Annotated in this window: 56 protein-coding genes, 2 tRNA genes and 1 pseudogene; 28 read left to right on the forward strand and 31 right to left on the reverse strand. The window is 67.0% G+C overall.

Annotation, left to right across the window (positions count from 1 at the left end; translation table 11 throughout):
- Positions 1-182 precede the first annotated feature (182 nt).
- On the reverse strand, positions 183-1,526 hold the full coding sequence (gene mltB, locus G3N98_RS09130) for a lytic murein transglycosylase B (RefSeq protein ID WP_089472379.1): 1,344 nt from the start codon (positions 1,524-1,526) through the stop codon (positions 183-185).
- Positions 1,527-1,569: 43 nt separating this feature from the next.
- Between mltB and G3N98_RS09135 the strand changes: the two genes are divergently transcribed.
- Positions 1,570-2,493 (forward strand): histone deacetylase family protein, encoded by a 924-nt coding sequence (locus tag G3N98_RS09135; protein ID WP_089472380.1) that lies wholly within the window; start codon positions 1,570-1,572, stop codon positions 2,491-2,493.
- A gap of 30 nt (positions 2,494-2,523) precedes the next feature.
- Here the strand turns inward: G3N98_RS09135 and G3N98_RS09140 are convergent, their stop codons facing one another.
- Positions 2,524-3,444, reverse strand: coding sequence for an alpha/beta hydrolase (locus tag G3N98_RS09140; RefSeq protein WP_089472381.1), 921 nt, complete (start codon positions 3,442-3,444; stop codon positions 2,524-2,526).
- Positions 3,445-3,663: 219 nt separating this feature from the next.
- Between G3N98_RS09140 and G3N98_RS09145 the strand changes: the two genes are divergently transcribed.
- The 6 genes and pseudogenes from G3N98_RS09145 to G3N98_RS09170 form a co-directional block, all read left to right on the forward strand.
- Entirely contained in the window at positions 3,664-4,698 is a 1,035-nt protein-coding gene (locus G3N98_RS09145) for a methionine ABC transporter ATP-binding protein (protein ID WP_089430771.1), read from the forward strand.
- Positions 4,688-5,341: a methionine ABC transporter permease gene (locus G3N98_RS09150; protein ID WP_011351347.1), complete on the forward strand. Its 654-nt coding sequence runs from the start codon at positions 4,688-4,690 to the stop codon at positions 5,339-5,341. The genes G3N98_RS09145 and G3N98_RS09150 overlap by 11 nt, the downstream gene beginning before the upstream one ends.
- A gap of 29 nt (positions 5,342-5,370) precedes the next feature.
- Entirely contained in the window at positions 5,371-6,165 is a 795-nt protein-coding gene (locus G3N98_RS09155; RefSeq protein ID WP_089472382.1) for a MetQ/NlpA family ABC transporter substrate-binding protein, read from the forward strand.
- A gap of 228 nt (positions 6,166-6,393) precedes the next feature.
- On the forward strand, positions 6,394-7,143 hold the full coding sequence (locus tag G3N98_RS09160) for an electron transfer flavoprotein subunit beta/FixA family protein (protein ID WP_089472383.1): 750 nt from the start codon (positions 6,394-6,396) through the stop codon (positions 7,141-7,143).
- Positions 7,144-7,159: 16 nt separating this feature from the next.
- The gene (locus G3N98_RS09165) at positions 7,160-8,095 is read left to right on the forward strand and encodes an electron transfer flavoprotein subunit alpha/FixB family protein (RefSeq protein WP_206147996.1); all 936 of its coding nucleotides are present in this window, start codon (positions 7,160-7,162) and stop codon (positions 8,093-8,095) included.
- Positions 8,096-8,192: 97 nt separating this feature from the next.
- Positions 8,193-8,384, forward strand: a pseudogene (locus G3N98_RS09170) (acyl-CoA dehydrogenase family protein); the annotation flags it as partial.
- Positions 8,385-8,493: 109 nt separating this feature from the next.
- Here the strand turns inward: G3N98_RS09170 and G3N98_RS09175 are convergent.
- Positions 8,494-9,780: a D-amino acid dehydrogenase gene (locus G3N98_RS09175; RefSeq protein WP_011351352.1), complete on the reverse strand. Its 1,287-nt coding sequence runs from the start codon at positions 9,778-9,780 to the stop codon at positions 8,494-8,496.
- A 145-nt stretch (positions 9,781-9,925) separates the two neighbouring features.
- Here G3N98_RS09175 and G3N98_RS09180 point away from each other — a divergent pair, with 145 nt between their 5' ends.
- Together G3N98_RS09180 and G3N98_RS09185 are read left to right on the forward strand one after the other, a co-directional pair.
- A complete protein-coding gene (locus G3N98_RS09180) occupies positions 9,926-10,414 on the forward strand; it encodes an Lrp/AsnC ligand binding domain-containing protein (protein WP_011351353.1) in 489 nt (162 codons plus the stop codon).
- A 90-nt stretch (positions 10,415-10,504) separates the two neighbouring features.
- Positions 10,505-11,686, forward strand: coding sequence for a PA0069 family radical SAM protein (locus G3N98_RS09185; RefSeq protein ID WP_089472385.1), 1,182 nt, complete (start codon positions 10,505-10,507; stop codon positions 11,684-11,686).
- Between the two features lie 49 nt (positions 11,687-11,735).
- Here the strand turns inward: G3N98_RS09185 and G3N98_RS09190 are convergent, their stop codons facing one another.
- Together G3N98_RS09190 and G3N98_RS09195 are read right to left on the reverse strand one after the other, a co-directional pair.
- Positions 11,736-12,203, reverse strand: coding sequence for a TM2 domain-containing protein (locus tag G3N98_RS09190; RefSeq protein ID WP_089473226.1), 468 nt, complete (start codon positions 12,201-12,203; stop codon positions 11,736-11,738).
- 109 nt (positions 12,204-12,312) lie between these two features.
- Entirely contained in the window at positions 12,313-13,452 is a 1,140-nt protein-coding gene (locus G3N98_RS09195) for a sorbosone dehydrogenase family protein (protein WP_206147997.1), read from the reverse strand.
- Between the two features lie 153 nt (positions 13,453-13,605).
- Here G3N98_RS09195 and rpsP point away from each other — a divergent pair, with 153 nt between their 5' ends.
- The 6 genes from rpsP to G3N98_RS09225 all read left to right on the forward strand — a co-directional run bounded on the left by rpsP (position 13,606) and on the right by G3N98_RS09225 (position 17,738).
- Positions 13,606-13,860, forward strand: a complete 255-nt coding sequence (gene rpsP, locus G3N98_RS09200) for a 30S ribosomal protein S16 (protein WP_006476550.1) — start codon at positions 13,606-13,608, stop codon at positions 13,858-13,860.
- Positions 13,861-13,902: 42 nt separating this feature from the next.
- A complete protein-coding gene (gene rimM, locus G3N98_RS09205) occupies positions 13,903-14,583 on the forward strand; it encodes a ribosome maturation factor RimM (protein WP_089472386.1) in 681 nt (226 codons plus the stop codon).
- Between the two features lies 1 nt (position 14,584).
- Positions 14,585-15,379, forward strand: coding sequence for a tRNA (guanosine(37)-N1)-methyltransferase TrmD (gene trmD / locus G3N98_RS09210; RefSeq protein WP_089472387.1), 795 nt, complete (start codon positions 14,585-14,587; stop codon positions 15,377-15,379).
- A gap of 133 nt (positions 15,380-15,512) precedes the next feature.
- On the forward strand, positions 15,513-15,905 hold the full coding sequence (rplS, locus tag G3N98_RS09215; RefSeq protein WP_006753174.1) for a 50S ribosomal protein L19: 393 nt from the start codon (positions 15,513-15,515) through the stop codon (positions 15,903-15,905).
- A gap of 87 nt (positions 15,906-15,992) precedes the next feature.
- Positions 15,993-16,679: a CoA pyrophosphatase gene (locus G3N98_RS09220; RefSeq protein ID WP_069247448.1), complete on the forward strand. Its 687-nt coding sequence runs from the start codon at positions 15,993-15,995 to the stop codon at positions 16,677-16,679.
- A gap of 120 nt (positions 16,680-16,799) precedes the next feature.
- Positions 16,800-17,738 (forward strand): CobD/CbiB family protein, encoded by a 939-nt coding sequence (locus G3N98_RS09225; protein WP_011351361.1) that lies wholly within the window; start codon positions 16,800-16,802, stop codon positions 17,736-17,738.
- Between the two features lie 64 nt (positions 17,739-17,802).
- On the opposite strand, the gene G3N98_RS09230 is transcribed toward G3N98_RS09225, so the two are convergent.
- From G3N98_RS09230 to G3N98_RS09240, 3 genes are all read right to left on the reverse strand, one after another.
- Entirely contained in the window at positions 17,803-18,123 is a 321-nt protein-coding gene (locus G3N98_RS09230; RefSeq protein WP_089424817.1) for a hypothetical protein, read from the reverse strand.
- Between the two features lie 66 nt (positions 18,124-18,189).
- Entirely contained in the window at positions 18,190-19,131 is a 942-nt protein-coding gene (gene rsgA, locus G3N98_RS09235; protein ID WP_206147998.1) for a ribosome small subunit-dependent GTPase A, read from the reverse strand.
- Entirely contained in the window at positions 19,128-20,387 is a 1,260-nt protein-coding gene (locus G3N98_RS09240) for a M48 family metallopeptidase (protein ID WP_206147999.1), read from the reverse strand. Before G3N98_RS09240 ends, rsgA begins: the two co-directional genes overlap by 4 nt.
- A gap of 117 nt (positions 20,388-20,504) precedes the next feature.
- Between G3N98_RS09240 and orn the strand changes: the two genes are divergently transcribed.
- Positions 20,505-21,125, forward strand: a complete 621-nt coding sequence (gene orn / locus G3N98_RS09245) for an oligoribonuclease (protein WP_046545212.1) — start codon at positions 20,505-20,507, stop codon at positions 21,123-21,125.
- Positions 21,126-21,141: 16 nt separating this feature from the next.
- On the opposite strand, the gene mog is transcribed toward orn, so the two are convergent.
- A complete protein-coding gene (gene mog / locus G3N98_RS09250; protein WP_011351366.1) occupies positions 21,142-21,762 on the reverse strand; it encodes a molybdopterin adenylyltransferase in 621 nt (206 codons plus the stop codon).
- Positions 21,743-22,348 (reverse strand): ribosome biogenesis factor YjgA, encoded by a 606-nt coding sequence (yjgA, locus tag G3N98_RS09255; protein ID WP_277396892.1) that lies wholly within the window; start codon positions 22,346-22,348, stop codon positions 21,743-21,745. Before yjgA ends, mog begins: the two co-directional genes overlap by 20 nt.
- A 127-nt stretch (positions 22,349-22,475) precedes the next feature.
- Between yjgA and pmbA the strand changes: the two genes are divergently transcribed.
- Positions 22,476-23,846, forward strand: a complete 1,371-nt coding sequence (gene pmbA / locus G3N98_RS09260) for a metalloprotease PmbA (RefSeq protein ID WP_039370934.1) — start codon at positions 22,476-22,478, stop codon at positions 23,844-23,846.
- Between the two features lie 81 nt (positions 23,847-23,927).
- Here the strand turns inward: pmbA and G3N98_RS09265 are convergent, their stop codons facing one another.
- Positions 23,928-24,428 (reverse strand): dihydrofolate reductase, encoded by a 501-nt coding sequence (locus tag G3N98_RS09265; RefSeq protein WP_206148001.1) that lies wholly within the window; start codon positions 24,426-24,428, stop codon positions 23,928-23,930.
- Between the two features lie 25 nt (positions 24,429-24,453).
- Between G3N98_RS09265 and G3N98_RS09270 the strand changes: the two genes are divergently transcribed.
- Positions 24,454-24,681: a hypothetical protein gene (locus G3N98_RS09270; RefSeq protein WP_206148002.1), complete on the forward strand. Its 228-nt coding sequence runs from the start codon at positions 24,454-24,456 to the stop codon at positions 24,679-24,681.
- Positions 24,682-24,702: 21 nt separating this feature from the next.
- Here G3N98_RS09270 and G3N98_RS09275 read toward each other — a convergent pair whose 3' ends face one another.
- Positions 24,703-25,029: a hypothetical protein gene (locus tag G3N98_RS09275; protein WP_206148003.1), complete on the reverse strand. Its 327-nt coding sequence runs from the start codon at positions 25,027-25,029 to the stop codon at positions 24,703-24,705.
- Positions 25,030-25,530: 501 nt separating this feature from the next.
- On the opposite strand from G3N98_RS09275, the gene G3N98_RS09280 reads away from it, so the two are divergent.
- Both G3N98_RS09280 and G3N98_RS09285 read left to right on the forward strand, forming a co-directional pair.
- Positions 25,531-26,928 carry a sigma-54 dependent transcriptional regulator gene (locus G3N98_RS09280; protein WP_089472395.1) on the forward strand — a complete coding sequence of 466 codons (1,398 nt, stop codon included), beginning with the start codon at positions 25,531-25,533 and terminating at the stop codon, positions 26,926-26,928.
- 41 nt (positions 26,929-26,969) lie between these two features.
- On the forward strand, positions 26,970-27,941 hold the full coding sequence (locus G3N98_RS09285) for a thymidylate synthase (RefSeq protein ID WP_089439519.1): 972 nt from the start codon (positions 26,970-26,972) through the stop codon (positions 27,939-27,941).
- A gap of 103 nt (positions 27,942-28,044) precedes the next feature.
- Here G3N98_RS09285 and G3N98_RS09290 read toward each other — a convergent pair whose 3' ends face one another.
- Positions 28,045-30,618, reverse strand: a complete 2,574-nt coding sequence (locus tag G3N98_RS09290) for a DUF6600 domain-containing protein (RefSeq protein WP_206148014.1) — start codon at positions 30,616-30,618, stop codon at positions 28,045-28,047.
- Between the two features lie 162 nt (positions 30,619-30,780).
- Positions 30,781-31,488, reverse strand: a complete 708-nt coding sequence (locus G3N98_RS09295; RefSeq protein WP_089424824.1) for a helix-turn-helix transcriptional regulator — start codon at positions 31,486-31,488, stop codon at positions 30,781-30,783.
- A 193-nt stretch (positions 31,489-31,681) separates the two neighbouring features.
- On the opposite strand from G3N98_RS09295, the gene G3N98_RS09300 reads away from it, so the two are divergent.
- On the forward strand, positions 31,682-31,825 hold the full coding sequence (locus tag G3N98_RS09300) for a hypothetical protein (protein ID WP_175240067.1): 144 nt from the start codon (positions 31,682-31,684) through the stop codon (positions 31,823-31,825).
- A gap of 130 nt (positions 31,826-31,955) precedes the next feature.
- On the forward strand, positions 31,956-32,468 hold the full coding sequence (locus G3N98_RS09305; protein ID WP_039370920.1) for an acyl-CoA thioesterase: 513 nt from the start codon (positions 31,956-31,958) through the stop codon (positions 32,466-32,468).
- Between the two features lie 64 nt (positions 32,469-32,532).
- Here the strand turns inward: G3N98_RS09305 and fumC are convergent, their stop codons facing one another.
- The 3 genes from fumC to G3N98_RS09320 all read right to left on the reverse strand — a co-directional run bounded on the left by fumC (position 32,533) and on the right by G3N98_RS09320 (position 35,825).
- The gene (fumC, locus tag G3N98_RS09310) at positions 32,533-33,927 is read right to left on the reverse strand and encodes a class II fumarate hydratase (RefSeq protein WP_043181919.1); all 1,395 of its coding nucleotides are present in this window, start codon (positions 33,925-33,927) and stop codon (positions 32,533-32,535) included.
- Between the two features lie 155 nt (positions 33,928-34,082).
- Positions 34,083-35,471 (reverse strand): multidrug efflux MATE transporter NorM, encoded by a 1,389-nt coding sequence (gene norM, locus G3N98_RS09315; RefSeq protein ID WP_089424825.1) that lies wholly within the window; start codon positions 35,469-35,471, stop codon positions 34,083-34,085.
- Between the two features lie 135 nt (positions 35,472-35,606).
- Entirely contained in the window at positions 35,607-35,825 is a 219-nt protein-coding gene (locus G3N98_RS09320; protein WP_006486208.1) for an RNA-binding S4 domain-containing protein, read from the reverse strand.
- A 270-nt stretch (positions 35,826-36,095) separates the two neighbouring features.
- On the opposite strand from G3N98_RS09320, the gene G3N98_RS09325 reads away from it, so the two are divergent.
- On the forward strand, positions 36,096-36,497 hold the full coding sequence (locus tag G3N98_RS09325; RefSeq protein ID WP_206148004.1) for a hypothetical protein: 402 nt from the start codon (positions 36,096-36,098) through the stop codon (positions 36,495-36,497).
- 123 nt (positions 36,498-36,620) lie between these two features.
- Here the strand turns inward: G3N98_RS09325 and G3N98_RS09330 are convergent, their stop codons facing one another.
- The 8 genes from G3N98_RS09330 to fdxA form a co-directional block, all read right to left on the reverse strand.
- A complete protein-coding gene (locus G3N98_RS09330; RefSeq protein ID WP_089472398.1) occupies positions 36,621-37,406 on the reverse strand; it encodes a DUF4088 family protein in 786 nt (261 codons plus the stop codon).
- A 161-nt stretch (positions 37,407-37,567) separates the two neighbouring features.
- Positions 37,568-37,906 carry an AzlD domain-containing protein gene (locus G3N98_RS09335; RefSeq protein WP_089472399.1) on the reverse strand — a complete coding sequence of 113 codons (339 nt, stop codon included), beginning with the start codon at positions 37,904-37,906 and terminating at the stop codon, positions 37,568-37,570.
- Positions 37,903-38,670: an AzlC family ABC transporter permease gene (locus tag G3N98_RS09340; RefSeq protein WP_175240076.1), complete on the reverse strand. Its 768-nt coding sequence runs from the start codon at positions 38,668-38,670 to the stop codon at positions 37,903-37,905. Before G3N98_RS09340 ends, G3N98_RS09335 begins: the two co-directional genes overlap by 4 nt.
- A 104-nt stretch (positions 38,671-38,774) precedes the next feature.
- Positions 38,775-39,674 carry an AraC family transcriptional regulator gene (locus G3N98_RS09345; RefSeq protein WP_206148005.1) on the reverse strand — a complete coding sequence of 300 codons (900 nt, stop codon included), beginning with the start codon at positions 39,672-39,674 and terminating at the stop codon, positions 38,775-38,777.
- Positions 39,675-39,736: 62 nt separating this feature from the next.
- Positions 39,737-40,222 carry a CreA family protein gene (locus G3N98_RS09350; protein WP_206148006.1) on the reverse strand — a complete coding sequence of 162 codons (486 nt, stop codon included), beginning with the start codon at positions 40,220-40,222 and terminating at the stop codon, positions 39,737-39,739.
- Between the two features lie 119 nt (positions 40,223-40,341).
- Positions 40,342-40,417, reverse strand: a tRNA-Asn gene (locus G3N98_RS09355).
- Between the two features lie 75 nt (positions 40,418-40,492).
- Positions 40,493-40,568: transfer RNA gene (locus tag G3N98_RS09360), tRNA-Asn, on the reverse strand.
- A gap of 103 nt (positions 40,569-40,671) precedes the next feature.
- A complete protein-coding gene (gene fdxA, locus G3N98_RS09365) occupies positions 40,672-40,995 on the reverse strand; it encodes a ferredoxin FdxA (protein ID WP_011351384.1) in 324 nt (107 codons plus the stop codon).
- Between the two features lie 320 nt (positions 40,996-41,315).
- Between fdxA and pncB the strand changes: the two genes are divergently transcribed.
- The 5 genes from pncB to rmuC all read left to right on the forward strand — a co-directional run bounded on the left by pncB (position 41,316) and on the right by rmuC (position 47,286).
- Positions 41,316-42,515, forward strand: coding sequence for a nicotinate phosphoribosyltransferase (gene pncB / locus G3N98_RS09370; RefSeq protein WP_089424832.1), 1,200 nt, complete (start codon positions 41,316-41,318; stop codon positions 42,513-42,515).
- 88 nt (positions 42,516-42,603) lie between these two features.
- Positions 42,604-43,266: a lactate utilization protein C gene (locus G3N98_RS09375; RefSeq protein ID WP_089424833.1), complete on the forward strand. Its 663-nt coding sequence runs from the start codon at positions 42,604-42,606 to the stop codon at positions 43,264-43,266.
- 43 nt (positions 43,267-43,309) lie between these two features.
- On the forward strand, positions 43,310-44,740 hold the full coding sequence (locus G3N98_RS09380) for a sodium:proton antiporter (protein ID WP_206148007.1): 1,431 nt from the start codon (positions 43,310-43,312) through the stop codon (positions 44,738-44,740).
- Between the two features lie 81 nt (positions 44,741-44,821).
- Positions 44,822-45,811 carry a D-glycerate dehydrogenase gene (locus G3N98_RS09385; RefSeq protein ID WP_206148008.1) on the forward strand — a complete coding sequence of 330 codons (990 nt, stop codon included), beginning with the start codon at positions 44,822-44,824 and terminating at the stop codon, positions 45,809-45,811.
- Positions 45,808-47,286, forward strand: coding sequence for a DNA recombination protein RmuC (gene rmuC / locus G3N98_RS09390; protein WP_089430778.1), 1,479 nt, complete (start codon positions 45,808-45,810; stop codon positions 47,284-47,286). The genes G3N98_RS09385 and rmuC overlap by 4 nt, the downstream gene beginning before the upstream one ends.
- 90 nt (positions 47,287-47,376) lie before the next feature.
- Here rmuC and G3N98_RS09395 read toward each other — a convergent pair whose 3' ends face one another.
- From G3N98_RS09395 to G3N98_RS09420, 6 genes are all read right to left on the reverse strand, one after another.
- Positions 47,377-47,862 carry a GNAT family N-acetyltransferase gene (locus G3N98_RS09395; protein WP_089472403.1) on the reverse strand — a complete coding sequence of 162 codons (486 nt, stop codon included), beginning with the start codon at positions 47,860-47,862 and terminating at the stop codon, positions 47,377-47,379.
- A complete protein-coding gene (locus tag G3N98_RS09400) occupies positions 47,859-48,134 on the reverse strand; it encodes a hypothetical protein (protein ID WP_006401288.1) in 276 nt (91 codons plus the stop codon). The genes G3N98_RS09395 and G3N98_RS09400 overlap by 4 nt, the downstream gene beginning before the upstream one ends.
- 39 nt (positions 48,135-48,173) lie before the next feature.
- Complete coding sequence (gene glp, locus G3N98_RS09405) at positions 48,174-49,472, reverse strand: gephyrin-like molybdotransferase Glp (RefSeq protein WP_206148009.1); 1,299 nt, start codon at positions 49,470-49,472, stop codon at positions 48,174-48,176.
- Between the two features lie 105 nt (positions 49,473-49,577).
- Entirely contained in the window at positions 49,578-50,195 is a 618-nt protein-coding gene (gene mobA, locus G3N98_RS09410) for a molybdenum cofactor guanylyltransferase MobA (RefSeq protein ID WP_206148010.1), read from the reverse strand.
- A 28-nt stretch (positions 50,196-50,223) separates the two neighbouring features.
- Positions 50,224-51,336, reverse strand: coding sequence for a GTP 3',8-cyclase MoaA (moaA, locus tag G3N98_RS09415; protein WP_089424839.1), 1,113 nt, complete (start codon positions 51,334-51,336; stop codon positions 50,224-50,226).
- Positions 51,337-51,467: 131 nt separating this feature from the next.
- Positions 51,468-54,620 carry an Rne/Rng family ribonuclease gene (locus tag G3N98_RS09420; RefSeq protein WP_206148011.1) on the reverse strand — a complete coding sequence of 1,051 codons (3,153 nt, stop codon included), beginning with the start codon at positions 54,618-54,620 and terminating at the stop codon, positions 51,468-51,470.
- Between the last annotated feature and the right edge of the window lie 116 nt (positions 54,621-54,736).

The raw sequence follows: 54,736 nt of genomic DNA on the forward strand, positions 1-54,736 counted from the left end.
TCGACCTGCTCGACCACCGATAGCTTAAAAGCCAGGCTGTAGTCCCGCTGCGTCCGCTTGATCTCTTGCTCCACTTGGCACCTCTTCGTTTCAGCGAAAAAGTGTCAACCTATTTCAGGACGGGTCACGTGCGATAAAAAAAGCGCCGCTAGTGCGGCGCTTTTTCTTTGAGCGGTTGGTGCTTATTGCGACTCGGTGTCGGCGGCGGCCGGCTGAAGTGCGCCGCTCGCTTCCATCTGCGCCTTCACCGCCTCGCCAAGCTGGTACACGGTGAGCGCGTAGAAGAAGCTGCGGTTATAGCGCGTCAGCACATAGAAATTCTTGAGGCCGAGCATGTACTCGGTCGCCCGCCCCGGCGACGGCAGGTCGACCACCGTCACAGGGGTACCGCCTTCGGTCGTGATGTTGACCGTCGGCTCGTTCAGCGTCATGCCCGCGCGCAGCAGTTGCGACAGCGCCCAGTGCGGTTCGGGCTGGCCGTCGGCGGCGGCCTGGGCGATCCCCAGGCTGCCCGTATCGGGCGTGATCTGCCAGACCACCGGGCGGTCGGTTTCCCAGCCGTGCTGCTTCAGGTAATTCGCGACGCTGCCGATCGCATCGACAGGACTGCTGCGCAGGTCGACATGGCCCGTGCCGTCGAAGTCGACCGCATATTCGCGGATGCTGCTCGGCAGGAACTGCGGAATCCCGATCGCGCCCGTATACGAGCCGAGCACGGTGGTCGGGTCCAGCTGGTTGTCGCGCGTCCAGACCAGGAAGTCCTCGAGGTTCTTGCGGAACGTCGCCTGACGGCTGTCGCGATTCGGCGTGTCCGGATAGTCGAACGTGAGCGTCGTCAGCGCGTCGAGCACGCGGAAATTGCCCATGTAGCGGCCGTAGATCGTCTCGACGCCGATGATGCCGACGATCACCTCGGGCGGCACGCCGAATTGCTCGGACGCGCGCTGCAGCGTTGCCTGGTTCGCCTTCCAGAATTTCACGCCCGCGTTGATGCGGATCGGCTCGATGAAGCGCGAGCGATAGACGCGCCAGTTCTTGACCGTCGGCGACGGGGCCGGCTTCACGAGCTTGACGGCCGTCGCCGAATAGCTGATGCGCGAGAACAGCGCATGCAGGCTCGCGGAGTCGAAGCCGTTGCGGCTGACCATCTCGTCGATGAACGCATCGACCTTCGCGTTGTTCGCGTAACGCTGCGGAACAATTTCCTCTTCGAAGGTCTGGCCTTGCGGCGTCGGCTGCTGCGGTTGGGCCTGTGCGACGAGCTTGCCCGTGGACTTCGCGGGTTGCGTCTGCGCGCCGGCAGGCGCGGTGCCGAGGGCCGCGACCACAGCGGCCGCAACGAGCGGCACGCGAGCACGGAACAGCGCGGAGAGAAGGGCGGCAGGCTTGCTGGAATTCATGTCGAAGCGGGCGGACAAGGCGATTGGGTTCGGCGCAGTATACCCGACGGATCCGGCGCGCCGGGGCGTCGCGGGCCCCCGTTGTGGTAAGTTAGCGGCGAATTCGCGGCAGACGATGGACATCATTGATGGAGACCTGCGGCGCACCGTGCGCCGCGAATGACAGCTTATGGCAACCGCTTTCTATACGCACCCCGACTGCATGCTGCACGAGATGGGGGAATGGCATCCGGAATGCCCGGCCCGCCTGTCGGCGATCCAGGACCAACTGATCGCGAGCCGCATCGACGACCTGATCGTGCACGAAACCGCGCCGTTCGCGAGCGAGGTGGCGCTGGGCCGGGTGCATACGCAGGCGCACATCGACTACATCCGGAGCATGACGCCGGTTGACGGCTACGTCGAGATCGATCCCGATACGCTGATGAACCGCGATACGTGGCGTGCGGCGCTGCGCGCGGCCGGTGCCGCGATCGCGGCGACCGACGCGGTGATCGGGGGCCGCTATGCGAATGCGTTCTGCGGCGTGCGCCCGCCTGGCCACCATGCGGAGCCCGCGCGTGCGATGGGTTTCTGCTTCTTCAACAACGTCGCGATCGCCGCGCGGCACGCGCTCGACGTACACGGTCTGGAGCGCGTGGCGATCATCGATTTCGACGTGCATCACGGCAACGGCACCGAGGCCGCATTCGCGAATGACGAGCGCGTGCTGATGTGCAGCTTCTTCCAGCATCCGTTGTACCCGTTCTCGGGCGCCGATCACCAGGCGCCGAACATGGTCAACCTGCCGATGCCCGCGCGCAGCAACGGGATGGCGATCCGCGAGGCCGTCGACATGTTCTGGCTGCCGCGCCTCGATGCGTTCAAGCCGCAGATGCTGTTCGTGTCGGCGGGTTTCGATGCGCATCGCGAGGACGATATCGGCAACCTCGGCCTCGTCGAAGCCGACTTCGAATGGCTGACCGCGCAGATCGTCGACGTGGCGCGCCGGCATGCGCAGGGCCGCATCGTGAGCTGCCTCGAAGGCGGCTACAACCTGTCCGCGCTCGGGCGCAGCGTCGTCGCACACCTGCGCGTGCTGGCCGGGATCTGATTACCGATTGAGCGGCCGGGCCGGGCGCGCTCAGCGCGCCGGCACGCGTGCGTGAATCCACGCGATCAGCGCGTCGATCACGCGATCGCGTTCGAGATCGTTCATCGTTTCGTGAAAGCCGCCTTCGTATAGCGTCAGCGTGCGATCGGGCGAGCCGACGCGCGCGCCGAACGCCCGGCTGCCGTCGGGCTCGGTCAGCTTGTCCTCGGTCCCGTGATAGACGAGCACCGGAACGCGCAGCCCGCCGCGGCCGCTTTCGATGCGCGCCATCGCGTCGAGAATCTCCGCGCCCGTGCGCGCGGGCACCGCGCCGTGATGCACGAGCGGATCAGCACGATTGGCCGCGACGATGGCCGGATCGCGCGACAGCAGTGCCGCATCGATCCTGATGGCGGGGAAGGTCGGCCAGACGCGGCTGATGACGCGGCTCACCGCGAGCATCCAGCGTGGCACGTCGCGCCCCGGCGCGAGCGCCGGGCTCGACAGCACGAGGCCCGTCAACGCGTGGCCGCGCGTCGGCGCGCGTTCGATCGCGTACAGCGCCGCGACCGCGCCGCCCATGCTGTGTCCCATCAGGAACAGCGGCGAATTGCCGCGCGCGGCTTCGGCGACCAGTGCATCCGCATCGTTCAGGTAGCCGTCGAAGCGCTCGACCCACGCGCGCTTGCCGGGTGACTGGCCGTGCCCGCGCAGGTCGATCGCGAGCACGTCGATGCCGGCCGCATTCAGCCGGCCGGCGAGCGCGGCATAGCGCCCCGCGTGTTCGGCAAGACCGTGAACGAGCGCGATGGTCGCGCGCGGCGGCGTGGAGCCGTTGCCGGTGGCCCACCGGTACGACGCCAGTTCGAGCCCGTCCGCGGTACGCAGCCGGCCCATGATCGGCGCGGGCGACGACGAAGGCGCCGGTCCGGCGGTGGCAGGTGCGGCGGCCGGCGTAGTGGTAGCGGTCATCTGGCGTGTCCCCTGTCGGTTGGCATGTGTGTTCCGGATCATAGTCGCGGCACCGTCGCGGCGCGCCAGCGGTGCTCCTCTAATTTCGTGCGGTTATGAAAAGATCGAAATCGATTATTAAGGGGAATGAGGGGTTTGCGGTAAAATCGACGGTTATTCCAGATGCATCGGCGGCCGACTGGCGGGCCAACTCGCCAGCCGGGCCGCCGTTTTGTTTACATGATCGAATTACGCAATCTTTCGCAGCGATTTCCCGGGCCGGGCGGCTGGGTCGAGGCGCTGCGCAACATCAACCTGACGATTCCGCAGGGTGAGGTGTTCGGCATCATCGGCCGAAGCGGCGCCGGCAAGAGCACGCTCGTGCGCACCATCAACCTGCTCACGCGGCCGACCGAAGGCAATGTCGTCGTCGGCGGGCGCGATCTCACGCTGCTGCCGGCCGGCGCGCTGCGCGAGGCGCGCCGCGAGATCGGCATGATCTTCCAGCACTTCAACCTGCTGTCGTCGCGCACGGTGTTCGACAACGTCGCGCTGCCGCTCGAACTGGCCGGTGCAAGCCGTGCCGAGATCGAGGCCGCCGTGCTGCCGCTGCTCGACCTCGTCGGGTTGTCCGCGCAGAAGGATCGCTATCCGTCGCAGATCAGCGGCGGGCAGAAGCAGCGCGTCGGCATCGCCCGCGCGCTCGCGAGCCGGCCGAAGGTACTGCTGTCGGACGAAGCGACGTCCGCGCTCGATCCCGAGACCACGCGTTCGATTCTCGACCTGCTGAAGCGCATCAATCGTGAGCTTGGCCTGACGATCGTGCTGATTACGCACCAGATGGAAGTGATCAAGCAGGTGTGCGATCGCGTCGCCGTGCTCGATGCGGGGCGCGTGGTCGAGGAAGGCCGCGTGATCGACGTGTTCCTGCAGCCGCATCACGAAGTGACGCGCGCGCTGATCGGCGACGTGATCGCGCAGGAATTGCCGCCCGCGCTGAAGGTGCGCGTGGCCGAGCGGCTGAAGACGGGCAGCGGGCATTTGCTGCGGCTCGCGTTCACGGGCTCGGGTGTCGACCAGCCGATCCTGTCCGAAACGATCCGCCGGTACGAACTCGATTTCAACATCCTGCACGGCCAGATCGACGAGATCCAGGGGCAGGCCTTCGGTTCGCTCGCGGTGCTCGCGGGCGGCGAGCCGGGCAAGGTCGGGCAGGCGCTCGCGTTCCTGCGCGAGCAAGGTGTGGTGGTAGAGGAGCTTTCGTATGTTGAGTGAGATGTTCGATATGTTCGTGCAGTCGTTCTGGGAGACGCTGATCATGGTCGGCATCTCCGGAGTGGTCGGCGCGCTCGTCGGCCTGCCGCTCGGCGTGCTGCTCTACCTGACTGATCGCCAGGGCGTGCTGCAGAACCTCGCGGTGAATCGCGTGCTCGGCGGCATCGTGAATGCCGTCCGCTCGACGCCGTTCATCATCCTGCTGGTCGCGGTGATTCCGTTTACGCGGCTCGTCACGGGGTCGTCGATCGGCACGGCCGCGGCGGTCGTGCCGCTGACGCTCGCGGCCGCGCCATTCATCGCGCGTCTGGTCGAGACGGCGTTGCGCGAAGTCGACCGCGGGCTGATCGAGGCTGCGCAATCGATGGGCGCGACCACGTCGCAGATCGTCTTCAAGGTGCTGCTGCCCGAGTCGCTGCCGGGCGTCGTCGCGGGCCTGACGATCACGTTCGTGTCGCTGGTCGGCTATTCGGCGATGGCGGGCGCGATCGGCGGCGGCGGCCTCGGCGATCTCGGGATCCGCTACGGTTACCAGCGCTATCTGCCCGAAGTGATGTGGACGGTGGTCGCGATCCTGATCGTGTTCGTGCAGATCGTGCAGTCGTTCGGCGACTGGCTCGTCCGCCGGCTGAGCCACAAGTAAAACAAGATTGATCCGTTAGGGGACACTCGATGCAACGACGCTTCATGCTGAAATTCGCGGCGGCACTGGGCGCGGCCGCGCTGTTCGCGGGCGCGCACGCGCAGGCCGAAACCATCAAGGTGGGCGTGACGGGCGGGCCGCACGCGCAGATCATGGAAGCGGTGAAGAAGGTCGCGGCGAAGAGCGGCCTCGACATCCGCATCGTCGAATTCTCCGATTACGTGCAGCCGAACGCCGCGCTTGCGTCGGGCGACCTCGATGCGAACAGCTACCAGCACGATCCGTATCTGCAGGCGCAGGTGAAGGACCGCGGCTACAAGCTGGTCAAGGTCGCGGATACCGTCACGTTCCCGATGGGTATCTATTCGAAGCGCGTGAAGTCGCTGGCCGAACTGAAACCGGGCGCGCGGATCGCGGTCCCGAACGATCCGACCAATGGCGGCCGTGCGCTGCTGTTGCTGCAGAAGCAGGGCCTGCTGAAGCTGCGCGCGGACGCGGGGCTGAAGGCGACGGCGCTCGATATCGTCGACAATCCGCGCAAGCTGAAGATCGTCGAACTCGATGCGGCGCAGATTCCGCGCTCGCTCGGCGACGTCGACGCGGCTGCGATCAACACCAACTACGCGATGGAAGCGGGGTTGAAACCGAAACAGGACGCGATCGCGATCGAGGGCCCGAACGGTCCGTACGCGAACATCCTCGCGATCCGCGAGGCGGACCGGAACAAGCCGTGGGTCGCGAAACTGGTCGCGGCCTATCATTCGGCCGAGGTGAAGCAGTTCATCGAAGGCAAGTTCGGCGGCGCGGTCATTGCCGCCTGGTAACAGGCGAAGCACGGGACGCCCGGCGAGATTAGAGTCGATGATCGAAAACCCGGGCTTTGCGTCCGGGTTTTTTCTCTTTTAAAATAGAACGACCGTTCGCTATCATTGGCGCGTCGCCAAGAAGCGGTATCCTCGACAACCACGAAGGTTGGGTCCGCTTGGCCGCGCAGTCATGAGGCCTCGCTATAGAATGGCCTCTGGTCGTATTCGTAACTTTGGAGCGTGTGCATGAAAATCCTGGTGCCAGTGAAAAGAGTGGTCGATTACAACGTGAAGGTCCGCGTGAAGTCGGACAACACGGGTGTCGACATCGCGAACGTGAAGATGTCGATGAACCCGTTCGACGAAATCGCGGTTGAAGAAGCCGTGCGCCTGAAGGAAGCGGGCGTGGCGACCGAAGTGATCGCCGTATCGGTGGGCGTCACGCAAGCGCAGGAAACGCTGCGTACGGCGCTGGCGATCGGCGCGGATCGCGCGATCCTCGTCGAGTCGAACGATAGCGTCGAGCCGCTGGGCGTCGCGAAGATCCTGAAGGCGCTGGTCGACAAGGAGCAGCCGCAACTGGTGATCCTCGGCAAGCAGGCAATCGACGACGATTCGAACCAGACGGGCCAGATGCTGGCCGCGCTGGCAGGCCTGCCGCAAGCGACGTTCGCATCGAAGGTCACGGTGGCCGACGGTAAAGCAACGGTCGCACGCGAAGTCGATGGTGGCGCGGAAACGCTGTCGCTGTCGCTGCCGGCCGTCATCACGACCGACCTGCGCCTGAACGAGCCGCGTTACGTGACGCTGCCGAACATCATGAAGGCGAAGAAGAAGCCGCTGGAAACCGTGAAGCCGGAAGACCTGGGTGTCGACGTCGCGCCGCGTCTGAAGACGCTGAAGGTGGTCGAGCCGCCGAAGCGCGCAGCCGGCGTGAAGGTGCCGGACGTGAAGACGCTGGTCGAGAAGCTGAAGACCGAAGCCAAGGTGCTGTAAGAGGGAGCGGAAAGAAATGACGATTCTGGTGATTGCAGAACACGACAACGCGTCGATCAAGGCCGCGACGTTGAACACGGTGGCGGCGGCGGCGAAGGTCGGCGGCGACATTCACGTGCTGGTCGCGGGCCACAACGCGCAAGGCGCAGCCGACGCGGCAGCGAAGATCGCAGGTGTTGGCAAGGTGTTGCTGGCCGACGCGCCGCAACTCGAAGCGGGCCTCGCGGAAAACGTCGAAGCGACCGCGCTGAACATCGCGAAGGACTACTCGCACATCCTCGCGCCGGCTACCGCCTACGGCAAGAACATCGCGCCGCGTATCGCCGCGAAGCTGGACGTCGCGCAGATCTCGGACATCACGGCAGTCGATTCGGCCGACACGTTCGAGCGCCCGATCTACGCGGGCAACGCGATCGCGACGGTGCAGTCGAGCGATCCGATCAAGGTCATCACGGTGCGTGCAACGGGTTTCGATCCGGTGGCAGCGGAAGGCGGCAGCGCGTCGGTCGAGAAGATCGAAGCGGCAGCCGATGCAGGCAAGTCGCAGTTCGTGAGCCGTGAAGTGACGAAGCTGGACCGTCCGGAACTGACGAGCGCAAGCATCATCGTGTCGGGCGGCCGCGGTCTGGGCAGCGGCGAGAACTACACGAAGGTGCTGGAGCCGCTGGCGGACAAGCTGAGCGCGGCACTGGGCGCCTCGCGCGCGGCCGTCGACGCGGGCTACGTGCCGAACGACTATCAGGTCGGCCAGACCGGCAAGATCGTCGCGCCGCAGCTGTACATCGCGGTCGGCATCTCGGGTGCGATCCAGCATCTGGCCGGCATGAAGGATTCGAAGGTGATCGTCGCGATCAACAAGGATCCGGAAGCGCCGATCTTCAGCGTGGCCGACTACGGCCTCGTCGGTGATCTGTTCGCGCTCGTGCCGGAACTCGTAGCCGAGCTCGGCTAAAGCAGTGTGACGCTTCGGCGGTAAGCACACGAGAAGAGGGGCGCGACGAGCGCCCCTTTTTTTCGCCATCGACAGAAGAGAGAAGAGGGGGCACACCATGAGCTATCACGCCCCCGTCAAGGACGTGCTGTTCGTGCTGAAGGAACTGGCCGGCATCGACGCCGTTGCGCAGTTGCCGGGCTGCGAGGATGCCGGTTACGACACGGCGCAGACCGTGCTAGACGAGTCCGCGAAGTTCTGCGGCGAGGTGCTGGCCCCGCTGAACGCCGAAGGCGACCGCAACCCGAGCGGAAGCTCAGTTCTGATTCCGTCACGCATCCGGTGAAACGAGAAAGGCGCCCCGCGGGCGCCTTTCCTTTTGATGCCTGCCGGCACGCATGGCTGCAGGCAGCCGCGGCTTACGCGTACGCCGGGCGCGTCTGGCCGGCCACGTCCTTCAGGTAACGATGCACCGACAGGTCGTCGGCCTGGATCGCGGGCATCTTGCCCGAGATCAGGTCCGCGAGCAGCTGGCCCGAGCCGCACGACATCGTCCAGCCGAGCGTGCCGTGGCCGGTGTTCAGGAACAGGTTCGACACCGGCGTACGGCCGACGATCGGCGTGCCGTCCGGCGTCATCGGGCGCAGGCCCGTCCAGAACGTTGCCTTCGACGTGTCGCCGCCGCCCGGGAACAGGTCGTTCACGCACATTTCGAGCGTTTCGCGGCGGGCGGCACGCAACTTCTTGTCGAAGCCGACGATTTCCGCCATGCCGCCGACGCGGATGCGCTGGTCGAAACGCGTGATCGCGATCTTGTAGGTCTCGTCGAGCACGGTCGACACGGGCGCGGCCGCTTCGTTGACGATCGGCGCGGTGATCGAATAGCCCTTCAGCGGATAGACGGGGATCTTCATCAGGTTCGAGATGAAGCTCGTCGAGTACGAGCCGAGCGCGACGACGTACGCGTCCGCGCGTACCGTTTCGCTGCCGCACTGCACGCCGGCGATCTTGCCGCCCGCGATCGCGAGCGCATCGATCGGCGTGTTGTAGCGGAACTTCACGCCAAGCGATTCGGCGAGCGCGGCAAGGCGCGTCGTGAACAATTGGCAGTCGCCCGTTTCGTCACCCGGCAGGCGCAGGCCGCCCGTCAGCTTGTGCGAGACGGCGGCAAGCGCCGGCTCGGCTTTCTTCAGGTCGGCCGGCGACAACAGTTCGAACGGCACGTTCGCTTCCTGAAGCACGGCGATGTCCTTCGCCGCGCCGTCGAGTTGCTGCTGCGTGCGGAACAGTTGCAGCGTGCCGCCCGTGCGGCCTTCGTACTGGATGCCGGTATCGGCGCGCAGTGCCTGCAGGCAGTCGCGGCTGTATTCGGCGAGGCGAACCATGCGGCCCTTGTTGACCGCGTAGCGCTCGGCCGTGCAGTTGCGCAGCATCTGATACATCCACTGGAGCTGGAAGCGCGTGCCGTCGAGGCGGATCGCGAGCGGTGCGTGCTTTTCGAACATCCACTTGACGGCCTTCAGCGGCACGCCGGGTGCGGCCCACGGCGCGGCATAGCCGGGGGAGATCTGGCCTGCGTTCGCGAAGCTCGTCTCGAGCGCCGGGCCGGCTTCCCGGTCGATCACCGTGACTTCATGGCCGGCGCGCGCGAGGTAATACGCGCTTGCCACGCCCACCACACCGCTGCCCAGAATGACGACTCGCATAGCTGCTCCAGATGGAAGGGACCAGCTCGAGGCCGGGCGCACCAGCGTCTCCGTGTAACCTCTAGCTGATCTAGTTTTTTGCGCTATGGTATTGTCGAATGTGTAGGTTTTGTTATCGTATTTTTCAGGTTTTCAGCATAAACAAATGAGAACGCAACGTCAGCCCGTACGCTCGCTCGACAAGCTCGACCGACGCATCCTGAAACTGCTCCAGGACGACGGCCGGATGGCGATGAAAGACCTTGCGGAACAGGTTGGACTGACCGTGACGCCGTGTATCGAGCGTGTGCGGCGCATGGAGCGGGACGGCGTGATCACCGGCTATCACGCGCGGGTCGACCCGCACCAGCTGGATGCCGCGCTGCTGGTGTTCGTCGAGATCACGCTCGGCCACAAGGGCGGCAACATGTTCGAGCAGTTCCGCCGGGAAGTGATGAAGATCGACGAGGTGCTCGAGTGCCATCTCGTGTCCGGTGATTTCGACTACCTGATCAAGGCGCGGATCGGCGAAATGGCCGACTACCGGAAGCTGCTCGGCGACATCCTGCTGCAGTTGCCCGGCGCCGTGCAGTCGAAGAGCTATGTCGTGATGGAAGAAATCAAGGAGACACTGACGATCGCGGTGGGTGACTGACGCGCCTGCGGCGGGCCGTCGGGCCCTTTATCCCGCCCTTGGCATGCTGCACCCAATACTGTATAAATATACAGTATTGGGTGCAGGCGAATGGGTGGGCACATGGACGATCGATCCGACAACGAATTTCCGATAGCGCCGCCCGTGCCCCGCAAGGGGCGCGGTGCGGTCGATAACCTGCAGGGGCGATACGAGATCGCGCAGCGCGAAGCGGTCGACGACGGCTGGGCACACGAGTCGGACGATACCGATTTCCCTGCGCCGCTGCGCACGCAGGTCTTCGAGGAGCGTGCGAAGAGTATCCTGACGCACAACCAGTCGCCCGACATTCCATTCAGCGTATCGCTCAATCCGTATCGCGGCTGCGAGCACGGTTGCATCTACTGCTTCGCGCGGCCGACGCACAGTTATCTAGGCCTGTCGCCGGGGCTCGATTTCGAAAGCCGCATCTATGCGAAGGTCAATGCGGCCGAACTGCTCGAGCGCGAGATTTCACGCAAGCGCTACGTGCCGGAGCCGATCGCGCTCGGCGTCAACACCGACGCCTACCAGCCGGTCGAGCGCGACCTGCGCATCACGCGCAGCGTGATCCAGGTGATGCACGATCGCGGGTTGCCTTTCGCCGCGATCACGAAGTCGTCGCTGATCGAGCGTGATCTCGACCTGCTCGCGCCGATGGCCGAACGCGGGCAGGTGATGGCGGCGGTCACGATCACGACACTCGATGCCGATCTCGCGCGCACGCTCGAGCCGCGCGCGGCAACGCCGGCGCGCCGGTTGCGTACGATTCGTGCGCTGAGCGAGGCGGGTGTGCCGGTCGGCGTGAGCATTGCCCCGATGATTCCGTTCGTCACCGAGCCCGACATGGAGCGCGTGCTCGAGGCGTGTGCGGAAGCCGGCGCGACGCATGCGAGCTACATCATCCTGAGGCTGCCGTGGGAAGTCGCGCCGCTGTTCAAGAACTGGCTTGCCGCGCATTTTCCCGATCGCGCGGAGCGCGTGATGAACCGCGTGCGCGACATGCGCGGCGGGAAGGACTACGACTCGGATTTCTCGAAACGGATGAAGGGCGAGGGGATCTGGGCCGACCTGCTGCGACAGCGTTTCCGCCAGGCCGTCAAGCGGCTCGGGTTGAACGAGCGCACGAACGGGATTCTCGATCTGTCGCAGTTTCGCGGTGCGCCGGCCACCGCGGCGCCGCGCGTTGCTGTTCGTTCAGCCGCGACACGGTCGACGCAGTCGCGTGACGACTCGCAATTGAACCTGTTCTGAACGGCGTGCCAAACCGGAGCAGGGCGCCGGTGCGTAGCGGCCGTTACGCTTACTGCGAAATCTGCTTCGCCGCTTCGACCTGCGACTCGAAGTACGTCTGGAACGACAGCGCGAGTGCGGTCATCAGCAGGAACGCACCGATCAGCAGCGAGAAGATCACCACGAAGATCACGGTCCAGCCCGACTTGCTGTGCTTGCCCGTCTCCGCGTTGAATTGCACGTCCCATTTTTCGTCGGGGCGCAGCCCGTAGACGAGTGCGGCGAGGAACGCCGCCAGCAGCGAGATCGCGCCGGGAACGGCAAGCCACCAGCCGAGGCCCGCGCTGCGCTGGGTTGCGGCGAGCAGGAGGAAGCCCGGGATACCGACGATCGTCGCGAGCAGGTGCGCCCAGCCGAACACGTCGCGAAAGCCATACAGGTAGAAGCGGTGCGCGCCGAGCGATCCGAACAGGAACGCGAGGGCGGCGGTGAGCGTCTTGGAGCGAAAGCGGCGGGACGGTGCGGTGCTGCTGGACATGGATGGCGGCGTATTGTCGTTGGCATGGGCGGCCGGCGGGCCGGCGCGGGCGCGCGGCCCGGCACGCATTCTACGACGCCCGGTCGGGCCCGGTCACCCCTGTCCTGCGTCAAGGTGCCGCATAGGTCACGCGGTAGATCGCGCCCGCATAGTCGTCGCTGACGAGCAGCGAGCCGTCCGGCAGCGGCAGTACGTCGGCGGGGCGTCCCCATACCGTGCCGTCGGGTCGAAGCCAGCCGGTGACAAACGGGGTCTGGCGCGCCTGGCTGCCATCCGCCGAAACGACGACGCGCATCACGCGGTAGCCGACCTTCGTGCTGCGATTCCACGAGCCGTGTTCGGCGATGAAGACATTATTGCGATACGAGGCCGGAAACATCGACCCTGTATAGAAGCGCATGCCGAGTGCTGCGACGTGAGCCCCGAGTTTCAATACGGGCGGCACATAGCGGCGGCATACGTCGGCGCTGCCGAATTCGGGGTCGGGCGTGTCGCCGCCATGGCAGTATGGGAAACCGAAGTCGAGGCCGGCACGCGGTGCGCGGTTCAGCTTGTCGTCGGGCACGTCGTCGCCCATCATGTCGCGCCCGTTGTCGGTAAACCAAAGCTCGCCCGAATCGGGGTGCCACGCAAAGCCGACCGTATTGCGTACGCCGCGGGCAACAACCTCATTCCCGCTGCCGTCCGCCTTCATGCGTGCGATGATCGCGTAGCGGCTGCGATCGGCGAGACAGACGTTGCACGGTGCGCCGGTCGGTACATACAGCTTGCCGTCGGGGCCGAACGCGATGAATTTCCAGCCGTGATGGTGTTCGGTCGGCAGCGCGTCGGTGACGACCGCAGGGGCGGGCGGCGTGGCCAGCCGGTCGTCGATGTGATCGAGACGCAGGATGCGTGAGACGGCGGATATATAGAGTGCGCCGCCACGGTAGGCGACGCCGACCGGCATGTCGAGCCCGGACGCCACAACATAGCGCGCGCTGATCCGGCCCTCGTGCATGACGAACGCGTGAACGCGGCCTTCCCGGGTGCCGACATACAGGATGCCGCGCGGCGACCACGCCATTTCGCGCGCGGTCGGTACCGCGTCGGCCAGCACTTCGACGTGGAAGCCGGGCGGCACGACGAGTTCGCCCACCGGCAACGGCGCGGCAAACGCCAGTGCGGACGCGAGGCAGGCAAGGCCGGCGAGCAGCACCGCGAAACGGTGCTGCGCGCGGCGCATCGAGGCGGCGCGAAGGGGCGGCATGACGGTGTGGAACGTCCCGGACACGACGATTGTATGCCCGGCGGACAGGCCGCCTCCGGATTTTTTCCGCGTAAGTGTTTGTTGTACCTCTGGTTTCCGGCTATAATCGTGTGTTTCAGTAGTTTCGAACCCGGTTTTCCCGAAGGACATCATATGGTTATCATCCGTCTGGCTCGTGGCGGCTCGAAGAAGCGCCCGTTCTACAACATCGTTGCTACCGATTCGCGCAACCGTCGTGACGGCCGCTTCATCGAGCGCGTCGGTTTTTACAACCCGGTCGCTACGAAGGGCGAATCGCTGCGTATCGCTCAGGATCGCCTGACGTACTGGCAAGGTGTTGGCGCGCAACTGTCGCCGACCGTCCAGCGTCTCGTGAAGGAAGCGCAAAAGGCGCAACCGGCTGCCTAACATGGCACGGTGTGCCGGTCGTGCCGGCTGTGAGGTGCATTGATGGCGGGTCACGATTCCGGTAATGCAAGGCGCGGGCGTGCGTCGTTTGGCGCATTCGTCCGCAAGCCGGTCGAGCGCGACGCTGTCGCGAACGCCGGTCAGGCTGCCGAGCAGCAGGGCAGTCTCGAAGTGGCGCAAGCCTGGCCCGACGATGCCGTCGAGGTCGGAGCGGTGGTCGACGCCTATGGCCTGAAGGGTTGGGTCAAGGTGGCGACGCATGCCGACGCCGGCCGCGGTGGCGATGCGCTGCTCAAGGCGCGCCACTGGTGGCTGGAACGCGGAGCGGAGCGGCTTTCCGTCCGCATCATGCAGTCGAAGGCGCACAGCGACACCGTCGTTGCGCAACCCGCGGGCGTCAGCGACCGCGATGCCGCGTACGCGATGCGCGGCTTTCGCGTGTTCGTGCGCCGGGAAGATTTCCCGGCATTGGCCGCGGACGAATTCTACTGGGTCGACCTGATCGGTCTCGACGTCGTCAACGAGCAATCGGTGGCACTCGGGAAGGTGAGCGGGATGATCGACAATGGCGTGCATTCGATCATGCGTGTCGAGTATCCGGCGACCGGCAAAGACGGTCAGCCGACCACCGACGAGCGGTTGATTCCGTTCGTCGGCGTATACGTCAAAACGGTGGATCAGGCGGCGCGTCGTATCGTCGTCGACTGGGAAGCCGATTACTGAAATGAACCAGGTTACCGAGAGCGCGGTGCAGTTCGACGTCGTCACGCTCTTTCCCGAGATGTTCCGTGCACTGACCGACTGGGGGATTACCAGCCGGGCCGTCAAGCAAGGGCGCTTCGGGTTGCGCACCTGGAACCCGCGTGATTTCACGACGGACAACTACCGCACGGTCGACGATCGTCCGTACGGCGGTGGTCCGGGCATGGTGATGCTGGCCAGGCCGCTCGAAGCCGCAATCGATGCCGCGAAAGCGGCGCAGGCGGAGCAGGGCATCGCGAGCACGCGTGTCGTGATGATGTCGCCGCAGGGCGCGCCGCTCACGCACGAGCGTGCGGTACGGATGGCGCAGGAACCCGGTGTCGTCGTGCTGTGCGGCCGCTACGAAGCGATCGACCAGCGCTTGCTGGATCGTTGCGTCGACGAGGAAATCAGCCTCGGCGATTTCGTCCTGTCCGGCGGAGAATTGCCGGCGATGGCGATGATGGATGCTGTCGTACGGTTGCTGCCTGGTGTGCTGAACGATTCGCTGTCGGCCGTGCAGGACAGTTTCGCTGACGGCCTGCTCGATTGTCCGCACTACACGCGCCCCGAGGAATACGACGGCGTGCGCGTACCGGACGTGCTGCTCGGCGGGCATCATGCCGAGATCGAGAAGTGGCGGCGCCAGGAAGCATTGAGGAATACGTTGCGGAAGCGGCCGGACCTGATCGTCCGGGCGCGCCGCGAGAAGTTGTTGAGTCGCGCCGACGAGGCGTGGCTCGCGAACCTCGCACGCGAAGCGAAGGACGCCTCCTGAGGCGGCTGCGCGAGCGGGAATTGGCGGTGCCGTACATGCGTGTGCGGCGCCTGATGTGAATCCATCCTCTATCGGGGCCAGGCCTGGAAGCAGGCGGGTACCAACGCCGACACGATGGCATAAGGAGTCAGTAATGAATCTGATCGCAAAACTTGAGCAGGAAGAAATCGAGCGCGCGCTCGCCGGCAAGACGATCCCCGAATTCGCCCCGGGCGATACGGTGATCGTGAACGTGAACGTGGTTGAAGGTAACCGCAAGCGCGTTCAGGCTTACGAAGGCGTCGTGATCGCGATTCGCAACCGTGGTCTGAACTCGAACTTCATCGTCCGCAAGATCTCGTCGGGCGAAGGCGTCGAGCGTACGTTCCAGACGTACTCGCCGCTGCTGGCAAGCATCGTCGTGAAGCGCCGCGGTGATGTGCGTCGTGCGAAGCTGTACTACCTGCGCGAGCGTTCGGGCAAGTCGGCTCGTATCAAGGAAAAGCTGGTGTCGAAGGATCGCGCCGCAGCAGCTTCCCAAGAGTAAGAGCTGTAAGGAAAAAGCACCCAACCGGGTGCTTTTTTCATTCTGGCGCGAGAATATGCTCGATACGACACGAACCCGAGAGCCCCATTGAATCGCCGCCCCATCATCGATCCCGAAGTCCTGCCGGTCGAAGGCACCGGCGCCGGCCTGCCGGCCATCGATTCCCGCCTGATGACGCCGTCCGGCCTGCGCGACCGTTTCGCGCGCACGCTCGAATGGAGCGTCGAGCCCGGCGAGGCGAGGCTGCAGGAGGGCGTCGATCCACGCAGCGCGGCCGTCCTCGTGCCGCTCGTCGTCCGCGAGTCCGGCCTCACCATGCTGCTGACCCAGCGCGCCGACCACCTGAACGACCACGCCGGGCAGATCAGCTTCCCCGGCGGTCGTCGCGAACCGTTCGATCGCGATGCAACCGCCACCGCGTTGCGCGAGGCGAAGGAAGAGATCGGTCTGGCAGACGAGCGTGTCGAGATCCTCGGCGCGCTGCCCGACTACCTGACCGGTACGGGCTTTTGCGTGACACCGGTGGTCGGCCTCGTGCATCCGCCGTTCACCGTGCAGGCCGACACGTTCGAAGTGGCCGAGATTTTCGAGGTCCCGCTCGCGTTCCTGATGAATCCCGCGAATCATCAGGTCCGTGTGTTCCGCTGGGAAGGCGGCGAGCGTCGTTTTTTTGCGATGCCCTATCCGAATGGCGAACCCGGCGGGCATTACTTCATCTGGGGCGCAACTGCCGGCATGTTGCGCAATCTGTACCGCTTCTTGGCCGCCGGCTAGGCGTGCACGATTGTCGGCGTGCGTGGCCGGCTGGCGGGCGGCTGCACCGGCAGCCATCCGGTGCTTACGCTGTGCTATCGTTATGCAAAAAATGACATAACTCCGAAGACGGCGCCACGCATGACTTTCTTTTCGGTTCTCCTCGCTCTCATCATCGAACAGGTCCGCGCGTTGTCGCCGAACAATCCGGTGTTCGCGCTGTTCCAGTTTCATGCGGAAACCGTCGCGCATGGTCTCGACGCGGGCAAGCAGAAGCACGGCATCCTCGCCTGGCTCGCGGTCGTGCTGCCGTGGGTGCTGATCGTCGCGCTGATCTATTTCCTGCTGTTCAAGGTGAGCTTCGTGCTCGCATTCATCTGGAACGTCGTCGTCGTGTATTTCACGCTCGGCTTCCGTCAGTTCAGCCATTACTTCACCGACATCCACCTCGCGCTCAATAACGACGACGTGCCGCGTGCGCGCGAAATCCTGCACGAGTGGACGGGCATCGACACGGTCGACATGCCGGTCGGCGAAATCGTCCGCCATACGCTGATTCACGCCGTGGTCGCATCGCATCGCCACGTATTCGGCGTGTTCTTCTGGTACGTGCTACCGATCGGCCCGGCCGGTGCCGTGCTGTACCGGATTTCCGAATACCTCGCACGCAGCTGGTCGACGCCGGGCGACGACCGCACGGCGGCCTTCTCGACGTTCGCGCAGCGTGCGTTCTTCGTGATCGACTGGATTCCCGCGCGATTGACCGCGCTCGGTTTCGCGATCGTCGGCAATTTCGAGGACGCGATCTATGCGTGGCGCAACCACACGCGCCAATGGCCCGATCCGAACGATGGCGTCCTGCTGGCAGCCGGCAGCGGTGCGCTCGGCGCACGCCTCGCGGGGCCGCTCGCGGAACCGTCGAGCCTCGATGCGCTGGCCGTCGGCGACAGCGGCCCGTTGACGGTCGGTGACGATTGCACGCCGCGTACGCTGCAATCCGCGGTGGGTCTCGTCTGGCGTGCGGTGATCCTGTGGATGATTCTGCTGCTGATGCTGACGCTCGCCGTCTGGGTGTCATGACGGGGCAGTGCGGTACTCGATGAAAGGCAGAAGGCCGGCTTGAAGCCGGCCTTTTTGCTGTGGTTCAGTCGTCTTCCAGCGGATCGCGGACGGCGCCGCATTGCCAGCACGCGGTGAACTGGGCTTCGAGCGCCTCGCCGCACTGCCGGCAGCGCCACGGCGCGGCGCCGGCCGACGGGCCGTGCGACGCGGCATCGAGGAGCCGGCGTGCGAGTGCGTCGTCGCGTTCGTCGTCGAGCCACAGTTCGGGCGTGCAGGCGTCGGCGGGCAGGCCGCCGAGCGCGCCGGTCGCGTAGCAGTTATGCAGCTCGCAACCGATGCCGGCTACCTGAAGCACGTTGGCCCAATGCTGTGCCGTCGCGAGATCGGGTGCCTTGAAACGCATCGCGGCTCCTGTCGGTGAACGCCGGCCCGCATGGCGCCGGCTGGCTGCCGCGCGTGTGCCGCGCGGTCAGCGGACGATCTGGCTCGCCTCGTGCACGAGCTGCGCATACAGCGCATGCCGCGACGGTGCGATGCGGCCGTCGGCGACAGCGTCGAGAATCGCGCAGCCGGGTTCGTGCAGATGATGGCAATTATAGAAACGGCAGTCGGCCAGCAGCGGCCGGAACTCCGGGAAGGCGCGCTCGAGACGGCCTTCCGTCAGGTGGTAGAGGCCGAATTCCTGGAAGCCCGGCGAATCGATCAGCGCGCCGCCGCCCGCCAATGGGTAGAGGCGCGTGAACGTCGTCGTGTGACGGCCGCTGTTGAGCGCGGCCGAAATCTCGCGCGTGGCGGCTTCGGCATCGGGAACGAGCAGGTTCACGAGCGTCGACTTGCCCATCCCGGACTGGCCGAGCAGGATCGTCGAATGCCCGGCGAGGTGCGGCATCAGTTGCGCGCGCGCGTCGTCGGGCGAGCCCTTCACCGACAGCTCAAGCACGTCGTAGCCAAGGGCGCGGTAGGGCGCGAGACGCTCGCGCGCGACCGGCAGCGCGGCTTCGACGTCGATCTTGTTCAGCACGACGAGCGGCTTCAGCTCGTTCGCCTCGGCGGCGATCAGCGCGCGGCCGAGCAGGTCCTCGCTGAAGTAGGGCTCGGTCGCGAGCACGATCAGCAATTGATCGAGGTTGGCCGCGAACAGCTTCGACTTGAACTGGTCGGAACGGTACAGCAGGTTGCGCCGCTCACCGATCTCGACGATGACGCCCTGGTCGGCCGATGCGAGTTCGTACACGACACGGTCGCCGACTGCGATGTCGCTCTTCTTGCCGCGCGGGAAGCACTGCAGCATCGGGCCGCCGTCGTCGGGCGCGACGATGTAGTGGCGCCCGTGCGCCGCGATCACGCGGCCTTCGACCCGTTGCGCATTCGACGCGCGCGGGGCCGGCTTGCGGGAGGTCGACCGGCTCATGCGTGCTGCATCAGGCGGTCGATCCGCTGCGATGCGGGCGGATGCGAGTAGTAGAAGGCCGTGTAGACGGGGTCGGGCGTCAGCGTCGACGCGTTGTCCTCATAGAGCTTCACGAGCGCGCTGACGAGATCCTGTGCGTCGGTCTGGCTGGCCGCGAACGCGTCGGCCTCGAATTCGTGCTTGCGCGACGTGAGGCTGCCGAGCGGCGTTGCGAAGAACAGGAACACGGGAATCGCGAGGAAGAACAGCACGAGTGCGGCGCCCGCGTTGCTCGTGTCGAGCGACGGCGTGACGCCGAGCCCCGTGTAGAACCACGTGCGTTGCGCCAGCCAGCCGAGCAGCGCGAGCAGCACGAGGCTCAGCACGAACGACACGAGCATCCGCTTCATCACGTGGCGGCGCTTGAAGTGGCCGAGTTCGTGCGCGAGCACGGCTTCGATTTCCTGGCCGGACAGGCGCGCGAGCAGCGTGTCGAAGAACACGATCCGCTTCGATGCGCCGAAGCCCGTGAAGTACGCGTTGCCGTGCGCCGAGCGGCGGCTGCCGTCCATCACGAACAGCCCCTTCGCCGCAAAGCCGCAGCGCTTCATCAGCGACTCGATGCGCGCGCGCAGCGCGTCGTCCTTCAGCGGCTCGAACTTGTTGAAGATCGGTGCGATGAAGGTCGGGTAGATCAGCAGCACGAGCATCTGGAACGCGACCCAGACGATCCAGGTCCACAGCCACCACAGGCTGCCGGCCTGGTTCATCAGCCACAGCACGACGAACAGCAGCGGCAGGCCGAGCGCGGCGCCGAGCAGCGAATTTTTCAGCATGTCGGTGAAGAACAGCCGCTTCGTCATCCGGTTGAAGCCGAAACGCTGTTCGATCCCGAACTGGCGGTAATACTCGAACGGGACGTCGATGACGCTCGTGATCACGAGCACCGCCGCGACGAGCGCGACCTGCTGCCCGTAGCCGCGGCCGATCCAGCCGGTGAGCAGCGTGTCGAGCGCGCCGACGCCGCCGAGCAGCGTGAGGCCGACCAGCACGGCCGCGCTGACGACGATTTCGAGCATCGTCAGCCGGGTGCGCTCGACCGTATAGTCGGCCGCGCGCTGGTGGGCGGTCAGCGGGATGGTTGCGCTGAACTGCGCGGGGACGTCGTTACGGTGCGCCGCGACGAAGCGGATTTGCCGCGACGCGAGCCACAGCTTGGTGACGACCATCGCGAGCACGGCGAGCGCGAACAGCAGGGTGAACGAAAAGGGTGACATCGAAGGCGCCAAAGGGTTCTATGCGAGAATTATATGTTCTTGCGGACCGGCCCCGCTGATGCGATGCCGGCCGCCCGGGCGGCGCCGCGCGCCGTCCGCCATTTTCCAGGATGACTCATGACCGATACCGCCGCTTCCGCCAGCCAGCCCGCGCTCGTGCGCAACGAGTTGAACCTCGTCTGGCTCGACATGGAGATGACGGGCCTCGACCCGGATAACGACCGCATCATCGAGATCGCGGTCGTCGTGACCAATTCCACGCTCGATATCGCCGTCGAAGGCCCCGTGTTCGCGATCCACCAGAGCGACGAAACGCTCGCGAAGATGGATGACTGGAACAAGTCGACGCACGGCCGCTCGGGCCTGATCGACCGCGTGCGCGCGTCGACCGTGACCGAGGCGGAAGCCGCCGAGCAATTGCAGGCCTTCCTCGCGCAGTACGTGTCGCCCGGCAAGTCGCCGATGTGCGGCAACTCGATCTGCCAGGACCGCCGCTTCATGGCGCGCTGGATGCCCGAATTCGAGCGGTTCTTCCACTACCGCAACCTCGACGTCAGCACGCTCAAGGAGTTGTGCCGCCGCTGGCAGCCCGCGATCTACAAGGGCTTCCAGAAGCGGGCGATGCACACGGCGCTCGCGGACATCCACGAGTCGATCGACGAGCTGAAGTACTACCGCGAGCATTTCCTGATTCCGGCCGCATCGGCTTCGGCAGGCGAGTCCGCGCCGGCCGCCTGAGCGGGCCGGCACGCGCCTAGCGCGGTGCGCGCTGAGCGCTTTTCGGCCGGAACGCCGCGACCACCGCGGCGTCGGTCTCGATGTACGGGCCGCCGATCAGGTCGATGCAGTAGGGCACCGCGGCGAAGATGCCGGGCACGGTCGACTTGCCGTCGGCATCGCGCAGCCCTTCGAGCGTTTCCCGGATCGACTTCGGCTGGCCGGGCAGGTTGACGATCAGCGCCGCATGGTCGGCCGTCTCGCGGATCACCGCGACCTGCCGCGACAGGATCGCGGTCGGCACGAAATTCAGGCTGATCTGCCGCATCTGTTCGCCGAATCCCGGCATTTCCTTCGTCGCCACGGCCAGCGTGGCCTCGGGCGTCACGTCGCGGCGCGCCGGGCCCGTGCCGCCCGTCGTCAGCACGAGGTCGCACCCCGCGACGTCGACGAGTTCGGCGAGCGTGGCGGAGATCGTCGGCGCGTCGTCCTGGATCAGGCGCGTTTCGGCGCGCCACGGCGACACCAGCGCGCCGGCGAGCCACTCCTGCAGCGCCGGAATGCCCTTGTCTTCGTAGACCCCGGTGCTCGCGCGGTCGCTGATCGACACGAGGCCGACGACGAGCTCGTCCGGGTGGTTACGCTTCGTCGTCGTCATGGTCGTCTCCGGCGTCGCCTGCCGCTTCGTCGTCCGCATGGGACGTGCCGCCGGCGGTCTTGATCCACTGGAACAACTCGCGGAAATAGCGCGGCGGCTTGCCTTGCTGCGCTTCCTTGCGTGCGTTGCGAATCAGCGTGCGGCCTTCCTGGATGTCGGCTTCCGGGTGCTGGCGCAGGAATTCGGTCAGCGCGTCGTCGCTCGCGAGCAACTGTTCGCGGGTGCGTTCGATCCAGTGCAGGCGGGCCGTCGCGGCCTTGTTCACGCCGCGTTGCGCGTCGAGCGCGGTGCGCAGCGCGGCCGTCTCGTCGTCGGTCAGCGAGCGCATCACGCGGCCGACGTACTGGAGCTGGCGGCGCTTGCCTTCGTGATCGGTGATCCGGCGCGCCTCGCGCACGGCGTCGCCGAGGCTTTCGGGCATCGGCATGCGTTTCAGCGCGTCTTTCGGCAGATCGACGAGTGCCTGGCCGAGTACCTGCAGCTCGTGCATCTCGCGCTTCAACTGGGATTTGCTGGGGCGATCGTAGCCATTGTCGTCCTCTTCGGCGGCATGCTCGATCGGCTGGATTCGGGTTTTGCGTGTCATGGTCGGCATTGTATCGCGCCGCGGACACCCCAAGCTTGTCGGTGTCCGGCCCCGGACCTTGCTATGATCGCGGGATACGCAACATTTTGAACATGCGGGCGCCCGCCCGCCACCGGATATCAAGACGATGGCAGCCAATCTCGACGTACAAGCGCGCTATTTCCCGCACACGCAGGACCAGCTCAAAGAAATCGCCTCCGACATCCTTCGCCATGCGAAGGCGCTCGGCGCGACGGACGCCGCGACCGAAATCTCCGAGGGCGACGGCCTGTCGGTGTCGGTGCGCCGCGGCGAAGTCGAAACGATCGAGCACAACCGCGACAAGATGGTCGGCGTGACCGTGTTCATCGGCAAGAAGCGCGGCAACGCGAGCACGTCGGATTTCTCGCCGGGCGCGATCAAGGATACCGTCGCCGCCGCGTACAACATCGCGCGCTTCACGGCCGAGGACGAGGCGGCCGGCCTGGCCGAAGCCGAACTGCTCGAAACCGACCCGCGTGACCTCGACCTCTACCATCCGTGGGCGCTGTCGGCCGACGAGGCCGTCGAGCTCGCGCGCCGCGCGGAAGACGCCGCATTCGCGGTTAGCCCGCAGATCCGCAACTCGGAAGGCGCGAGCGTGTCGGCCCAGCATTCGCAGTTCGTGCTGGCCACGTCGCGCGGCTTCCTGTCCGGCTACCCGTACTCGCGTCATTACATCGCTTGCGCGCCGATCGCGGGCAGCGGCCGTCACATGCAGCGCGACGACTGGTATTCGTCGAAGCGCAGCGCGATCGATCTCGCGGCACCCGAAGCGGTGGGCCGTTACGCGGCCGAGCGTGCGCTTGCCCGGATGGGTGCCCGCCGCCTCGATACCCGCAAGGTGCCCGTGCTGTTCGAGGCGCCGCTCGCGGCCGGCCTGCTCGGCGCATTCGTGCAGGCGGTGAGCGGCGGTGCGCTGTACCGCAAGACGTCGTTCCTCGTCGACAGCCTCGGCAAGCCGGTGTTCGCGCCGCACATCCAGGTCGTCGAGGATCCGCACGTGCCGCGCGCGATGGGCAGCGCGCCGTTCGACGAGGAAGGCGTGCGCACGCGTGCGCGCAGCGTCGTCAAGGACGGCGTCGTCGAAGGCTACTTCCTGTCGACCTATTCGGCGCGCAAGCTCGGCACGCAGACCACCGGCAACGCGGGCGGCTCGCACAACCTCGCGCTGCGCAGCTCGAACACGCAGGCGGGCGACGATTTCGACGCGATGCTGAAGAAGCTCGGCACGGGCCTGTTGCTGACCGAGCTGATGGGGCAGGGCGTGAACTACGTGACGGGCGACTATTCGCGCGGTGCGGCGGGCTTCTGGGTCGAGAACGGCGTGATCCAGTATCCGGTCGAGGAAATCACGGTCGCGAGCACGCTGCAGGAAATGTTCCGGCATATCGTCGCGATCGGTGCCGATTCGATCGTGCGCGGCACGAAGGAAACGGGCTCGGTGCTGATCGAGCAGATGACGATCGCCGGGCAGTAAGCGGCACGCGGCATCGGCCGCCATCAAACGAAAAAGCCCGACGGCTCGCGCCGGTCGGGCTTTTTTCATCGTGCTGACGCGTCAGCCGCGCTTGCGCGCGTAGACGACGAACGCATAGCCGAACGTATTCGGTGCGGCCGCCTGGTGCGCATCGCGCGACACTTCCTGCCACTGCGCGGCGTCGGGTGCCGGGAACGACGCGTCACCGTCGAAGTCGGCATCGATCTCGGTGACGACCAGCTTGTCGGCGAGTGCGAGACCTTCCGTGTAGAGCTGCGCGCCGCCGATCAGGAACGCTTCGGGCACGCCGTCGCGCGCGGCGAGCGTCAGCGCATCGGCAAGCGACGTGACCGTGTCGCAGCCGTCGAAGCGACGCGTCGCGTCGCGCGTGACCACGATATTGCGGCGGCCCGGCAGCGGCCGGCCGATCGACTCGTGGGTCTTGCGGCCCATCACGATCGGTGCGCCCATCGTCGTGCGCTTGAAGAAGGCGAGATCCTCGGGAAGTTTCCAGGGCAACTGGTTGTCGCGGCCGATGATGCCGTTGCGGGCACGCGCGACGATCAGGGTCAACGTCGTCATGAAGGTCGGGGAAAGGAAAACCGGAATGGCGCCGATTTTACCGGAACGGCGGCCTGCGCCGGTTCCGGGTATGCGCATCCGCCTTTCCGCACTGCGCGCCGCGACGCCCGAGGCAATGCGTCGCGGCGACGGAATGAATAAAAAGAGTGCCCGCCGGGGGACGGAGCACAAAAACCGTTTCGTGTTGCGAGCGCGACGATGCCGGCATCGGGTCGATGCTGTCCGGCTCGTGCAAATCAATACGTTATCCTGATCAAATGGTTCGACTCGTGCATCACTGATGGGTACTGCCGTGCGTGGTGCCTTCCATCACGTGCTGCACGTCGCCCGGCTGCGGTGCCGGAAGCGGCATCGGCAATTGCGGCGGCGGCGGGATCTCGTCCCACAGGGTCACCGACGTCCTGCCGGTCGGCAGCGGTTGCGGTGACGACACGGTCACGATGCCGAACCCGTTGCCGTGCTGCATGCTCGGCGTGTTTTCCGCAAGCAGCATGGCGCGATCCGGATTCGTGCCTTCGTCTGCGCGTACGGGCGTGGGCGGGCCCGCGGCCGCGACCGCAATGGTCACCGGCACGAAAGAAAGTAAAAGATGTTTTCGCATGGTCGCTGTCTCCGACGGTTTCCATGTTCAGCGAAATGCATGCCATCGCGCCAGGACCGTTGTCGAGACTGCGATTCGTGCTCAAGCGTTGCGAATTGTGTCGGAAAACGGCTGAAAATGTTTCAGGCCTGAAACGAGGGGGCTTGGGAATACTGCTGATTCAATCGATACGCCTCAAGGATGAAAATCGTCGCAAGTGTTGATGACAGAGCGTATCGCTGCGCCGGGGCTATGTGCAGACGATTGACATGCATCGACCTCCTGAGCGATACGGCCGCATCGCCCACCGCGCTGAAATTGGATTGTCGTATTCAGTGCCTATAACTAAGCTGTCTTGATCAAAATAACTGGACGCGAGATAAGCGCCATCATGCGAGGCTTTGTCGTCGCCACGCATCGGCATGGCGAATCGAGCCGCCTTCGGCTGACCCGATTCGATCCTTTTCGCACGTGACCTGGCGTGCACGGCAATCGTTAGACGGTTGATGAACGGGGTGAGCTATGGGCGCCGATCAGCGGCACGTGATCTACTATTCGCGCGAACCGAACGACGCGTTGCGCGGCCATTTCGACGAATGCGGTTGGCGTGTCGATCTCGCGGAGACCGTGCGAGACGTACGGCGCGTCGTGCAGCATGGTGTCGCAACGGCCGGGCTGCTCGATTTTTCGCCGGGCTTCAAGCCTTCCGACCTGCGCGAACTCGAATCCTGTCTGAGCATTCAGCACATCGGCTGGATCGCGGCGACGCGCCGCGGCCAGTTGCAGGACGCTACGCTGCGCCATCTCATTCGCGACTACTGTTTCGACTACGTGACGATGCCGTACGAGACGGCGCGGATCGTCGAGACCGTCGGCCATGCACACGGAATGATCGCGCTGACCGAAACCGTTGCGCCGCCCGTCGGCGCCGGACGCAGCGAAGGCGAAATGGTCGGGACCTGCGACGCGATGCTCGGGCTCTTCAGGACGATACGCCGCGTCGCGGCGACCGACGCGCCGGTGTTCATCTCCGGCGAATCGGGTACGGGCAAGGAACTGACGGCGGTCGCGATTCATGAACGTTCGTCGCGCGCGCAGGCGCCTTTCATCGCGATCAATTGCGGTGCGATTCCGTCGACGCTGCTGCAGGCCGAACTGTTCGGCTATGAGCGCGGCGCGTTCACCGGCGCGAACCAGCGCAAGATCGGCCGCGTCGAGGCTGCCAACGGCGGCACGCTGTTTCTCGACGAAATCGGCGACTTGCCGCTCGAAAGCCAGGCGAGCCTGCTGCGCTTCCTGCAGGAAGGCAAGATCGAGCGGTTGGGTGCTCATGTGTCGGTGCCCGTCGACGTGCGCGTGATCTGCGCGACGCACGTGGACATGGAAGCGGCGCTGCGCGAAGGGCGCTTCCGTGAGGATCTGTTCCATCGCCTGTGCGTGCTGAAGATCGAGGAGCCGCCGCTGCGCGCGCGCGGCAAGGACATCGAGGTGCTCGCGCGCCACATGCTCGAGCGTTTCAAGGGCGACGCGCATCGTCGCCTGCGCGGCTTTTCCCCTGATGCGGTCGCGTCGCTGTACGGCTATTCGTGGCCGGGCAACGTGCGCGAGCTGATCAATCGCGTGCGCCGCGCGATCGTCATGTCGGAAGGCCGGCTGATCACCGCGGCCGATCTCGAGCTGAACGACTTCGCGACGCTCGCGCCCGTGTCGCTGCTGGAGGCGCGCGAGGCGGCCGAGCGGCAGGCGATCGAGCAGGCGCTGTTGCGGCATCGCGGCCGTTTCGCGGATGCCGCACGCGAACTCGGTGTGTCGCGCGTCACGCTCTACCGGCTGATGTGCGCACACGGCATGCGCGATCGCGGCGACACGCTGGCAGGGTTTTCGGCGCCGTTGCCGGAGCTTCCTCACCACGCTTGCTAAAATTGGCGGGTACGGCCGCCCTCGCGGCCGAAGGAACCCGCATGAAACAGTATCTCGATCTCGTTCGTACCATTCTCGATACCGGCACCTGGCAGGAGAACCGCACGGGGATCCGCACCATCAGCATGCCGGGCGCGATGTTGCGCTTCGACCTGCAGCAAGGCTTCCCGGCCGTGACGACCAAGAAGCTGGCCTTCAAGTCGGCGATCGGCGAACTGGTCGGCTTCCTGCGCGCGACGCGCAGCGCGGCCGATTTCCGCGCGCTCGGCTGCAAGGTGTGGGATGCGAACGCGAACGAGAACGCGCAATGGCTCGCGAACCCGTATCGCCAGGGCGTCGACGATCTCGGCGACGTGTACGGCGTGCAATGGCGCCAGTGGCCGGGCTACAAGGTGCTCGACGCGGGCGCCGACGCGCAGATCGCCGATGCGACGCGCCGCGGCTTCCGGATCGTCACGCGTTTCGACGAAGACGGTGCGCCGAAGGTGCTGCTGTACAAGGCGATCGACCAGTTGCGCCAGTGCCTGGACACGATCATGGAGAATCCGTCCGACCGCCGCATCCTGTTTCACGCGTGGAATCCGGCCGTGCTCGACCAGATCGCGCTGCCCGCATGCCACCTCCTTTACCAGTTCCTGCCGAATGCGACGAAGCGTGAAATCTCGCTGTGCCTGTACATCCGCAGCAACGACGTCGGCCTCGGTACGCCGTTCAACCTGACGGAAGGGGCCGCACTGCTGGAACTCGTCGGCCGGCTGACGGGCTACACGCCGCGCTGGTTCACGTACTTCATCGGCGACGCGCACATCTACGAGAACCAGCTCGACATGCTGCAGCGCCAGCTCACGCGCGAGCCTTACGAGAGCCCGCGGCTCGAGATTGCCGAGCGCGTGCCGGAATACGCGAAGACGGGCGTCTACGCGCCCGAGTGGCTGGAACAGATCGAGCCGTCCGATTTCTCGCTCGTCGGCTACCGCCACCATGAGCCGCTGACCGCACCGATGGCGGTCTGATCGAGCAAGCCGGGGCGCGCGGGATGCATCGCGCCGCGCCCCGTAGAAAAATGGCCCGACCGGCTGATCCCGGTCGGGCCATTTTGTTTCACGTTTGCGGCGCTTACTGGCGATGCCGCTCTTCGTGACCGCCTTGCGGCGGCGGGTTGCTCGGGTGAGGTGCCTCGACGTGCGGCGCCGGTTGCGGCCGCGGTTCCATGTGCGGAGCGGGCATCGACGGACGCGGTTCCATGCGTGGCGCCGGCTGCGGTCGCGGCTCCATACGCGGTGCAGGTTGCGGCCGAGGGTCCATGCGCGGCGCCTGCGGTTGCGGGCGCGGCATGTCATGCATGGCGGGGGCCGGCGGATGGTACTCGTTCACACGGGGCGGCGCGATTTCGCGATGCGGCGCCGGTTGCGCGAATTCGGCGTGCGGTTGCGGTGCAGGTGCCGCCCGTTCCGGTTGCGATTGTCCATGCTGGGCCGGCGACTGGAAATCGGGGCGCGGACGCGGCTGCGGAATCTGCGCCGTGCTGTCGAGCCGCGGTTGCGGCAGGGCGCGTGGCGCTTCGTTCCGGCTGCCGGGCTGCGCGCCCTGCGGAGTCGGCACGCCTTCCGGATGCGGCACCGCCGCGCTGCGCACGGGCGGCAGCGCATTCTGTCCCGCCGCGTGGAGCGCGGTCGGCGGCGCAGGGCGTTGACGTTCCATCGGTGTGTGCGGCTGCATCCACGCGGGTGACGGCGTCTCGGCTGCATGTGCATTGCCGATGCCCGCCGGACCGTTGTTCGCGACCGGCGGATGCGGGACGCCGTTGCCTGGCCCGAATGCCTGATGCGGCACCGGGGTGCCGGGCGCCTGCGGCATGCCGCCGTTGGCGAAACGCGCTGCGTTGGGGGTTTCGCCGTTCGCCGGCCGCGCGAGATTCGGCATGCCCGGCATCGGTGTGCCCGGCCGCCCGGCCTGCCCGGCGGCCGGCTGGCCTTCGCGAGGCGCGCGAGCCGGTTGCACGACGGGGCCGTGCGGATTCACGAGCTGCACGTTGTGCATCGCCCACGCGCCGCCGTCCGGCTTGCCCGGAACGCGGACCGGGCGAGCCGTGTAGTCGGCCGGCACGTTCGTCTTCACGACAGGTGCGCCGGCACCCGGTACGCGCCCGCCTTGCTGCGCGAGGTGGGCCGCCGCGTGGTCGCGATACGCGGCCGGCACGGCGGGATTGCGCGTCGCGACGTACGGGTGCTGGGCAATCGCCGCAGGCGGACGGTAGCTCGCATTGCGCAGCCCGCCCGTGAAGCTCTGGCGCACCGGCGCAATGCCCGGTGTCCCCGGCATGACGTGCGCGTTGCGCCATTGTTGCGGATCGACGTGCTGCGAAAAGTGCGCGACCGGCTGGCCGTGCACGAACGCGGAGGCCGGTACAGCCGTGATCGCGTGCGGCGCACGGAAGTTCACGTACGTCTTGTTGATGTTGGTGATATTGGTGATGTTCGTCACGTTCACGGTCTTGTTCACGTTGACGTTGTTCACCACGATGTTGCGGTTCACGCGGTCGTAGTAGTGCGGGCTCCAGCCGCCCCAGCCCGGATGCCACGGTTCGCCCGGGCCGAGCGCGAACCACGCGCAGCCGGCCGCGGCGACGCCGCCCACCGTGAGCGCGACACTCCAGTCGGGGCCGCCGCCACCGCCGACGAACGCGACGAGTGCCGGCGCATAGACCGGCGGCTGGCTGACGACCATCGGGCCCGGTACCCAGGCCCAGCTATCGTCCACGTATGCCCAGCGGCCGTAGTGATACGGCGCGAAACCCCACGGCGCGTCGTCGACCCACGTCCAGCCCCACGGTGCCTGCCAGATCCAGTGGCCGTCGTGATACGGCGCCCAGTCGGCCGGCGTGTCGTTCGGCACCCAGACCTGGCCGTAGTTCGGGGTTTCGCGCCACGTGCCGTTCGCGTCGAGATCCTGGTAGCCGGGGATGTCGCGGGACACATAGCGGGCCGATACCGAGCGCTCCTCGGCCGCGTCGCGGCTGGCGGCCCACTGGTCGAGCGGGTCGGGGCCCGGGGCGGCGGATTGCTGCGCGACCTGCAGGTCGGTGCCCGTGAACACGACCTGCTGCCCGGGCGACAGCGGGTACTGCCCATTGCTGCCGTAGACGGTCGCACCGCCGCTGCGCACCGTGACCGTCGTGCTCGCACCGTTCGGCGCGACGTCGACGCGATAGTCGCCGGGGCCCGTGATGCCGAGCGCGAGATTAGGCGTGTCGATTTCGTACGATCCGCCGGCCGGCAGATCGCGCACGTGCGTCGATACGGTGCCGAGCCCCACTTTCAGCTGGGTCGTCGTGTCGTCGAGGTTCAGCACCGACAGGTTCGTCGATTCGCCGAGCCGCACCGCGGTCGAGCCGATGTGCAGCTCCGAGCGCGCACCGGCATCGTTCCAGAGCTGGTCGCCGGTCGTCAGCGGCCGGTTCACGGCGGCATACGACCACGTATCGGTGCCGGCCGGTTCGGTCGTCACGGCGCCCGACAGGTAATTGAGCCGCGCGACCCGGCTGGGTGGATCGCCGCCCGGTTGCCGTGCTGCGGCCGCATAGGGCGGCGCGCCGGCCGATTGCGCGAATGCGGGGGGCAGTGCCGCAAGCGCGACGAACGCGACCAGCGTGCAGCGGGCGGTTCGCTTGAGCGTGAACAGGGTGGCCATGGTGAGCGTCTTCGTCATTATCACGGCGCGTCGATTCGTGCCGTTGAGTTCACAATATCCGCTCGGCCTGTTTCAATGCTCGGTGTTTTGTAAGTCGAATGGCACGCGATGTAACAAAACCTGTCGATCGCGCGCCGTTGTCGTGCAGACGCAATCCAGGCGTCAAGCGGACGTAAGCCACTCGTCGAAAACCTGCTGTCCGGGCACGGTGACGCGCAGCACGCGCGGCCGTGCGGCGCGTTCGATCCAGCCGTGCGCGCAGAAGCTATCGAGCAGCGCCGCACCGAGTGCGCCGCCGAGATGCGAGCGCCGTTCGCTCCAGTCGAGGCAGCCGCATGCGAAGCGGCGCCGGCGCGTGCGCTGCTGCGCGACGTCGATGCCCCATTGCGCGAGCGCCTGGGTGCCGAGTTCGGTGGTCTCGATCGCATCGCCGTCGGCAAGCAGCCAGCCGCGCGCGGTGAGCCCGTCGAAGATGCGCACCGCGAGTTCGCCGGCCATGTGGTCGTAGCAGGTGCGCGCATAGCGCAACTCGGCCGGGACCGTGCGGGACGGCGCCGGAACCGGGCGATGCGGCGCGGCTGCGCGGGCGACGTTCGCGAGCGCCTCGAGCGAGGCCGCGATGTCGGCCGACGCGATCCGGTAGTAGCGGTGCCGGCCGCGCACGTCGAGCGCGAGCAGGCCGCCCTCGGTCAAGCGCGCGAGATGGGCGCTTGCAGCGGACGGCGACAGCCCCGCGATCATCGTCAGCTCGCCTGCCGGTCGCGCGCTGCCGTCCATCAGCACCCACAGCATCGCGGCGCGCCCCGGGTCGGCGATCAGCGAGCCGATGCGGCTCAGGCCCGGAAAGTGGTGGTCGTCTTGGTCGGTCATCGTCGTGTCTCGTCAGGCGGGATGAGCTTCAGTGTAGTGGGCGTGCGCATTCGATGTTTCGCTTTTGGCTGAAATGTCGGATGCACTGGCGCGGGTGTCGTCGATGCGGCGGAACCGGGCTGCGGCCGCTTGCGGCGCGCGCGTAGAATGGCTGAAAGCGGCCGCAGCGGGCGGCCGCACGGGACACGATGCAATGATGAAGACGATTTTCTGTTTGCTGGCGGCCGCGCTCGTCTGCGCGGCCTGTGCGCAGGGCGGTGCGGGCGCGTCCGGCGAGCGCGGCGGCAGCATCGAGATGTACGGAACGATCGATCAGGGCATCACGGTGCGCCGCTGACCGGTGCCGGCCGTGCGCGCGCCGGGCCAATCCCCGGCAGCCGCGCCACACGGGGCGCCCCGCGACGCGTTGCCGCAGTGCAACGTATAATGGCCCGATTACAGCGCCCCTGCCGCCTGGAGCCAGCAAGATGTCCCAACCGTCCCCCGTACCGGCCGCCCTCGACCGCACCGAAACCGTCTTCCGCTTCCTCGCCGAGCCGTCGTCCGTGAACTTCGGCGGCAAGGTGCATGGCGGCGCGCTGATGAAGTGGATCGACGAGGTTGCGTATGCGTGCGCGGCCGTCTGGTCGAGCCGCTATTGCGTGACGGTCAGCGTCGGCAACATCCGTTTCCAGCGTCCGATCATGGTCGGCAATCTGGTCGAGCTGAAGGCGCGCGTCGTCGCGACGGGCCGCACCAGCATGCACATCCATGTGTCCGTGCATGCCGGCGATCCGAAGGGCGGCATGCTGCGCCAGACGACCGATTGCCTCGTCGTGTTCGTCGCGGTCGATGAGAACGGCAACCCGGTGCCGGTGCCGCCGTTCGTGCCCGAGACCGACGAGCAGAAGGTGCTCGCGAAATATGCGGCCGACGTGCGGGCCGCGCTCGACAAGATCGTCGAGATGAAGCCGGAAGAGGTCGCGAAGGGCGCGGTCTGACCGCTGCGGGCGCCGCGCATCGCGCCGCGCCCGTCATCCTGCCTCTTCCTGCCTCTTCCTGCCGTTACTGCGACCCGATCATCTGCTCGGGACGTACCCACGCATCGAATTCCGCCTCGGTCAGGTAGCCGAGCGCGAGCGCGGCCGCCTTCAGCGTCGTGCCTTCCTTGTGCGCCTTCTTCGCGATCTGCGCCGACTTGTCGTAGCCGATGTGCGGATTGAGCGCCGTCACCAGCATCAGCGATTCGTTCAGCAGCAGGTCGATCCGCGAGCGGTTCGGCTCGATGCCCACCGCGCAGTGATCGTTGAAGCTCTGCGCGCCGTCGGCGAGCAGCCGCACCGACTGCAGCACGTTGTGCGCGATCATCGGCCGGAACACGTTCAGCTCGAAATTGCCGCTCGCGCCGCCGACGTTGACCGCGACGTCGTTGCCGAACACCTGGCAGCACAGCATCGTCACGGCTTCGGATTGCGTCGGGTTCACCTTGCCCGGCATGATCGAGCTGCCCGGCTCGTTTTCTGGAATCGACAGCTCGCCGAGCCCGCAGCGCGGCCCGCTCGCGAGCCAGCGGACATCGTTCGCGATCTTCATCAGGCCGGCCGCGACCGTCTTCAGCGCGCCGTGTGCGAACACCAGCGCATCGGCCGCCGCCATCACCTCGAACTTGCTCGGCGCCGTCACGAACGGCAGCTTCGCAAGCCGGCCGATTTCATCGGCGACGCGCACCGCGAACTCCGGATGCGCGTTCAGGCCCGTGCCGACCGCGGTGCCGCCGAGCGCGAGTTCGTACAGGTGCGGCAATGCCGATTCGACGTGACGGATGCCCTGGTCGAGCTGCGCGACGTAACCGGAAAACTCCTGGCCGAGCGTGAGCGGCGTCGCGTCCTGCAGGTGCGTGCGGCCGATCTTCACGATGTCGGCGAACGCCTTCGACTTCGCATCAAGCGTCGTGCGCAGCGTGCGCAGTGCCGGCAGCAGGTGGTTGACGATCGCGTACGCGGCCGCGACGTGCATCGCGGTGGGGAAGACGTCGTTCGACGACTGGCCGCGGTTCACGTCGTCGTTCGGATGAACCTTGCGTGCTTCGCCGCGCTCGCCGCCCAGCAGTTCGCTCGCGCGATTCGCGATCACCTCGTTGAGGTTCATGTTGGTCTGCGTGCCGGAGCCCGTCTGCCACACGGCGAGCGGGAATTCGCGCGGATGCTTGCCGGCGATGATCTCGTCGGCCGCGTCGATGATCGCGCGCGCCTTGTCGTCGGCCAGCACGCCGAGCGACTGGTTCACGGCCGCCGCGGCGCGCTTGACGATCGCGAGCGCGTGGATCAGCTCGGGCGACTGCTTCTCGGTCGAGATCCGGAAATTCTGCAGCGAGCGCTCGGTCTGCGCGCCCCAGAGCCGGTCGGCCGGCACGGCGATCTCGCCGAACGTATCGCGTTCCATCCGAACTGCTTCGTTCATGATCCACTCCTCCAGGAAAGGGGAAAGGCCGCGCGTGGTCGCGCGGCATCAGACGTAATCAGACGTATCGTGAGGCAGTCGCGCCGCTCGCGCGGCGTCTCGAGATCTTCAGCCGACTAGCATAGCGCCGGCGCGGATTTCGCGTCTTGTCGCGCTCAGTGCGGCGACGTCACGAGCGACGCGCTCTTCAGATGGAAGCGCCACGCCATCAGCACGGCCACGCTGGCGAGGCCGGCCGCGAGGCCCCACCAGAGGCCGCGGGCGCCGAGGCCCACGTGGAACGCGAACCAGTAGCCGGTCGGAAAACCGATGCCCCAGTAGCCGAGGGTGGCCGCGAGCATCGGGATGCGCGTGTCCTTCAGGCCGCGCAGCGCACCCGACCCGACGGTCTGCGCGCCGTCGACGATCTGGAACACCGCGGCGATGCCGAGCAGCGACGCGGCGAGCGACACGGTGGCTGCGTTGGCCGGATCGTCGAGGTTCAGGTACAGGCCGACGATCGCATGCGGCGCGACGATCAGCACGATGCCCGACAGCGTCATGAACGCCACACCGAGGCCGAGTGCCACGAAGCCGGCATGCCGCGCGGCGACGGGCGCCCCTGCGCCGACCCAGTAACCGACCCGCACGTTGGCGGCCTGGCCGATCGCGAGCGGCACCATGAACGCCACCGATGCGACGTTCAGCGCGATCTGGTGCGCGGCCAGCGACGTCGCGCCGAGCACGCCGACCGTCAGGCCGGTCGCGAGGAACAGTGTCGACTCGACCCCGTACGTGATCGCGACGGGCCAGCCGATACCGATCAATTCGCCCATCATCGGCAGCTTCGGGCGGGCGGCGGTGACGAAATGACGGAAGCGCTGCCGGCCGTGCAGCAGCCAGATCAAGGCGAATGCGGTGAGCCAGATCGTGATCGTCGTTGCGACCGCCGAGCCGAGGAAGCCGAGGCGCGGCAGTCCGAACGCGCCGTGGATCAGCCCGTAGTTCAGCACCGCATTGACGCCGACACCGCCGATCGACACCCACAGCAGCCGGCGCGCCGCGCCGATCGCCGGCAGGAACGCGCGCATCAGCCCGACGCCGATCAGGCTGCCGAGCGCGGCGAAGCGCAGGATGCCGGTGTATTCGCCGACGTGATGGGCGAGCAGCGGCGGCTCGTGGAACATCAGCAGGATCGGTTCGGACAGCGACAGCGCGATGATGGCCGGAATCGCGAGCAGCACGGACAGCGCGAAGCCGGTCCAGTAGATGTGCGGGACGCGCTCGTCGGCCTTGGCGCCGCGCGCATGCGCGACGCTGACGCTGACCGACGACAGCACGCCTTGCAGCACGGTCACGATGACGAAGAAGAAGTTCGCGCCGAGCCCGCCCGCCGCGAGCGAATCAGGGCCGAGCGAGCCGAGCAGCACCGTGTCGGTGACGCTCATCGCCATCTGCGAGAGCTGCGCGATCGCGAGCGGCGCGGCGAGGCGCGCGGTATCGGCGGCATGACTGGACAGGGACGGCGGCGCGGCGGCCGTCCGCGTAAGACCGGAATGCGACATGGAATGGGCGCTCGCGCGGGTGCGGGCCCGCGCTATATGTATTTATTTTGAGAGACGGCTAGCTTACGGCTTTATTCGAACGGTGTCGAACGCGCGCGCCGATGGCCATGTCGCAGGCAGGGGGAACCGTCGGCCCTAGGCTTCGCGCACGGCAATGCGCGTGTCGCCGAGCAGGACGACCTGGCCCGCGCGGATCTTGCAGGTCTTGCGCAGCTCGACCGCGCCGTCGACTTTCACCGCGCCGGACGCGACGATCAGCTTCGCGGTGCCGCCGCTGTCCGCGAGGCCGGTGATCTTGAGAAGGTTGTGCAGCTCGACGTATTCGCCGGTCAGCGTGAAATCCAGATTGGGCATGACGAAGAAGGTGCGCAAAGCGCGGGAGGAATCGCCTCGCATCATACGGCACCGCGGGCCTGCGCGCGAGCGCGGCCGGCCGCCGCCCGCAGTTGTTAGGGAGTGTGAGCCATTCGTCAGCAAATGAAACGGTGGGTAACAGTCTGAGAGATTCGAGAACCGGCCGCGCGGGCCGCGGGTCTTCTGTCGTACCTGCTGCGTGTTGCGGCGGGGGACGCAACGGACCGCATCGCTGCGGTTCGGGCGCACAACTTCCTGAGGAGAATTGCCATGTCCAAGATTCGTACGATGCTGATCGGTGCCGCGTTGACGGCGTTCGCCACTTCGGCCGCATTTGCCCAGACGGGTACGGCGGTGCAGGGCGCAGCCGGTGCCGGCGTGCAGGCGCAGACGCCGGCGGCGGGTGCCGGTGCCGGCATGCAGGGCGGTGCGGGCGCGAATGCGTCGGGCAATGCGGCAGGCGGTGCAACCGATGCAGTCGGCGCGGCAGCCGATGGCGCGAAGGATACGACGTCGTCGGCCGTCCACTCGGCCAAGAAGCACACGAAGCATGCCGCGAAGTCGGCCAAGAGCCATGTCGGCTCGGCCAAGGCGAAGGCCGGCGAAGCAACCGAAGGCGGTGCGTCGGTCGGCGCGGAAGGCGGTGCATCGGCCCAGGGCGCCACGCAGTAAGCGGTGGCAGGCGCCGCGCGACGCTCGCCCTCGACGGCGCGTCGCGACGGCGGCCATCCGATGGCCCGGTTCGCGTTGCGCGAACCGGGCCGCTTTCATTTGTCGATGGGTTCGGGCGCGCCGTTAGGGCCGCCGTTGGCTCTGCCCTTGGCCCGGCTGACCCTGCGCCGGCCGCGCGGCAGCCGGGGTGAATACGCTGCGCAACCACGCGGCGAGCCGGGCGAAGACGTCGTACGGTTCCTCGACGAAGATCTCCGGCTTCAGCAGCCGCAGGTACTCCATGATCTGCTGTGCTTCCTGCTTCTGGAACGAACCGTGCGCGAGCCCGAGCCGCAGCAGCCCGCGCAGTTCGCCGAGCTTGTCGCGCGCGGTGCTGCCGACGCTCATCTCGCATGCGAGCTTGGCCTCGTAGACCCGTTGTCGCAGCGATTCCGCGAGCCGCCACGCAGGCGTCTGCATCAGTTCCTCGAGCGTCTGGATGTCTTGCGCGGCCCCCTTGATCTGCGAGGCGAGCGGATCGATCAGCGACGGGTCGCCCTGCGCTTCGGCGACGATCGCTTTCGCCCAGTCGCGGCAAGCCTTCGCGAGTTCGTCGGGGGTCCATTCGGAGCGCGACGCGAAGCCGAAGCCGAATTCGCCGGCCTGTCGCATCAGGATCGCGACGACGTCCGGAAATTCCTTGTCGAGCGTGCGTTTTGCCCACGCGTACTGGCCGCCCTGCAGCATTCGCTGCACCGCGTGCTCGGTCAGCGGCACCATGTTGTCGAGCAGCTTGGCGCGCAGGAAATCCTCGAACGACGGCGTCGCGAACTGCGGGTCGAGTTTCAGCGACACGCGGACGAACGCGTCGTAGTCCTTGCGCAGGGACTCAAGCGTGTCGTCCTTGAGGGAAAGGGTGATCTGGCCCATGAATCGTCTCGATGGCGGCCCGTGCCAGCCGGCGGCCGGCACGGCGCACCGGGACGGGCGCAGCGTCGACTGACCGGTGCGCGCCGAGGCCGGTGGCGGGTATTCATTCCCTATATCGGCGCGCCGGGCGGAAACTTGAGTACGAATGACCGAGTGTGTACTCAGGCGGGTAGCCAGTGGGGCATCACGACCCCTTGCCAGAAAAAGAACACCGCGAGCCCCACCGCGATCGTCACGAGCGGGCGGCGGGTGGCGGCCGACACGAGCACGGCGGCGAGCGCGCCGACGAGCTGTGGATTGCGCCAGGTCAGCTCGGCGGTGCCGCCGTGCGGCGAGACGACCATCGGCACGATGATCGCGGTCAGCACGGTGACGGGCACGAAGCCGAGCGCGGTCCGCACGAGCGGCGGGAAGGTCAGCCGTTCGCCGAACAGGAACAGCGTCGAGCGGATCGCGTACGTGATGACGGCCATCCCGAGGATCAGCAGCGCGTAGCTCACGATGCGGCCTCCGTGCGCGAGCCGGCGCGCGTGCGTTCGTGCAGCAACGTGAGCGCGACGCCGACCGCGACGCCGGCGGCGACCGCGCCGAGCAGCCCGAGCTTGTACGGCCAGCCCTGCCAGAAGTACGCGAGCGTGCCGGCCGTCACGGCTGCCGCGAAATAGCGCAGCGTGCCGAGTTGGGGGACGACGATCGCGATGAAGGTCGCCGCCATCGCGAAATCGAGGCCAAGCGACTGCAGGCCCGGGAATGCCGCGCCGAAGCCGATGCCCGCGAGCGTCCAGACCTGCCAGTTCAGGTACATCGCGAGCCCCGAGCCGAAGAAGTAGTGGGGGCCGATCGCGCCCGGCGGGAAATGCCGGTAGTGCGCATAGGCGACCGCGAACACCTCGTCGGTCATCAGTGCACCGAGCGTCGCGCGCCAGCGCAGCGGCAGGTGGGCGACATAGGGCGCGAGCGTCGCGCTGTACAGCAGGTGACGCAGGTTCACGATCAGCGTGGTCGCGAGCACGACGACGAAGCTCGCGCTGCCCGCGATCAGGCCGAGCGCGATGAACTGCGCGGAGCCCGCGAACACGGCGAGCGACATCAGTGCGCCATGCCAGGCGGCGAGCGGGCCGCCGCCCACGAGCGTGCCGAAAATCACGCCGAACGGGGCGGCGCCGATCATCATCGGGATCGTGTCGCGCGCACCGTCGAGCCATTCGTTCAATGGGCGGCGGGCAGGCGATGCGGGTATCGGATTCAAAGGGTGCTCCTCCATGAACGGGAGGATAGCGGGCAGGGGGTGTGCCGGCTTGTATGTTCTTGCGCTTGCCGGATGGGGGGATGCCGGCGGTATCGCGGTGGCGGGCGGGACGCCGCGCGTCAGCTTGCCTGCCAGCGCCCGGGCGGCACGCCGAACATGCGTTTGAAATGCCGGGTGAAGTGGCTTTGGTCGACGAAGCCGCTGGCCGCCGCGACGTCGGCGACGGGCACGCCCGCGCGCAGCGGCGCCAGCGCGCGCTGCAAGCGCAACTGGTTGCGCCACGCATGCGGCGGCATGCCGGTCGTGCGGGTGAACAGGCGCGCCGCGTGGAACGGCGACAGGCCGGCCGCCTGCGCGACTTCGTCGAGCGTCACCGTGCACACGAGGTCGGCGGCGAGCCGCTCGCGCATGACGTCGACGCGCGGTTCGTCCGCCGCGAGCGGGGCCGGTCGCGGCTGTGCGTCGGCATGGCGCACGATCAGCGTCGACAACGCGTCGAGCATCGCCGTTTCGGCGGCGAGCGGATCGTAGACGCGCGGTGCACCGGTCGCCGGATCATGCGCCGGCTGCCCGTGCGTCTGCAACGGCAGTGCGCGTTCGCTGCCGGCCTCCATCATCCGGTGCGCGAGCGTGAGCCGGGCCGCAAGATCGGCGTCGCGAATCACGTCGGGCGCAAACCACGGCGCGTCCTGCGGGCGGCCGGCGATCGAACAGGTGAGTTCGCGGATGAATTCGACCGGCATGTAGCTGACGCGATAGCACCAGCCTTCGTCGGCCGCGCGCGCCCCCGTATGCACCTCGCCGGGATTGATGACGGGCACGGAGCCGGTTTCGGCGACATAGCCGCTGCCGCGATAGGTGAAGCGCTCCGCTCCTTCGAGAATCACGGGGATCGTGTACGCGTCGTGCCAGTGGGGGGCGAACGCATGATCGCGATAGGTGGCCGTGAGGAGATCCGCGTCCGGCAGCAGCGGCGTGCGCCAGTAGCGTGCGGAGTCGGGAAGGCGGGTGGCGGACATGATCGGGCGCGGGAGCGGTCGAATCGACAGTGTATCGCTCGCGCGCCCGGCAGGCGCGGGCTTTACTTGATCGGAATCGTCGTGCCGGCCGGCATCGGTACCGCGGTGACGGCGTTCTTCGGGCTGCCGCTCACGATGCGGTCGCTGTAGGTCAGGTAGACGATCGTGTTGCGCTTGGTGTCGACTACGCGCACGACGTGCAGGGTCTTGAAGATGAACGACATGCGCTCGCTGAACACGTCGGTCTGCTGCTTGAGCGGCTCCTTGAAGCTGATCGGGCCGACCTGCCGGCATGCGATCGATGCTTCGCTCGGATCCTCGGCGACGCCGAGCGTGCCCTTGATCCCGCCGGTGCGGGCGCGCGACACGTAGCAGGTCACGCCGTTCACGATCGGATCGTCATACGCCTCGACGACCACGCGATCGGAGCCCGTGACGCGGAAATGGGTGTTGACGCTGCCGACTTCCTCCGCGTGCGCGAGCGGCGCCGCGGCGAACGCGGAAAGCAGGAGGGCGAAGGGGGCTGAGCGGAGGAGGCGGTGCTTCATCGACGGAACCGGATGCGAATGCGGGACAGAGACTCTAGCATGCGCGCGATCGGACGATGAAAGCCGAATGGCAGGCCGGAAAAACAAAAGGCCCGTCGAATGACGGGCCTTTCGCTATTTGGCTCCCCGACCTGGGCTCGAACCAGGGACCTACGGATTAACAGTCCGGCGCTCTACCGACTGAGCTATCGGGGAATAAATCGGTACATCTGCATGCGTGTTTGTCTACCAGCAAAAAGCCCGTCCACTTTCAACGGGCCTTTGCGTTTTTGGCTCCCCGACCTGGGCTCGAACCAGGGACCTACGGATTAACAGTCCGGCGCTCTACCGACTGAGCTATCGGGGAACAAACAACAACAGCAGAGAAACGAGATTATATGGAGCGTTGATCAGGTCGTCAACACTTTTGAGCCGCGGCGCACAAAAAAATTTCTGCGGCGGCTGCGCGATCAGCGCTCGAGCAGGTGCAGCTTGTCCTGCACGTCCTTCCACTCGTCCGCGTCGGCGGGTGCCGGCTTGGTCTTCGTGATCGACGGCCAGTCCTTCGCCAGCTCGGCGTTCAGCGCGGTGAACTGCTGCTGGTCGCCCGGAACGTCTTCTTCGGCATAGATCGCATTGGTCGGGCACTCGGCGACGCACACGGCGCAGTCGATGCACTCGTCCGGATCGATGGCGAGAAAGTTGGGACCTTCACGGAAGCAATCCACCGGGCACACATCCACGCAGTCCGTGTATTTGCACTTGATGCAGCCTTCGGTCACAACGTGAGTCATTAAAACGCTCCTGCTTGGCGGTATATATGGGGTGGCGTTTGCGCCAAAACCGGCATTGTAACTGAAGCGCAAAACCCGCATGGCGTGGTCGGCTATCCGGCTTATATCGTTTCGTGATTAGTTTATGGGCTCCCCAAAGGGGCGCTGAAGGGACGCACCAGCGGCAGTGCGTGCCCCATACGCCGGAACGGGCAGTGCGGCCGGAGCAGGGCGGCAGGCGGTTTCACGATGGTCGGGCCCGCATTCGGGTAACATGGCCGACAGACCGGGCGGCGCGCGGTGCGCTGGGGCCCGGTCACGATATTGGCGGTGCCGTCATCATGATCATCACTTCGCTGCTCGACACGGATCTCTACAAGTTCACGATGATGCAGGTCGTCCTGCATCACTTCCCCGCTGCAAGCGTCGAATACCGTTTCCGGTGCCGCACGCCCGGCGTCGATCTCGTGCCGTACATCGACGAGATCCGCGACGAGGTGCGCGGCCTGTGCGCGCTGCGTTTTTCCGACGTCGAACTCGACTACCTGCGGCGGATGCGCTTCATCAAGAGCGATTTCGTCGACTTCCTCGCGCTGTTCCACCTGAACGAGAAGTACATCTCGATCACGCCGTCGCCGAAGGGCAACGGTGAAATCGACATCGAGATCACGGGGCCGTGGCTGCACACGATCCTGTTCGAGATCCCGGTGCTCGCGATCGTCAACGAAGTGTATTTCCGCAATACCCAGCGCGAGCCCGACTATCGCGAAGGCCGCGAGCGGCTGCGCGAGAAGATCAAGCTGCTCGGTGCGAAGCCCGAATTCGCCGACTGCAAGATCGCCGACTACGGCACGCGCCGGCGCTTCTCGAAGGTCTGGCACGAGGAGGTCGCGCTCACGCTGCGCGACGGCCTCGGCCCGCAGTTCGCGGGCACCAGCAACGTGCTGTATGCGATGAAGCACGGCATCACGCCGCTCGGCACGATGGCGCACGAGTACCTGCAGGCCTGCCAGGCACTCGGCCCGCGGCTGCGCGATTCGCAGATCTACGGCTTCGAGATGTGGGCGAAGGAATACCGCGGCGACCTCGGGATCGCGCTGTCGGACGTCTACGGGATGGATGCATTCCTGAACGACTTCGACATGTACTTCTGCAAGCTGTTCGACGGCGCGCGCCACGATTCGGGCGATCCGTTCGAATGGGGCGAGCGGATGCTGCGTCATTACGAGATGAACCGTTGCGACCCGCGGACCAAGGTGCTCGTGTTCTCGGACGCACTCGACATCCCGAAGGTCATGCAGTTGTACGAACGTTTCCGCGGCCGCTGCAAGCTCGCGTTCGGCGTCGGCACGAACCTCACCAACGATCTCGGCTACGTGCCGCTGCAGATCGTGATCAAGATGGTCCGCTGCAACGGCCAGCCGGTCGCGAAGCTGTCGGATTCGCCGGGCAAGAGCATGTGCGACGACAAGGCGTATCTCGCCTACCTGCGCCAGGTGTTCGGCATCGCGCAGCCGGTCGAGGAAGACGCGTCGAAGTAAGCGTCGGCCGAACGGCCAAAACCGCGTGGCGGCGGGGTCGGCCGGTATAATCCGACGGTATCGCCCGCCAACGTCACGAGGACCGTTCATGGACACTTCCGCTGCCCGTCGCCAGATCCTCGCGCGCATTCGCGCGGCGCAGGGGCGTGCGGCCGAACCCGATGCGGCCGAACGCGACGGCGTTGCCGATTATCTCGCCCGTCATCCGGAAGGCCCGCGTCCGCCGGCGCCGGCCGATCTCGTCGCTGCCTTCGTCGACGAAGCGGTACGCCTGTCGACGACGGTCGACGAAGTCGCGACGCTTGCCGACGTACCGGCCGCCGCGGCTCGCTACCTTTCCGCTCACGGCCTGCCGACGCAGGCCGTCGCGTGGCGTACGCTGGCCGATTTCGACTGGGCGGGCGCAGGCCTGTCGGTCGAATGCCGCAAGCCGCGCGACGGCGATCTGGTCGGCCTCACCGGCTGCTTTTGCGCGACGGCCGAAACGGGCTCGCTGGTGCTGCTGTCCGGCCCGGACACCTATGCGTCGGCCGGCCTGCTGCCGGAAACGCACATCGCGATCGTTCCCGCGTCGCGGATCGTCGCCGGTCATGAAGACGCCTTTGCGCTGATCCGCTCGGAGCGCGGCGAATTGCCGCGCGCGGTCAACTTCGTGTCGGGCCCGTCGCGCACCGGCGACATCGAGCAGACCATCGTACTGGGCGCGCACGGCCCGTACCGCGTTCACGTGATCGTCGTACGGGGCGCATGACGCGCCCGCAGCATCCACTACCACTCGAACAAGGAAGTTCTGCATGAAACGACATGCCGCCTGGGCGGGCATGGCGTCGGGGATCGCGCTTGGCGCCGTCCCCGCGCTTGCATCGGCCGCAACGCTCGACGGTGCCACGCTGTCCGCTCTCTGGGGCATCCCGTTCGCCGGGATCCTGCTGTCCATCGCGCTGTTCCCGCTCGTCGCCCCCGTGTTCTGGCATCACCACTTCGGCAAGATCGCGGCCGGGTGGGCGGTCGTGTTCCTGATCCCGTTCGCGTTCGCATTCGGCGCGGGCACCGCGTTCGGCACGCTCGTGCATGCGCTGCTCGAGGAATACATTCCGTTCATCGTGCTGCTCACCGCGCTCTATACGGTCGCGGGCGGCATCTGCGTGAACGGCAACCTGCACGGCACACCGAAGCTGAACACCGCGATCCTCGCGCTCGGCACGCTGCTCGCGAGCGTGATGGGCACGACGGGCGCGGCGATGCTGCTGATCCGGCCGCTGCTGCGCGCCAACGACAACCGCAAGCATGTCGTGCACGTCGTGATCTTCTTCATCTTCCTCGTCGCGAACGCGGGCGGCTCGTTGTCGCCGCTCGGCGATCCGCCGTTGTTTCTCGGTTTCCTGAATGGCGTGAGCTTCTTCTGGACGACCACGCACCTCGCGCTGCCGATGCTGTTCATCTGCGTTGTGCTGCTGACGCTGTTTTTCGCGCTCGATACGTACTTCTACCGGAAGGGCGGCGAGGAGCGGCCCGCCGTGCTCGACCCGACGCCCGACAGCGACCGGTTGTCGATCGACGGCAAGATCAATTTCGTGCTGCTCGCGGCCGTGATCGGCCTGGTGCTGATGAGCGGCATCTGGAAGCCGGGCGTCACGTTCGACGTGTGGGGCACGCACGTCGCGTTGCAGAATCTCGTGCGCGACGTCGCGCTCGTGGGCGTGACGCTCGCGTCGCTCGCGCTGACGCCGCGTTCCGCGCGCGAGGGCAACGCGTTCAACTGGGCGCCGATCGAGGAAGTCGCGAAGCTGTTCGCGGGGATCTTCGTGACGATCGCGCCGGTGATCGTGATCCTGCGCGCCGGTGCCGACGGCGCATTCGCGCAGATCGTCCATCTCGTCACGGGGCCGGACGGCAAGCCGATCGACGCGATGTACTTCTGGGCGACCGGCGTCCTGTCGTCGTTCCTCGACAATGCGCCGACCTATCTCGTGTTCTTCAACCTCGCGGGCGGCGATGCGCAGTCGCTGATGACGACCGGCGCGTCGACGCTGGCCGCGATTTCTGCAGGCGCGGTGTTCATGGGTGCGAACAGCTATATCGGCAACGCGCCGAACTTCATGGTGAAGGCGATCGCCGAATCGCGCGGCGTGAAGATGCCGAGCTTCTTCGCTTATCTCGGCTGGGCGCTGATCGTGCTGATACCGGTATTCCTGCTTACGTCGTGGATCTTCTTCACGGCGTAAGCTGACGATTTTCAACCTAGAGCGGGTGGTTCCAGTGGCGCACGGCGCGCAGCGATCCGCCCGCGGCATGCGGAGATGGCGATGCAGAAGATCCTGGTCGCGCGTCCGATCTTTCCGGACGTGATCGAGCGGCTCAAGCAGTATTTCGACGTCGACTGGAACAACGGCGACGCACTCGCGCCCGACGCGCTCGCCGCGCGTCTGGCCGACAAGGACGGCGCGCTGACGGCCGGCGATCCGGTCGGCGCGGCGGAGCTCGCGGCAGCGCCCCGCCTGCGCGTCGTCGCGAACATGGCGGTCGGCTACAACAATTTCGACATGGCCGCGTTCAACGCGGCGAACGTGCTCGGCACCAACACCCCCGACGTGCTGAACGAGTCGACCGCCGATTTCGGCTGGGCGCTGATGATGGCCGCGTCCCGCCGGATCGCCGAATCCGAGCACTGGCTGCGGGCCGGCCACTGGCAGAAGTGGGCGTACGACGGTTTCCTCGGCAGCGACATCTACGGCTCGACGCTCGGCGTCATCGGGATGGGGCGCATCGGCCAGGCGCTCGCGCGCCGCGCGCGCGGCTTCGGGATGCAGGTGATCTATCACAACCGGTCGCGGGTCGCGCCCGAGATCGAGGCCGAGCTCAATGCCGAATACGTGTCGAAGGACGCGTTGCTCGCCCGCGCCGATCACGTCGTGCTCGTGCTGCCGTACACGAAGGAGAACCATCACACGATCGGCGCGGCCGAGCTCGCGAAGATGAAGCCCTCCGCGACGCTGACCAACATCGCGCGCGGCGGGATCGTCGACGATGCGGCGCTGGCCGTCGCGCTGCGCGCCGGGACGATCGCCGCGGCCGGCCTCGACGTGTACGAAGGCGAGCCGACGGTCCATCCGGCACTGCTCGAGGTGCCGAACGTCGTGCTGACGCCGCATATCGCGAGTGCGACCGAAAAGACGCGCCTCGCGATGGCGAACCTCGCCGCCGACAACCTGATCGCCGCGCTGGGCGAGGGGCCGCGCGCAGGGCAACCGCCGAATCCGATCAACCCTGACGTGATCGGGAAGCCGCGCGCATGACGATGACGTTGTTGCTTGCGGCGGTCGTCGTGCTGGCCGTCGCGCTTGCGGTGGCGATCGTCGCGCTCGTGCGTGGCGGTGGCCGCCACGACGATGCGGCGATACTCGGCGACCAGATCGAGGACGCCGCGCATGCGCAGGCGCGCGCAGTCGAGCGGCTCGAGCGCGAATTGCGCGGCGAGATCGTCGAGAACGCGCGCGGTTCGCGCACCGAGCTGGCCGGCAGCTTCGCGCAGCTTCAGCAGACGCTCGCCGCGCAACTGACGAGCGTTGCGACCGTGCAGAACAACCAGATCGAGGGTTTTGCGCAGCAGCTCGGCAAGCTCGTCGCCGGCAACGCGCAGCAGTTCGACGCGATGCGCGAGAGTGTGCAGCGCCAGGCGCAGCAGGCGCGCGAGGAGCAGACGGGCGCGCTCAGGCTGTTCGGCGACACGTTGAACCGGCAGCTCACGCAACTGACCGAAGCGAACGACCGCCGGATCGGCGAGGTGCGCGCGACGCTCGAACAGCGGCTGAAGGAAATCGAGACGAACAACGCGGCTAAGCTCGAGGAGATGCGCCGCACTGTCGACGAGAAACTGCACGCGACGCTTGAGCAGCGGCTCGGCGAATCGTTCAAGCTCGTGTCGGACCGGCTCGAGCAGGTGCATCGCGGGCTCGGCGAGATGCAGACGCTCGCGGCGGGCGTTGGCGACCTGAAGAAGGTGCTGACCAACGTGAAGACGCGCGGTACCTGGGGCGAAGTGCAGCTCGAGGCGCTGCTCGAACAGATGCTGACGCCCGAGCAGTACGCGAAGAACGTCGCGACGGTACCGAAGAGCAGCGAGCGCGTCGAGTTCGCGATCCGGCTGCCGGGGCGCGAGGCCGGCACGCGCGACGCGCCGCCCGTGTGGCTGCCGATCGACGCGAAATTTCCGCGCGAGGACTACGAGCGGCTGATCGACGCGCAGGAGCGTGCGGATGCGGTGGCGGTCGAGGAAGCGGCCCGCGCGCTCGAGGCACGCGTGCGGCTGGAGGCGCGCACGATCGCCGAGAAGTATGTGGCGCCGCCGCACACGACCGATTTCGCGCTGCTGTTCCTGCCGACCGAGGGGCTCTATGCGGAGATCCTGCGTCGTCCGGGGCTGACCGACCTGCTGCAGCGCGACTATCGCGTGACGGTCGCCGGCCCGACGACGCTCACCGCACTGTTGAACAGCCTGCAGATGGGTTTCCGCACGCTCGCGATCGAGCAACGGTCGAGCGAGGTGTGGCAGGTGCTCGGGGCGGTGAAGACGGAGTTCGGCAAGTTCGGCGACGTGCTCGCGCGCACGAAGTCGCAGCTCGAAACGGTCACGCGCTCGATCGAGGCCGCGGAGCAGCGCACCCGCGTGATGAACCGCAAGCTGAAGCAGGTCGAGGCGCTGCCGGGCGATACGGCGGCAGGGCTGCTGGGTGCGGAAGGGGCCGACGGTGCCGATGCGGACGACGCATGACGCACATGGCCGACATCGGCTGGAAAGCAAAAACGGGCGCCGCGGCGCCCGTTTTCTTTTGACGCGATGGCCGGCGCGGCCGGCTCGCGGTCAATGCCCGGCAAGCGTATCCAGTGCGTCGCCGGTGACGCGAACGATGCGCCAGTCGGGCAGCACGGTTGCGCCCATCTTTTCGTAGAAATCGATCGCCGGCTGGTTCCAGTCGAGGACCGACCATTCGAAGCGTCCGCAACGGCGCTCGACGGCCAAGGCGGCGAGGTGACGCAGCATCGCGGTGCCGAGGCCCGTGCCGCGCTGCGACGGCTGCACGTACAGGTCCTCGAGATAGAGGCCGCGATGGCCGAGGAACGTCGAATAATTGTGGAAGAGCAGCGCATACGCGACGATCGCGCCGTCGTGCTCGGCCACTCTTGCCTCGGCGGCAGGCTGCTCGCCGAACAACGCGTCGGCGAGATCGGCCTCGGTTGCGACGAACAGGTGTGCGAGTTTCTCGAACTCGGCCAGCTCGCGCATCAGCGCGAGGATCGCGCCGACGTCGCGTGCCTGGGCCGCGCGGATCAGCGGTGTGCCGCTCACGCTTCTTCCGGCGGGTCGGACAGCACGATCTCGATGCCGCCGAAGCGCGATGCGACCCAGTTGTACGCGTGGCATGCGATCCACAGCAGCACGAAGCCGAGGATGGCGTTCAGCAGCAGCGCGCTCAGGATCGTGCTCAGTTCGACCATCCCGTAGCGAACGTACGCGACGAGAATGCCGAGCAGCACGATCGGCACGCTGAACGTCAGGTAGACGAGGATCAGCGCTTTTGCGGTCTGCCCCGCGGCGATCGACGAAATTTGTTTCTTCATGTGCGGATTGCCCCCGTAGAGATATACCGATAGTGGAATTCAGATCAGGCCGTCGAGCGGCAGGATGTCGACCGGGGTGCCCGCGTCGACTGCCGCGGTATCGTGGCCCAGGACGATGAAACAGTTGGCGGCCGCGAGGCCGCTCAGCGACGCGGAACTCTGCGAGCCGGCCGGTGCGACGTGCCAGCGGCCGTCGGCGGCGCGCGTCGCGACGCCGCGCAGGTAGTCGGTGCGGCCCGGGCGCGTCTTCAGCGCTTGCGTGCTGAGTGCGGTATGCATCGCCGGCGGCTGGGCCTGCGCGCCGGCCAGCGTCAGCAGCGCGGGGCGCACGATCGCGTAGAACGTCACGGCAGACGCGACCGGGTTGCCGGGCAGGCCGAAGAACAGTGCGTGACCGGCGCCTTCGGCGGCGCGTGCGAGCGTGCCGCACGCGAGCGGCCGGCCGGGACGCAGCGCGACGCTGGCGAAAGTCACGTCGCCGAGCCGTGCCATGACGTCGCGCGTGAAGTCGGCTTCGCCGACCGATACGCCGCCCGACGTGATCACCGCATCGGCCTGCGCGGCGACCGCGCCGCGCAAGGCGGCTTCGAGCGCGGCCGGGTCGTCGCGGACGATCCCGAGATCGACCGCGTCGACATGCAGCCTTTCGAGCATCGCGATCAGCATCCCGCGGTTGCTGTCGTACAGGGCGCCGGGGCCGAGCGGCTCGCCGGGCTCGCGCAGTTCGTCGCCGGTGGAGAACACGGCGACGCGCACGCGCCGGCGCACCGCAACTTCGGGGAAACCGAACGACGCGAGCAGGCCGAGATCGGACGGCCGCAGGATGCGGCCTGCGGCGAGCGCGCACGCGCCGCGCGCGAGATCCTCGCCGGCCTTGCGGCAGTTCGCTCCGCGCGCGATGTCGTGCGCGGCGAAGTGGATCGTGTCGCCGTCGACGCGCACGCGTTCCTGCGGAATCACCGTGTCGCAGCCGGCCGGCATCGGCGCGCCCGTCATGATGCGCACGCATGATCCGGCCGCTACGGCGCCGTCGAACGGATGGCCGGCGAGCGCGGTGCCGGCGACCGCCAGCGTGACCTCCGCTTGCGGTGATGCGTGCGTGCCCGTACTGCCGTCGAACGCATAGCCGTCCATCGCCGAGTTGTCGTACGCGGGAATGTCGAACGGGGCGTTCACGTCGGCCGCGAGCACGCGGTCGAGTGCATCGCGCAGCGCCACCGTGTCGCACGCGTCGACCGGCACCGCGAAGCGGCACGCGAGCGCCTGCGCGTCGGCGAGCGACAGCGGGGCATCGGAATCGGGTGCGGTTCGGGGGGCGGGCGAGGATTGCGTGATCATCAGTCGGACTGCGCCGCAAGGCGTATCGGGTTCGTGGCCGGTGGCGCGAGGAGGGTGCCTGGGCGCGGGTTGCGCGTGCGGCGGGCGGGAACCGCGCGGGTGCCGTCAGCGGCGGGCCAGCGCGGCGAGTTCCTGCCAGGAGTTGGCATTGTAAAACGCACGCTCGTCGTGAAACTCGACTTCGACCGTCTTGTGGCGTGCGTACCACGCACGCACCTTGCGGTCGCCGGCGGCGAGCCGGGCGGCGAGATCGTCAGCCAGCGACGTGCGCAGCAGCGCGAACGTCGGCTGCGGCGAGCGCACTTGTTGTGCATCGACGGTCACCGCCATGGCGATGTCGGCCTGCCGCGCGTCGAGCGCCGCCTGCAACCGTGCGACGAGGTCGGCCGGCAGATAAGGTGTATCGCATGGCGAGCACGCGACGAGCGGCGCGCGTGCCGCCCGCATGCCGGCAAGCAGGCCCGCGAGCGGGCCGGGGAAGTCGGGTGTTTCGTCCGCGACGATGCGCGCGTCGAATGGCGCGCCGAGTTCGGCATAGCGATCGGCATGGCGATTCGCGCTGATCAGCGTCTCGTCGACCTGCGGCGAGAGCCGGCGCAGCACGTGCAGCGCGAGCGGCGTGCCGTCGAGCAACTGCAGGCCCTTGTCGACGCCGTCCATGCGTGTGGCACGCCCGCCTGCGAGCAGCAGGCCGGCGATCGTGGGAGAGACGGAAGCGGGCATGGTAAGAGGGCGGGATGGGCGGCGTGCGTCAGCCGCCGATATACGACATCTCGACCCGCTTGCCGGCGCCGTCGGGCACGGCGTCGGCCGACGCGCTGCCGCGCAGTTGTGAATAACGGTCGGTGCGGGCCTGCCAGATGCGGGCGATCGCGGTCGCGATCTCGGCGTCGCTCGCGCCGCCGCGCACGAGCGCGCGCAGATCGTGGCCGGTCGACGCGAACAGGCACAGGTACAGCTTGCCTTCGGTCGACAGCCGCGCGCGCGTGCAGTCGCCGCAGAAGGCCTGTGTGACGCTGGAAATCACGCCGATCTCGCCGCCGCCGTCCGCATAGCCCCAGCGCTGCGCGGTTTCGGCCGCCGTGTGCGGATCGAGCGGTACGAGCGGGAAGTGTTCGGCGATCCGTGCGATGACGTCGGCCGATGGCAGCACCTCGGTCATGTTCCAGCCGTTCGACGTGCCGACGTCCATGTATTCGATGAAGCGCAGGATCACGCCGGTGCCGCGGAAACGCTCGGCCATCGGCAGGATCTCGCTGTCGTTGGTGCCGCGCTTCACGACCATGTTGACCTTGACCGGCGCGAGGCCCACGGCCTGGGCCGCGAAGATGCCGTCGAGCACGTCGGCGCTCGCGAACTCGGCATCGTTCATGCGCTTGAACAACGTATCGTCGAGCGCGTCGAGGCTGACCGTCACGCGCGTGAGCCCGGCGTCCTTCAGCGCGCGCGCCTTGCGTGCGAGCAGCGAACCGTTGGTCGTGAGCGTCAGGTCGAGCGGGCGGCCGTCGTGCGTGGTCAGGCGGGCGAGGCGCTCGATCAGGAATTCGAGATTCTTGCGCAGCAGCGGCTCGCCACCCGTGATGCGGATCTTCTCGACGCCGTGTGCGACAAAGAGTCGCGCCACGCGTTCGATTTCCTCGTGCGTGAGCAGCGCGCTATGCGGCAGGAACGGGTAGTCCTTGTCGAAGACGGCGCGCGGCATGCAGTACACGCAGCGGAAGTTGCAGCGATCCGTCACCGAAATGCGCAGGTCGCGCAGCGGCCTGGCGAACGTGTCGGCCAGCGTGCCGTCCGGGGCGTGCGCGACGCCGGAGACGTCCGGCATCCCGCTGACGTCGGCGAGAGGAATGATGCGTCGGGACATGTTGAAAGAAGTGCGAACCAGACCTCTATTTTAGCCGCAAGCGGCGGGTCGGTCCGGTGGGCGGAAACCCGCAGCGCGGACATGAAAAAGCCCGCCGGAGGCGGGCTTTTCCTGGTCGGACGATGCGTCGATCAGTGATGCGTCGTTTCGACCTGCTGCATCGGGGCCGTATCGACCGGCGGCAGCGCCTTGCGTTCGCGCGGCACGCGAGCCGGACGCGGGAGGCGCGACGCGGCTTCCTGCGCAGCGGCGAACTTGCCGGCGTCCGTGTTCACCCAGACGAGACCAGCCTGCTCCAGCACGGTGTCCAGGCTCGCCGAAGCGGGCGCGGCTGCCGGTTGGGCGGGGGCCGGAGCCGGTGCCGGTGCGGCGACGGCCTCGACCGGCGCGGCTTCGACATGGGCCGGCTCCGCAGCCACCGGAGCGGCTTCGGTCGTCACGGCCGGCGCGGCTTGCTCGACGGGGGCCTGCTGAGGCGCCTCGACGGCGACAGGCGCTGCCGGCACTTCGAACGCGTCGGTCGGCGAAACCGCGACCGGAGCCGGACCGGCTTCCGTATCGACGGCCGGTGCGACCGGGGCCGGTTCTGCTGCCTGGGCGACCACTGCTGCTTCGACCGGTGCTGCCTCGACGTGTACCGGTGCCGGCTGCGGCTCGACAGCGGCCGGTGCTGCCGGTTCGGCATGGTGCTCGACCACGGCTTCGGCGACGACGGCGCTTGCCGCGGCGGCTGCCACGACGACTGCCGGTGCGGCCGGGTGGGCCGGTTCGGCAGCAGCCGGTGCTTCCGGCGTCACGGCTTGCACCGTCACTTCGCCTTCTGCGCCTTGCTCGGCGTGGTCGACGCCTGCGCCGTCTTCCTCGCGCTCGCGACGACCGCCGCGGCGGCCGCGACGGCGACGGCGACGTTCCTCGCCATCACGCGCGCCGGCTTCCGCATCGGCTGCCAGCTCGGCGCCGGGCAGGGCTTCCGCGACGGCCTTGTCGGCTTCCGCGTCCGGATGGGTTTCGCCGCGGGTGACGGTTTCCAGCGTGGCCGCATGCTGGGTCGGCTTGCGGCGCTCGCCGCGCTCGCGACGTTCCTGGCGCTCGCCACGACCGGCTGCTTCAACGCCTTCCGGCTGCTCGACACGCTCGCGCGGTTCACGCGGTTCACGCGGTTCGCGGTTCTCACGCGGTTCGCGCGGCTCACGGCTTTCACGCGGCTCGCGGCCTTCACGCGGGCTACGGCCCTCGCGACCTTCGCGGTTCTCGCGACCTTCACGCGGTTCACGACCCTCGCGCGGTTCGCGGCCTTCACGCGGCTCACGAGCCTCACGCGGTTCGCGCACTTCCTTGCCTTCGCGCTCCTGGCGTTGCTGCTGGCCACGGCCTGCCGCGACCTGGTCGCGGCCGCCTGGCGCCTGCTGGGCGCCGCCGCGACGGTTGCGGTTGCGATCGCCACCGCGTTCGCCGCGTTGCTCGGACTTCTCGGCGCGTTCGCCGCGAGCCGGACGGGCTGCCTGCTCCTTCGCCGGGGCCGGAGCAACCGGTGCGGGTGCGGGCGCCGGCGATACGCCGAACAGACCCTTCAGCCAGCCGATGAAGCCGCCGGTTGCCGGCGCGACAGGCGCGGGCGCTGCAACGGGTTCGACCGGGCGCTGCGGTGCCGGGCTCGGGGCCGGACGCTCGGGCGTGATGCCCTTGACCGCGGCTTCCTGCTTCGGCTTCACTTCCGCCGCGCGCTTGCTGTAGCCGGTTTCCGACTCGAGTTCGCGGGCGGCTTCCTCGGCCATCTTCCAGGACGCGCGCGGGTCGTCGAGACGGGCGTCGTCGTGGCGCAGGCGCTCGAGCTTGTAGTGCGGCGTATCGAGGTGCTTGTTCGGGATCAGCACGATGCCGACCTTGAAGCGCGACTCGATCTTGTTGATTTCCTGACGCTTTTCGTTGAGCAGGAAGGCGGTCACCTCGACCGGCACCTGGCAGTGGATCGCCGCGGTGTTTTCCTTCATCGCTTCTTCCTGAATGATCCGCAGGACCTGCAGCGCGGACGATTCGGTATCGCGGATGTGACCGGTGCCGTTACAACGCGGGCAGGTCACGTGGCTGCCTTCCGACAGGGCCGGACGCAGGCGCTGGCGCGACAGTTCCATCAGGCCGAAGCGGGAGATCTTGCCCATCTGGACGCGCGCGCGGTCATGCTTGAGCGCGTCTTTCAGGCGCTGCTCGACTTCGCGCTGGCTCTTCGCCGATTCCATGTCGATGAAATCGATCACGATCAGGCCGCCGAGGTCGCGCAGGCGGAGCTGCCGGGCGACTTCGTCGGCTGCTTCGAGGTTCGTGCGGGTCGCCGTTTCCTCGATGTCCGCGCCCTTGGTCGCACGCGCGGAGTTCACGTCGATCGCGACGAGCGCTTCGGTGTGGTCGATCACGATCGCGCCGCCCGACGGCAGCGGCACCGTGCGCGAGTACGCGGTTTCGATCTGGTGTTCGATCTGGAAGCGGGAGAACAGCGGCACGTCGTCGTGGTAGCGCTTCACCTTCGCGACGTTGTCCGGCATCACGATGTCCATGAATGCGCGGGCCTGATCGTGGATTTCGTTCGTGTCGATCAGGATTTCGCCGATATCGGGCTGGAAATAGTCCCGGATCGCGCGGATCACGAGGCTCGATTCCAGATAGATCAGCATCGGCTGGCCGGGGTTGCCGCTTTGCGACGCCGCTTCGATCGCGCGCCACAGTTGCAGCAGGTAGTTCAGGTCCCACTGCAGTTCCTCGGCGCTGCGGCCGATGCCCGCGGTACGGGCGATCATGCTCATGCCGTCCGGGATCTGCAGTTGCGCCATCGTCTCGCGCAGTTCCTGACGCTCGTCGCCTTCGATCCGGCGCGACACGCCGCCGCCGCGCGGATTGTTCGGCATCAGGACCAGGTAGCGGCCGGCGAGCGAGATGAACGTGGTGAGGGCGGCGCCCTTGTTGCCGCGCTCTTCCTTCTCGACCTGGACGATCAGTTCCTGGCCTTCGCGCAGGGCATCCTGGATGCGCGCGGAGCGCATGTCGATGCCTTCCTTGAAGTACTGGCGGGCGACTTCCTTGAACGGCAGGAAGCCGTGGCGGTCTTCGCCGTAGTTGACGAAGCACGCTTCGAGCGACGGCTCGATACGGGTGATGACACCTTTGTAGATATTGCCTTTGCGCTGTTCGCGCCCGGCTGTCTCGATGTCGATGTCGATGAGCTTCTGCCCATCGACGATGGCGACGCGCAGCTCCTCCTGCTGCGTCGCATTGAACAGCATGCGTTTCATGAACGACTCCAGGCGGCTCTGCTGGCGGCGCCTCGCGGTTGTCAGTCGCGAGGGCGGGAACGACGGCAGGCCGCGCCTTGTTGTGTTGTCACGAGCACGCTGGAGCGGGAACGATG

This window comes from Burkholderia sp. Tr-20390, from assembly GCF_017104595.1.
GTDB lineage: Bacteria > Pseudomonadota > Gammaproteobacteria > Burkholderiales > Burkholderiaceae > Burkholderia.

Coding starts and splice junctions, on each gene's coding strand:
- mltB (WP_089472379.1), bottom strand. CDS start 1,526: ATGATGTCCATCGTCTGCCGCGAATTCGCCGCTAACTTACCACAACGG.
- G3N98_RS09135 (WP_089472380.1), top strand. CDS start 1,570: ATGGCAACCGCTTTCTATACGCACCCCGACTGCATGCTGCACGAGATG.
- G3N98_RS09140 (WP_089472381.1), bottom strand. CDS start 3,444: ATGACCGCTACCACTACGCCGGCCGCCGCACCTGCCACCGCCGGACCG.
- G3N98_RS09145 (WP_089430771.1), top strand. CDS start 3,664: ATGATCGAATTACGCAATCTTTCGCAGCGATTTCCCGGGCCGGGCGGC.
- G3N98_RS09150 (WP_011351347.1), top strand. CDS start 4,688: ATGTTGAGTGAGATGTTCGATATGTTCGTGCAGTCGTTCTGGGAGACG.
- G3N98_RS09155 (WP_089472382.1), top strand. CDS start 5,371: ATGCAACGACGCTTCATGCTGAAATTCGCGGCGGCACTGGGCGCGGCC.
- G3N98_RS09160 (WP_089472383.1), top strand. CDS start 6,394: ATGAAAATCCTGGTGCCAGTGAAAAGAGTGGTCGATTACAACGTGAAG.
- G3N98_RS09165 (WP_206147996.1), top strand. CDS start 7,160: ATGACGATTCTGGTGATTGCAGAACACGACAACGCGTCGATCAAGGCC.
- G3N98_RS09175 (WP_011351352.1), bottom strand. CDS start 9,780: ATGCGAGTCGTCATTCTGGGCAGCGGTGTGGTGGGCGTGGCAAGCGCG.
- G3N98_RS09180 (WP_011351353.1), top strand. CDS start 9,926: ATGAGAACGCAACGTCAGCCCGTACGCTCGCTCGACAAGCTCGACCGA.
- G3N98_RS09185 (WP_089472385.1), top strand. CDS start 10,505: ATGGGTGGGCACATGGACGATCGATCCGACAACGAATTTCCGATAGCG.
- G3N98_RS09190 (WP_089473226.1), bottom strand. CDS start 12,203: ATGTCCAGCAGCACCGCACCGTCCCGCCGCTTTCGCTCCAAGACGCTC.
- G3N98_RS09195 (WP_206147997.1), bottom strand. CDS start 13,452: ATGCCGCCCCTTCGCGCCGCCTCGATGCGCCGCGCGCAGCACCGTTTC.
- rpsP (WP_006476550.1), top strand. CDS start 13,606: ATGGTTATCATCCGTCTGGCTCGTGGCGGCTCGAAGAAGCGCCCGTTC.
- rimM (WP_089472386.1), top strand. CDS start 13,903: ATGGCGGGTCACGATTCCGGTAATGCAAGGCGCGGGCGTGCGTCGTTT.
- trmD (WP_089472387.1), top strand. CDS start 14,585: ATGAACCAGGTTACCGAGAGCGCGGTGCAGTTCGACGTCGTCACGCTC.
- rplS (WP_006753174.1), top strand. CDS start 15,513: ATGAATCTGATCGCAAAACTTGAGCAGGAAGAAATCGAGCGCGCGCTC.
- G3N98_RS09225 (WP_011351361.1), top strand. CDS start 16,800: ATGACTTTCTTTTCGGTTCTCCTCGCTCTCATCATCGAACAGGTCCGC.
- G3N98_RS09230 (WP_089424817.1), bottom strand. CDS start 18,123: ATGCGTTTCAAGGCACCCGATCTCGCGACGGCACAGCATTGGGCCAAC.
- rsgA (WP_206147998.1), bottom strand. CDS start 19,131: ATGAGCCGGTCGACCTCCCGCAAGCCGGCCCCGCGCGCGTCGAATGCG.
- G3N98_RS09240 (WP_206147999.1), bottom strand. CDS start 20,387: ATGTCACCCTTTTCGTTCACCCTGCTGTTCGCGCTCGCCGTGCTCGCG.
- orn (WP_046545212.1), top strand. CDS start 20,505: ATGACCGATACCGCCGCTTCCGCCAGCCAGCCCGCGCTCGTGCGCAAC.
- mog (WP_011351366.1), bottom strand. CDS start 21,762: ATGACGACGACGAAGCGTAACCACCCGGACGAGCTCGTCGTCGGCCTC.
- yjgA (WP_277396892.1), bottom strand. CDS start 22,348: ATGACACGCAAAACCCGAATCCAGCCGATCGAGCATGCCGCCGAAGAG.
- pmbA (WP_039370934.1), top strand. CDS start 22,476: ATGGCAGCCAATCTCGACGTACAAGCGCGCTATTTCCCGCACACGCAG.
- G3N98_RS09265 (WP_206148001.1), bottom strand. CDS start 24,428: ATGACGACGTTGACCCTGATCGTCGCGCGTGCCCGCAACGGCATCATC.
- G3N98_RS09270 (WP_206148002.1), top strand. CDS start 24,454: ATGGCGCCGATTTTACCGGAACGGCGGCCTGCGCCGGTTCCGGGTATG.
- G3N98_RS09275 (WP_206148003.1), bottom strand. CDS start 25,029: ATGCGAAAACATCTTTTACTTTCTTTCGTGCCGGTGACCATTGCGGTC.
- G3N98_RS09280 (WP_089472395.1), top strand. CDS start 25,531: ATGGGCGCCGATCAGCGGCACGTGATCTACTATTCGCGCGAACCGAAC.
- G3N98_RS09285 (WP_089439519.1), top strand. CDS start 26,970: ATGAAACAGTATCTCGATCTCGTTCGTACCATTCTCGATACCGGCACC.
- G3N98_RS09290 (WP_206148014.1), bottom strand. CDS start 30,618: ATGGCCACCCTGTTCACGCTCAAGCGAACCGCCCGCTGCACGCTGGTC.
- G3N98_RS09295 (WP_089424824.1), bottom strand. CDS start 31,488: ATGACCGACCAAGACGACCACCACTTTCCGGGCCTGAGCCGCATCGGC.
- G3N98_RS09300 (WP_175240067.1), top strand. CDS start 31,682: ATGATGAAGACGATTTTCTGTTTGCTGGCGGCCGCGCTCGTCTGCGCG.
- G3N98_RS09305 (WP_039370920.1), top strand. CDS start 31,956: ATGTCCCAACCGTCCCCCGTACCGGCCGCCCTCGACCGCACCGAAACC.
- fumC (WP_043181919.1), bottom strand. CDS start 33,927: ATGAACGAAGCAGTTCGGATGGAACGCGATACGTTCGGCGAGATCGCC.
- norM (WP_089424825.1), bottom strand. CDS start 35,471: ATGTCGCATTCCGGTCTTACGCGGACGGCCGCCGCGCCGCCGTCCCTG.
- G3N98_RS09320 (WP_006486208.1), bottom strand. CDS start 35,825: ATGCCCAATCTGGATTTCACGCTGACCGGCGAATACGTCGAGCTGCAC.
- G3N98_RS09325 (WP_206148004.1), top strand. CDS start 36,096: ATGTCCAAGATTCGTACGATGCTGATCGGTGCCGCGTTGACGGCGTTC.
- G3N98_RS09330 (WP_089472398.1), bottom strand. CDS start 37,406: ATGGGCCAGATCACCCTTTCCCTCAAGGACGACACGCTTGAGTCCCTG.
- G3N98_RS09340 (WP_175240076.1), bottom strand. CDS start 38,670: ATGGAGGAGCACCCTTTGAATCCGATACCCGCATCGCCTGCCCGCCGC.
- G3N98_RS09345 (WP_206148005.1), bottom strand. CDS start 39,674: ATGTCCGCCACCCGCCTTCCCGACTCCGCACGCTACTGGCGCACGCCG.
- G3N98_RS09350 (WP_206148006.1), bottom strand. CDS start 40,222: ATGAAGCACCGCCTCCTCCGCTCAGCCCCCTTCGCCCTCCTGCTTTCC.
- fdxA (WP_011351384.1), bottom strand. CDS start 40,995: ATGACTCACGTTGTGACCGAAGGCTGCATCAAGTGCAAATACACGGAC.
- pncB (WP_089424832.1), top strand. CDS start 41,316: ATGATCATCACTTCGCTGCTCGACACGGATCTCTACAAGTTCACGATG.
- G3N98_RS09375 (WP_089424833.1), top strand. CDS start 42,604: ATGGACACTTCCGCTGCCCGTCGCCAGATCCTCGCGCGCATTCGCGCG.
- G3N98_RS09380 (WP_206148007.1), top strand. CDS start 43,310: ATGAAACGACATGCCGCCTGGGCGGGCATGGCGTCGGGGATCGCGCTT.
- G3N98_RS09385 (WP_206148008.1), top strand. CDS start 44,822: ATGCAGAAGATCCTGGTCGCGCGTCCGATCTTTCCGGACGTGATCGAG.
- rmuC (WP_089430778.1), top strand. CDS start 45,808: ATGACGATGACGTTGTTGCTTGCGGCGGTCGTCGTGCTGGCCGTCGCG.
- G3N98_RS09400 (WP_006401288.1), bottom strand. CDS start 48,134: ATGAAGAAACAAATTTCGTCGATCGCCGCGGGGCAGACCGCAAAAGCG.
- glp (WP_206148009.1), bottom strand. CDS start 49,472: ATGATCACGCAATCCTCGCCCGCCCCCCGAACCGCACCCGATTCCGAT.
- mobA (WP_206148010.1), bottom strand. CDS start 50,195: ATGCCCGCTTCCGTCTCTCCCACGATCGCCGGCCTGCTGCTCGCAGGC.
- moaA (WP_089424839.1), bottom strand. CDS start 51,336: ATGTCCCGACGCATCATTCCTCTCGCCGACGTCAGCGGGATGCCGGAC.
- G3N98_RS09420 (WP_206148011.1), bottom strand. CDS start 54,620: ATGAAACGCATGCTGTTCAATGCGACGCAGCAGGAGGAGCTGCGCGTC.